General features: G+C 66.9%; 55 protein-coding genes and 1 pseudogene (1 of these 56 running past the window's edge). 28 read left to right on the forward strand and 28 right to left on the reverse strand.

Translation table 11 applies throughout. From position 1 onward, the window contains the following. Positions 1-8: 8 nt before the first annotated feature. Positions 9-1,016: a zinc-dependent alcohol dehydrogenase family protein gene (locus FOZ76_RS19445; RefSeq protein WP_143949949.1), complete on the reverse strand. Its 1,008-nt coding sequence runs from the start codon at positions 1,014-1,016 to the stop codon at positions 9-11. 291 nt (positions 1,017-1,307) lie between these two features. On the opposite strand from FOZ76_RS19445, the gene FOZ76_RS19450 reads away from it, so the two are divergent. After that, the gene (locus FOZ76_RS19450; protein WP_143949950.1) at positions 1,308-2,351 is read left to right on the forward strand and encodes an AraC family transcriptional regulator; all 1,044 of its coding nucleotides are present in this window, start codon (positions 1,308-1,310) and stop codon (positions 2,349-2,351) included. A 55-nt stretch (positions 2,352-2,406) separates the two neighbouring features. Here the strand turns inward: FOZ76_RS19450 and FOZ76_RS19455 are convergent, their stop codons facing one another. Further along, the gene (locus FOZ76_RS19455; protein WP_143949951.1) at positions 2,407-2,967 is read right to left on the reverse strand and encodes an RBBP9/YdeN family alpha/beta hydrolase; all 561 of its coding nucleotides are present in this window, start codon (positions 2,965-2,967) and stop codon (positions 2,407-2,409) included. A gap of 92 nt (positions 2,968-3,059) precedes the next feature. Continuing rightward, positions 3,060-4,040: a quinone oxidoreductase family protein gene (locus tag FOZ76_RS19460; protein WP_143949952.1), complete on the reverse strand. Its 981-nt coding sequence runs from the start codon at positions 4,038-4,040 to the stop codon at positions 3,060-3,062. A gap of 418 nt (positions 4,041-4,458) precedes the next feature. Between FOZ76_RS19460 and FOZ76_RS19465 the strand changes: the two genes are divergently transcribed. From FOZ76_RS19465 to FOZ76_RS19485, 5 genes are all read left to right on the forward strand, one after another. Next, entirely contained in the window at positions 4,459-5,301 is an 843-nt protein-coding gene (locus FOZ76_RS19465) for a TauD/TfdA dioxygenase family protein (protein ID WP_143950658.1), read from the forward strand. Positions 5,302-5,354: 53 nt separating this feature from the next. Further along, positions 5,355-6,185 carry a GntR family transcriptional regulator gene (locus FOZ76_RS19470; RefSeq protein WP_246129646.1) on the forward strand — a complete coding sequence of 277 codons (831 nt, stop codon included), beginning with the start codon at positions 5,355-5,357 and terminating at the stop codon, positions 6,183-6,185. A 572-nt stretch (positions 6,186-6,757) separates the two neighbouring features. Further along, entirely contained in the window at positions 6,758-7,711 is a 954-nt protein-coding gene (locus FOZ76_RS19475) for a Bug family tripartite tricarboxylate transporter substrate binding protein (protein WP_143950660.1), read from the forward strand. A 38-nt stretch (positions 7,712-7,749) separates the two neighbouring features. After that, positions 7,750-8,808 (forward strand): beta-keto acid cleavage family enzyme, encoded by a 1,059-nt coding sequence (locus FOZ76_RS19480; protein WP_143949953.1) that lies wholly within the window; start codon positions 7,750-7,752, stop codon positions 8,806-8,808. Between the two features lie 136 nt (positions 8,809-8,944). Beyond that, entirely contained in the window at positions 8,945-9,934 is a 990-nt protein-coding gene (locus FOZ76_RS19485) for a Bug family tripartite tricarboxylate transporter substrate binding protein (protein ID WP_246129647.1), read from the forward strand. Positions 9,935-9,992: 58 nt separating this feature from the next. On the opposite strand, the gene FOZ76_RS19490 is transcribed toward FOZ76_RS19485, so the two are convergent. Then, positions 9,993-10,748, reverse strand: coding sequence for a sulfite exporter TauE/SafE family protein (locus tag FOZ76_RS19490; protein ID WP_143949954.1), 756 nt, complete (start codon positions 10,746-10,748; stop codon positions 9,993-9,995). Positions 10,749-10,879: 131 nt separating this feature from the next. Here FOZ76_RS19490 and FOZ76_RS19495 point away from each other — a divergent pair, with 131 nt between their 5' ends. Beyond that, complete coding sequence (locus tag FOZ76_RS19495) at positions 10,880-11,869, forward strand: LysR family transcriptional regulator (RefSeq protein ID WP_143949955.1); 990 nt, start codon at positions 10,880-10,882, stop codon at positions 11,867-11,869. 93 nt (positions 11,870-11,962) lie between these two features. Here FOZ76_RS19495 and FOZ76_RS19500 read toward each other — a convergent pair whose 3' ends face one another. The 6 genes from FOZ76_RS19500 to FOZ76_RS19525 all read right to left on the reverse strand — a co-directional run bounded on the left by FOZ76_RS19500 (position 11,963) and on the right by FOZ76_RS19525 (position 19,130). Further along, a complete protein-coding gene (locus FOZ76_RS19500; protein WP_211366330.1) occupies positions 11,963-13,192 on the reverse strand; it encodes an MFS transporter in 1,230 nt (409 codons plus the stop codon). A gap of 82 nt (positions 13,193-13,274) precedes the next feature. Then, positions 13,275-14,255 carry a tRNA (adenosine(37)-N6)-dimethylallyltransferase MiaA gene (gene miaA / locus FOZ76_RS19505; protein WP_143949956.1) on the reverse strand — a complete coding sequence of 327 codons (981 nt, stop codon included), beginning with the start codon at positions 14,253-14,255 and terminating at the stop codon, positions 13,275-13,277. Further along, positions 14,252-16,123 carry a DNA mismatch repair endonuclease MutL gene (gene mutL / locus FOZ76_RS19510; protein WP_143949957.1) on the reverse strand — a complete coding sequence of 624 codons (1,872 nt, stop codon included), beginning with the start codon at positions 16,121-16,123 and terminating at the stop codon, positions 14,252-14,254. Before mutL ends, miaA begins: the two co-directional genes overlap by 4 nt. 90 nt (positions 16,124-16,213) lie before the next feature. Beyond that, positions 16,214-17,776, reverse strand: coding sequence for an N-acetylmuramoyl-L-alanine amidase (locus FOZ76_RS19515; RefSeq protein ID WP_143949958.1), 1,563 nt, complete (start codon positions 17,774-17,776; stop codon positions 16,214-16,216). Beyond that, positions 17,728-18,225, reverse strand: coding sequence for a tRNA (adenosine(37)-N6)-threonylcarbamoyltransferase complex ATPase subunit type 1 TsaE (tsaE, locus tag FOZ76_RS19520; protein ID WP_143950663.1), 498 nt, complete (start codon positions 18,223-18,225; stop codon positions 17,728-17,730). Before tsaE ends, FOZ76_RS19515 begins: the two co-directional genes overlap by 49 nt. 8 nt (positions 18,226-18,233) lie before the next feature. After that, positions 18,234-19,130, reverse strand: coding sequence for an AEC family transporter (locus FOZ76_RS19525; RefSeq protein ID WP_143949959.1), 897 nt, complete (start codon positions 19,128-19,130; stop codon positions 18,234-18,236). A 179-nt stretch (positions 19,131-19,309) separates the two neighbouring features. On the opposite strand from FOZ76_RS19525, the gene FOZ76_RS19530 reads away from it, so the two are divergent. Further along, complete coding sequence (locus FOZ76_RS19530; protein WP_246129723.1) at positions 19,310-20,248, forward strand: tripartite tricarboxylate transporter substrate binding protein BugE; 939 nt, start codon at positions 19,310-19,312, stop codon at positions 20,246-20,248. Positions 20,249-20,360: 112 nt separating this feature from the next. On the opposite strand, the gene FOZ76_RS19535 is transcribed toward FOZ76_RS19530, so the two are convergent. Next, entirely contained in the window at positions 20,361-21,851 is a 1,491-nt protein-coding gene (locus FOZ76_RS19535) for an MmgE/PrpD family protein (RefSeq protein WP_170235541.1), read from the reverse strand. Between FOZ76_RS19535 and FOZ76_RS19540 the strand changes: the two genes are divergently transcribed. The 6 genes from FOZ76_RS19540 (at position 21,850) to FOZ76_RS19565 (ending at position 29,030) form a co-directional block, all read left to right on the forward strand. Further along, positions 21,850-22,773 (forward strand): LysR substrate-binding domain-containing protein, encoded by a 924-nt coding sequence (locus FOZ76_RS19540; protein WP_143949962.1) that lies wholly within the window; start codon positions 21,850-21,852, stop codon positions 22,771-22,773. The two genes, FOZ76_RS19535 and FOZ76_RS19540, sit on opposite strands and share 2 nt — an antisense overlap. Before the next feature lie 327 nt (positions 22,774-23,100). After that, a complete protein-coding gene (locus tag FOZ76_RS19545; RefSeq protein WP_170235542.1) occupies positions 23,101-23,925 on the forward strand; it encodes a tripartite tricarboxylate transporter substrate binding protein in 825 nt (274 codons plus the stop codon). Between the two features lie 6 nt (positions 23,926-23,931). Further along, positions 23,932-25,329 carry an MmgE/PrpD family protein gene (locus FOZ76_RS19550; protein WP_143949964.1) on the forward strand — a complete coding sequence of 466 codons (1,398 nt, stop codon included), beginning with the start codon at positions 23,932-23,934 and terminating at the stop codon, positions 25,327-25,329. A 37-nt stretch (positions 25,330-25,366) separates the two neighbouring features. Then, positions 25,367-26,764, forward strand: a complete 1,398-nt coding sequence (locus FOZ76_RS19555) for an MmgE/PrpD family protein (protein WP_143949965.1) — start codon at positions 25,367-25,369, stop codon at positions 26,762-26,764. Between the two features lie 33 nt (positions 26,765-26,797). Next, positions 26,798-27,595 (forward strand): N-acyl homoserine lactonase family protein, encoded by a 798-nt coding sequence (locus tag FOZ76_RS19560; RefSeq protein ID WP_143949966.1) that lies wholly within the window; start codon positions 26,798-26,800, stop codon positions 27,593-27,595. A 40-nt stretch (positions 27,596-27,635) separates the two neighbouring features. After that, positions 27,636-29,030: an MmgE/PrpD family protein gene (locus FOZ76_RS19565; RefSeq protein ID WP_170235543.1), complete on the forward strand. Its 1,395-nt coding sequence runs from the start codon at positions 27,636-27,638 to the stop codon at positions 29,028-29,030. Here FOZ76_RS19565 and FOZ76_RS19570 read toward each other — a convergent pair. Both FOZ76_RS19570 and FOZ76_RS19575 read right to left on the reverse strand, forming a co-directional pair. Continuing rightward, positions 28,984-29,256, reverse strand: a complete 273-nt coding sequence (locus FOZ76_RS19570; RefSeq protein WP_143949968.1) for a hypothetical protein — start codon at positions 29,254-29,256, stop codon at positions 28,984-28,986. The genes FOZ76_RS19565 and FOZ76_RS19570 overlap by 47 nt on opposite strands. Further along, positions 29,253-30,092 (reverse strand): ABC transporter ATP-binding protein, encoded by an 840-nt coding sequence (locus FOZ76_RS19575; protein WP_246129649.1) that lies wholly within the window; start codon positions 30,090-30,092, stop codon positions 29,253-29,255. The genes FOZ76_RS19570 and FOZ76_RS19575 overlap by 4 nt, the downstream gene beginning before the upstream one ends. A 35-nt stretch (positions 30,093-30,127) precedes the next feature. Here FOZ76_RS19575 and FOZ76_RS19580 point away from each other — a divergent pair. Beyond that, positions 30,128-30,592: pseudogene (locus FOZ76_RS19580) on the forward strand (substrate-binding domain-containing protein); the annotation flags it as partial. Between the two features lie 349 nt (positions 30,593-30,941). Beyond that, positions 30,942-31,829, forward strand: a complete 888-nt coding sequence (gene yghX, locus FOZ76_RS19585; RefSeq protein WP_143949971.1) for a YghX family hydrolase — start codon at positions 30,942-30,944, stop codon at positions 31,827-31,829. A gap of 57 nt (positions 31,830-31,886) precedes the next feature. On the opposite strand, the gene panC is transcribed toward yghX, so the two are convergent. The 3 genes from panC to FOZ76_RS19600 all read right to left on the reverse strand — a co-directional run bounded on the left by panC (position 31,887) and on the right by FOZ76_RS19600 (position 33,905). Continuing rightward, a complete protein-coding gene (gene panC / locus FOZ76_RS19590; protein WP_143949972.1) occupies positions 31,887-32,732 on the reverse strand; it encodes a pantoate--beta-alanine ligase in 846 nt (281 codons plus the stop codon). A 100-nt stretch (positions 32,733-32,832) separates the two neighbouring features. Continuing rightward, positions 32,833-33,669 carry a segregation and condensation protein A gene (locus FOZ76_RS19595; RefSeq protein ID WP_143950664.1) on the reverse strand — a complete coding sequence of 279 codons (837 nt, stop codon included), beginning with the start codon at positions 33,667-33,669 and terminating at the stop codon, positions 32,833-32,835. A 47-nt stretch (positions 33,670-33,716) separates the two neighbouring features. Further along, a complete protein-coding gene (locus tag FOZ76_RS19600; RefSeq protein WP_143949973.1) occupies positions 33,717-33,905 on the reverse strand; it encodes a DUF3460 family protein in 189 nt (62 codons plus the stop codon). Positions 33,906-34,072: 167 nt separating this feature from the next. Here FOZ76_RS19600 and FOZ76_RS19605 point away from each other — a divergent pair, with 167 nt between their 5' ends. Beyond that, a complete protein-coding gene (locus tag FOZ76_RS19605) occupies positions 34,073-34,378 on the forward strand; it encodes a copper-binding protein (RefSeq protein ID WP_143949974.1) in 306 nt (101 codons plus the stop codon). Positions 34,379-34,485: 107 nt separating this feature from the next. On the opposite strand, the gene hslU is transcribed toward FOZ76_RS19605, so the two are convergent. From hslU to FOZ76_RS19650, 9 genes are all read right to left on the reverse strand, one after another. Continuing rightward, the gene (gene hslU / locus FOZ76_RS19610; RefSeq protein WP_143949975.1) at positions 34,486-35,817 is read right to left on the reverse strand and encodes an ATP-dependent protease ATPase subunit HslU; all 1,332 of its coding nucleotides are present in this window, start codon (positions 35,815-35,817) and stop codon (positions 34,486-34,488) included. Between the two features lie 98 nt (positions 35,818-35,915). Then, complete coding sequence (gene hslV / locus FOZ76_RS19615) at positions 35,916-36,452, reverse strand: ATP-dependent protease subunit HslV (RefSeq protein ID WP_143949976.1); 537 nt, start codon at positions 36,450-36,452, stop codon at positions 35,916-35,918. A gap of 14 nt (positions 36,453-36,466) precedes the next feature. Beyond that, positions 36,467-36,925: an RNA polymerase-binding protein DksA gene (dksA, locus tag FOZ76_RS19620; RefSeq protein ID WP_143949977.1), complete on the reverse strand. Its 459-nt coding sequence runs from the start codon at positions 36,923-36,925 to the stop codon at positions 36,467-36,469. Positions 36,926-36,960: 35 nt separating this feature from the next. Further along, positions 36,961-38,049 carry a CobW family GTP-binding protein gene (locus tag FOZ76_RS19625; RefSeq protein WP_143949978.1) on the reverse strand — a complete coding sequence of 363 codons (1,089 nt, stop codon included), beginning with the start codon at positions 38,047-38,049 and terminating at the stop codon, positions 36,961-36,963. A 196-nt stretch (positions 38,050-38,245) separates the two neighbouring features. Further along, on the reverse strand, positions 38,246-39,190 hold the full coding sequence (gene xerC, locus FOZ76_RS19630; protein ID WP_143949979.1) for a tyrosine recombinase XerC: 945 nt from the start codon (positions 39,188-39,190) through the stop codon (positions 38,246-38,248). Positions 39,191-39,238: 48 nt separating this feature from the next. Further along, positions 39,239-39,934, reverse strand: coding sequence for a DUF484 family protein (locus tag FOZ76_RS19635; protein WP_143949980.1), 696 nt, complete (start codon positions 39,932-39,934; stop codon positions 39,239-39,241). 2 nt (positions 39,935-39,936) lie between these two features. After that, positions 39,937-40,809, reverse strand: coding sequence for a diaminopimelate epimerase (dapF, locus tag FOZ76_RS19640; RefSeq protein ID WP_143949981.1), 873 nt, complete (start codon positions 40,807-40,809; stop codon positions 39,937-39,939). Positions 40,810-40,897: 88 nt separating this feature from the next. Further along, positions 40,898-41,782, reverse strand: coding sequence for a lysophospholipid acyltransferase family protein (locus FOZ76_RS19645; RefSeq protein ID WP_246129651.1), 885 nt, complete (start codon positions 41,780-41,782; stop codon positions 40,898-40,900). Continuing rightward, positions 41,779-42,597, reverse strand: a complete 819-nt coding sequence (locus tag FOZ76_RS19650; RefSeq protein WP_143949982.1) for a lysophospholipid acyltransferase family protein — start codon at positions 42,595-42,597, stop codon at positions 41,779-41,781. Before FOZ76_RS19650 ends, FOZ76_RS19645 begins: the two co-directional genes overlap by 4 nt. Before the next feature lie 139 nt (positions 42,598-42,736). Here FOZ76_RS19650 and metK point away from each other — a divergent pair, with 139 nt between their 5' ends. Next, complete coding sequence (gene metK / locus FOZ76_RS19655) at positions 42,737-43,909, forward strand: methionine adenosyltransferase (protein WP_246129653.1); 1,173 nt, start codon at positions 42,737-42,739, stop codon at positions 43,907-43,909. A gap of 169 nt (positions 43,910-44,078) precedes the next feature. Here the strand turns inward: metK and FOZ76_RS19660 are convergent, their stop codons facing one another. After that, positions 44,079-45,041 (reverse strand): tripartite tricarboxylate transporter substrate-binding protein, encoded by a 963-nt coding sequence (locus tag FOZ76_RS19660; protein ID WP_143949984.1) that lies wholly within the window; start codon positions 45,039-45,041, stop codon positions 44,079-44,081. Positions 45,042-45,255: 214 nt separating this feature from the next. Then, positions 45,256-46,380 (reverse strand): TauD/TfdA family dioxygenase, encoded by a 1,125-nt coding sequence (locus FOZ76_RS19665; RefSeq protein WP_143949985.1) that lies wholly within the window; start codon positions 46,378-46,380, stop codon positions 45,256-45,258. A gap of 109 nt (positions 46,381-46,489) precedes the next feature. On the opposite strand from FOZ76_RS19665, the gene FOZ76_RS19670 reads away from it, so the two are divergent. From FOZ76_RS19670 to FOZ76_RS19700, 7 genes are all read left to right on the forward strand, one after another. Next, on the forward strand, positions 46,490-47,368 hold the full coding sequence (locus FOZ76_RS19670; protein ID WP_143949986.1) for a LysR family transcriptional regulator: 879 nt from the start codon (positions 46,490-46,492) through the stop codon (positions 47,366-47,368). Between the two features lie 218 nt (positions 47,369-47,586). Further along, positions 47,587-48,561 carry a sulfate ABC transporter substrate-binding protein gene (locus FOZ76_RS19675; RefSeq protein WP_143950666.1) on the forward strand — a complete coding sequence of 325 codons (975 nt, stop codon included), beginning with the start codon at positions 47,587-47,589 and terminating at the stop codon, positions 48,559-48,561. A 51-nt stretch (positions 48,562-48,612) separates the two neighbouring features. Further along, positions 48,613-49,500 carry a sulfate ABC transporter permease subunit CysT gene (gene cysT / locus FOZ76_RS19680; protein ID WP_143949987.1) on the forward strand — a complete coding sequence of 296 codons (888 nt, stop codon included), beginning with the start codon at positions 48,613-48,615 and terminating at the stop codon, positions 49,498-49,500. Positions 49,501-49,570: 70 nt separating this feature from the next. Then, on the forward strand, positions 49,571-50,473 hold the full coding sequence (cysW, locus tag FOZ76_RS19685) for a sulfate ABC transporter permease subunit CysW (RefSeq protein ID WP_143949988.1): 903 nt from the start codon (positions 49,571-49,573) through the stop codon (positions 50,471-50,473). 47 nt (positions 50,474-50,520) lie between these two features. After that, positions 50,521-51,585, forward strand: a complete 1,065-nt coding sequence (locus tag FOZ76_RS19690; RefSeq protein WP_143949989.1) for a sulfate/molybdate ABC transporter ATP-binding protein — start codon at positions 50,521-50,523, stop codon at positions 51,583-51,585. A gap of 82 nt (positions 51,586-51,667) precedes the next feature. Continuing rightward, complete coding sequence (locus FOZ76_RS19695) at positions 51,668-52,510, forward strand: acid phosphatase (protein WP_246129655.1); 843 nt, start codon at positions 51,668-51,670, stop codon at positions 52,508-52,510. Between the two features lie 40 nt (positions 52,511-52,550). After that, positions 52,551-52,772, forward strand: a complete 222-nt coding sequence (locus FOZ76_RS19700) for a DUF1289 domain-containing protein (RefSeq protein WP_143949990.1) — start codon at positions 52,551-52,553, stop codon at positions 52,770-52,772. A gap of 168 nt (positions 52,773-52,940) precedes the next feature. On the opposite strand, the gene FOZ76_RS19705 is transcribed toward FOZ76_RS19700, so the two are convergent. Beyond that, positions 52,941-53,870, reverse strand: coding sequence for a LysR family transcriptional regulator (locus FOZ76_RS19705; RefSeq protein ID WP_143949991.1), 930 nt, complete (start codon positions 53,868-53,870; stop codon positions 52,941-52,943). A gap of 220 nt (positions 53,871-54,090) precedes the next feature. Between FOZ76_RS19705 and FOZ76_RS19710 the strand changes: the two genes are divergently transcribed. The 3 genes from FOZ76_RS19710 to FOZ76_RS19720 all read left to right on the forward strand — a co-directional run. Continuing rightward, positions 54,091-54,726, forward strand: coding sequence for an FMN-dependent NADH-azoreductase (locus FOZ76_RS19710; RefSeq protein WP_143949992.1), 636 nt, complete (start codon positions 54,091-54,093; stop codon positions 54,724-54,726). Positions 54,727-54,862: 136 nt separating this feature from the next. Next, on the forward strand, positions 54,863-55,075 hold the full coding sequence (locus tag FOZ76_RS19715) for a hypothetical protein (RefSeq protein ID WP_143949993.1): 213 nt from the start codon (positions 54,863-54,865) through the stop codon (positions 55,073-55,075). Between the two features lie 105 nt (positions 55,076-55,180). Beyond that, a protein-coding gene (locus tag FOZ76_RS19720) for a class I adenylate-forming enzyme family protein (protein ID WP_143949994.1) crosses the window boundary here: on the forward strand, positions 55,181-55,628 show its start. The gene runs 1,085 nt beyond the window's last position; only the first 448 of its 1,533 coding nucleotides appear in the window; it begins with the start codon at positions 55,181-55,183; the stop codon falls past the right edge of the window.

The raw sequence follows: 55,628 nt of genomic DNA on the forward strand, positions 1-55,628 counted from the left end.
CCCGCGCTTCAATAGCGCAGGCATATCTTGCCAAAGTGCTTCGCGGTTTTCTGGTGCGCAAATGCCTCGGCCATCTGTTCCAACGGATAGCTGCTGTCGATAACGGGGCGCCAACGGAAGTTTTCCAGCGCCCGCACCATATCCTGCTGGTGTTCGCGGCTGCCGACGATCAGGCCGCGCAAGGTTTGCTGCTTGCGCATCATCTCAACGGTGGGGATGCTGCCGGCAAAGCCCGTGAGCACCCCGATCAGGGCAATATGGCCGCCGGCAGCGCAGGCGCGGATCGACTGGGGCAACGTGCCGGGGCCGCCCACCTCCACCACGATGTCGACGCCACGGCCGCCCGTCGCCGCCAGCACCACGTCGCCCCATTCGGGCTGGTCCTTGTAGTTGACGACCTGATCGGCGCCAAGGGCCAGCAGGCGTGCCTGCTTGGCGTCGGACGAGGTTGTGGCAATGACCCGCGCGCCCATGGATTTGGCCATTTGCAGCGCAAAGATGGAGACCCCGCCCGTGCCCAGCACCAGCACCGTGTCTCCCGCTTGAATACGGCCGTCCACCACCAGCGCGCGCCAGGCGGTAAGGCCGGCCGTGGTCAGCGTGGCGGCCTCTTCGTGCGAGTAGCCCTTGGGCGCGGCGGTAAATGCCTGGACAGGCATGTTGACCCGTTCACGGGCAAAGCCGTCCACGCCATCGCCGGGAACCGTCTGGAAAGTGCTGGGCACGGCGCGGCCCGCCTGCCAATGCGGGAAAAAGCACGACACCACGTTATCGCCCACGGCGAACTCCGTCACGTCCGGGCCCACGGCGGTCACCACGCCCGCACCGTCGGCCATGGGAATGCGGCCATCCTCCGCGCGGGCGTGGCCCGTCACGACGCCCAGATCGTGGTAGTTGAGCGAACTGGCGTGGACGCGCACCTGGATCTCGCCCGCCTTGGGCGCGCCGGGAGAGGGTAGCTCGACGAGACGAAGGTGGTCCAGGCCACCGGGATGTTGGAGTTGAATGGCTTTCATCGTTGTCCTCGCGATAGCCTGAGCGACTGGAAGAGCGCAGTCGGGTGGGCATGGTCAAATACCGGCAAAAGAAGAAGCCGCGGGCCAAAGACGGGGGGCAGCGGCCATCGGCGGAGAAAGGTACCAACAAATATATCATCGGCAGGCGCCCGGTATTCCGGCATCCGTACGAGCCAAGAAAGCGGGGTCGGCTCCAACCAGCGGAGATCGCTTTCACTTGACATTTCATGACAGAAACCTATGATCAACGGCTAAGATCCTCGTCGTGCTTCAACTATCACGGTTACCGGTATGTCGTCACTTGTCCGTGCTGCGAGCCTGACCAACTACAGCGAGGTTGCTCGTGCGGTGGGACTCGACCCGGTGCGCATGCTTTATGACGTCGGATTGAGTCCGAGCGTACTGCGCGAACCCGACCTCATGATTACGGTCGAGCATGTCGGCAAGCTGCTGCATATGTCCGCCGTTATGTCGAGCAACGAGAACTTCGGGCTGCGCATGGCCGAAACGCGCTTTCTGTCCAACCTCGGGGCGGTGGGGCTGTTGATCCGCGACCAGACGACGCTGCGCGACTCGCTTCAGGTACTGATGCGTTATCAGGCGCTGCTCAACGGCGCATTATCGCTGGCCATCGAGGAGTATGGCGATCTTGTCGTCCTTCGCGAGGCGGGGATTGCCAGCAAGGCCAATCAATACACACGCCAGCGGGTCGAGCTGGCACTTGGCGTCATGGTGCGCATGATACGCCAGCTCCTGGCCCCCGATTGGCAACCACGGCGCGTCTGCTTCGAGCATTCGGCGCCGCGCGACACGAGTATGCACCTTCGTTTTTTTGGCCGTAGCATCGAGTTCGACGCCGACTACAATTGCATCGTCTGTACGAAAGCCGATCTCGATACGCGCAACAGTTCTGCCGACCCGGCAATGGTGCGCTACGCGCAGCAGTTGCTGGACAAATCCGTGGTGTCGCCGCAGGCAACGATACTCGAAGACGTGCGGCGTACGATCCTGCTGCTGTTGCCCAGCGGGCGTTGCGGCATTGAGCAGGTGGCCGGACACCTGGGGGTGGTAACCCGTACCGTACAGCGCCGGTTGGCGGAGCAGGGGCAGAGTTTCTCGTCCGTCGTGAACGAAATTCGCAAGGAACTCGCCACGCGCCATGTCATCGAGAGCGATCGTCCCTTGACCGAGGTGGCGACTTTGCTTGGGTTCTCCGCGCCCAGCGTATTCTCTCGCTGGTATCACACGCAATTCGGTTGCAGCGCCAAGGATAGCCGTGCCGCACTTGTCGCTGCCCGCCGTCCGCCCGCTTATACGCAGCGTACGCCGGCGTAGAATCGCCCGCCTGTGCCCGGCCGTAAACGGCAGTGCGCTCATGAGAGGGAGCGGCTTAACGCAGTTCTTCAAGCAATTCCGCCGCACGCGGCCATTCGCCAAATCCCGAAGCCGGGTTGAGATGGCCCACCGCTCCGACATCGATCAGGCGACTGCCCCAGGATTCCGCCATTGCTCTGACGCGTTCGATGCGGGCAAGAGGGTCGTTCGTGCTGGCCGCCACAATGGACGGGAATGGCAGGCGCGACATGGGTATGGGCATCCAGCCGTTATCGCGCAGAGCCTCCATCGTCGGATAGCCGGCGGGCAGGGGCGCTTCGAAGTCCGGGGGCGCTGCGAGCAGAGCGCCTTTGATCTCACGCTGGTGCTTTTGCGCCCAGTGCACCGTGATCATCACCCCGGCGCTGTGTGACACCAGGACAACCGGTCCAGTGATACCGGCCAGTGCGTCATCGAGCGCCTCGACCCTGGCCGCACAGCTCAGTTTGTCGTGTTCCAGCGGCGGCACTGTTCGGGTATTGCGCAGCTTGGCCGCAAGAAGCGTTTGCCAATGATCCTCGACATGATCCCGCAGGCCGGGAACGAACAATATCGTTGGAGACGAAGTAGCGGTCACTGAATCCAAATCCGTAAACGTATTGGCGGGAGCTGCGTCTCTTGCGGGGTGGGGCCTTCCGGCGGGCCCGGATTTGCCGACAAGGGCGAAACTCAAATCACGAAAATCGAAGAGCCCGTGGTCTTTCGGGCTTGCAGGTCCCGGTGCGCCTGCACTGCGTCCTGCAAGGCGTACTTCTGATTGATTTCGATGCGTATGCGGCCTGCCGACACATGGCCGAACAGCTCATCGACCAATTGCGCCTTTTCCTGCGGATCGGCGATGTAGTCGGCCAGACCGGGGCGGGTGATATAGGCAGAACCTTTGCGGGCGAGGATCGCGGGGTCGAACGGCGGGATTTTCCCGGAGGCGGTGCCTACGCATACCAGCAGGCCGCGGCGTTTGAGCGAATCCAGCGAGGCCATGAAAGTATCTTTGCCCACGCTGTCGAACACCACTGAAACGCCCGCGCCGTCGGTGATTTCGCGCACACGCTTGGCGACGTCTTCGCGGGTGTAGTAGACGATATGGTCGCAACCGTGGGCGCGCGCTATTTCGGCCTTGGCCTCGGTAGAGACGGTTCCGATCACATTGAGGCCCAGAAGCTTGGCCCACTGGCACACGATGAGGCCCACACCACCGGCTGCAGCATGCAGCAACAGGGTCTCACCACGCTGGAACGGGTAGATCTTTCGGCATAGATAGGCGGCGGACAAGCCGCGCATGGTCATCGCTGCGGCGGTGTCGCAACTGATGGCCTCGGGCAATTTGATCAGCAAGTCCGCGGCGATCAGCCGTTCGGTGCTGTAGGCGCCCAGTGTGTTGGTGAAGCCCGTGTAGGTCACGCGCTCGCCAACCGACAGATGGGTCACGCCGGGGCCGACGGCTTCGATCACTCCGGACGCCTCATTGCCGATGCCGCTGGGAAGCGGAACCGGGTAGATGCCCTGGCGAAAGTAGGTGTCGGCAAAGTTCAAGCCGACGGCCACGTGGCGCAGACGCACCTCGCCCGGCCCCGGCGCCCCGACCTCAACCTGTTCAAAACGCAATACCTCGGGCCCGCCGGTTTCATGGAATGTGACTGCTGTCGTCATGTTGTCTCTTGTCTGGTGAAAAGTCGCGCGAATTGGCTGCTGTCCGCCGGCTCTCGTGTTGCGCTGGACTCGTGTCTGCCCGACCCGCGACGATGGCTCACATCATTTGGCTAGGCCCGAAATTGCGCTTTGCTTTGCATGCCATGAGGTTTGCAAATCATGACTTTTCGTGCCGAGCCCGCTCATGCTGGAAGCCGCCTCGCCCGGCCGACGAGGCGTGCAGGCCGTGTCCCACAACCGATCCGACCCGCATCGGTCAGCATGATATTATTTATGTCGACATAAATAAAGTAGTTTGATATCGTCTTCTACCACGTGGAGGAACGAGGGCGTGCTGCGGCATCGCAGCAGCGTGGTGCGTGACCAGAGCCCGGCGACGGGTGTGTCGCCCGCCAAAGACCAGGAGATATCTATCATGATGAAAGTGGATCGGCTGACCGCCTGCATCGGCGCCGAGGTGTCCGGTGTGAGCTTGGGCGACGCATCCCGGGATGCGGGGCTCTTTGACGACATCAAGGCGCTGCTGCTCCAACATCGCGTCCTGTTCTTTCGGGATCAGGACATCACACGGGCCGAGCATGTCGCCTTTGCGCACAGGTTCGGGGATCTGGAGGCGCATCCGGTTGCGGGAAGCGATCCGGCGCATCCCGGCCTGGTGCAGATCTATCGGTCGGAGGCAAAGAACCCGTACGAGAACAACTACCACACCGACGGACTCTGGCGGCCAAACCCGTCCATGGGTGCCGTGCTGCGCTGTATCGAGTGTCCCGAGGTCGGCGGCGACACCATATGGGTGAACATGGTCGAGGCTTACCGGCAATTGCCCGATGACATCAAGAAGCGCATCGAGGGGTTGCGAGCGAAAAGCAGCATCGAGCATTCGTTCGGCGCGGTCATGGATCCGGAAGAGCGTCGGAGGCTCGCGGCGCAGCATCCCGAGGTGGAGCACCCCGTCGTGCGCACGCACCCGGAGACCGGCGAGAAGATTCTCTATGTCGCCAGCTTCACGACGCATTTCGTCAACTACCATACGACCGAGAATGTGCGCCATGGCCTGGACAAGACGCCCGGCGCGGGCCTGCTGCTAAACTATTTGCAGAGCCAGGCATCCATTCCCGAGTATCAGGTGCGCTTCCGTTGGAAGCCCAACAGTGTTGCGATCTGGGACAACCGTTCGACTCAGCACTACGCGGTCATGGATTACTGGCCGGCTCCTCGCAGGATGGAACGCGCCGGAATCGAAGGGGATGTTCCTTACTGAGGATGTGCCGCGGATTTCTCGATATGCCAATTCGGAGCCAGTAGTGTCGAATTGTGAAGCTCGACAAGAAATGGACTTCATGTTGCGTCATGGCTCGAAATAAAACCGAGAACATTCCGGATCTTTCCACACTGCTTACGCCCAAGAATGCATTGATGCTGGCTGTCGAGCGGGCGGTGCTGCGCGGTCGGGAGTGGGCGTACACTTCGGCGCCGATTGCCGAGCAGATTGCCGTCCGGCTGGCGGCCGTCATTACGCTCGACCTGGTGAAAGCGGGGCAGCGCCTATTGGAAAAGGACATCAGCGAGGTGCTGCGCGTGAGTCGGGCTCCTGTGCGCGAGGCCCTGCACATACTGGAGCGCGACCGCCTCGTCGAGTTCCAGCCCCGGCGTGGTGCCATCGTTACGGCGCCTGACGAGGATGAACTTCGCGACATCTTTCGCGTGCGCAGTGTCCTGTACCTCACCATGCTCGAAGAGGTGGCGCGTGCAAGCCCGGTCGAACTCGAGGCATTGCTGATCGCGCATATGCCCAAACTGGCGAAGGCGGCCAATGAGTCGGCAGACGCCTATACCGTGGAAAGTTTCCTTCTGAATTTCGCGGTGGTCAGTCTGTGCCGCAATCGACTCCTCGTCGATATCCTGCATTCCATTTCCTTGCGAACGATGCGTTATGTCCGGCTGGGATTCGTGGCTGCGCCGCAGGCGATCCAGACATCCTGCCAAGCCTGGCATGAACTGCAAATGGCCACAACCCAGCGTGACGTCGAACAGCTCATTTCCCTTGCGTCTTCACGCCTGGACGAAGCAAGAGACGCTGCCATTCGGACGCTCGATCCGGAGCCGGAATCAAGCCGGCGGACGCATGCCCGTAAAACGGCCTGACCGGCCCTCGGCCTGAGCACGGCGTACTCGCTGCAGGGGCAGGCTGGCGGCGGGAGCCGCACCACAAGCAAGTCCATATTGATCCGTTTGCCCAGCGTGGGCGATCTATCGGCGCGGGCACCGCGCCCGGCGTGCTCGCACGCTACCCCGACGATGGGCATGCACCGATCGACAGCAACCGGGTCGAGCGCCGGATCCGCCCGCGTGCCTGAGTGACGTGCTCACGCGCTGCCCACGCAAAAGAACCATCAAATCCAGGAATCGCTGCAGCACCCATGGACCGCTGGCCGCTGAAGGCGCTGGGGCAAGGTGGGACTGGCGGGCACCTGCATCGCATCCGCAGCCTCGAGCCTGCCTGGGGCGTTCGGGCTTGTGTCCATCGGTGGCATGAACTGCAAAATCGGTGTCGCGTAATGGAAAGCGTATAGCCCGCGGGGCGCTCAAACTTCATGCATAAGAAGTTTGTCGACCGATGCCATCGACACGATCGGGCGGTCACCGGAACTCCAAGAGCAGAGACCAGGAGAGACAGATTGCAGAAGCTGAATAAAAGAAAATCGCTTGCGTGCCTGATGGCGGCCGCGCTGAGCGCCCTCATCCCCGGATCCGTGGCGCTGGCCGATACCACCTGGCCGAACAAGCCCATCCGCCTGCTGGTGGCGGGCACCCCGGGCGGTACTGCCGACGCGTTGACTCGCGTGCTGGCCGAGGGCTTGCACAAAGAGCTTGGCCAACCGGTGATCGTGGAGTCCAAGCCCGGCGCATCGGGGGGTATCGCGATACGGGAGCTGATGGTCAATGGCAAGGATGGCTATACCTTCCTGGTCATCCAGAGCGGCGCGGTCAGCGAGATGCCCTTGGCCTACAAGGTGGATTACCAGCCTTTTGACGATATGAAGCCCTTGGTCAAATTGAGCCATACGGGGCTGGTTCTGGTCGCCAACAAAGACCTGAATCTGAACACGCTGCAAGACGTGGTGAAGTACGGCCAGGAGCAAAAGGACGGCGTCAATTTCGCGTCGTATGCAACCGGACTGAGAGGGCACACCTCCGGCATATTGCTGGGCCAGCTCACGCACATGGAGATGCACTATATCGGCTACAAGGGGTCGCCGCAGGCCCTGGTCGACTTGGTCGGCGGCCGGTTCCCGTTGATGTTCGACGGCATCACCACGTCGCTGCCGCTCATCAAGAGCGGGAAAATCACGCCGATCGCCGTCAGCTATCCGACACGGATCGGTGAATTGCCGGATGTGCCTACCTTCAAGGAACTGGGGTATCCGCAGCTATCCAAAGCGGGCTGGTTTGCCGTATGGACGCAGCCTGACGTGCCGGCGGATATTCAGCAGAAAGTGCGTGACGCCACCCTGGCGTATCTGAAGCAACCCGCCTCCGTGAGCCGCATCAAGGCGCTGGGAATGGAGCCTGGTGACGAGATGACGAGCGATCAGCTCACTGCGGATCTGCATGAGGCCTACCAGGAGCAGGAGGCCCTGCTGAAATCAATCGATTACAAGGCCGAGTAACTCGCCTCCCACCCTCTTCAACCTGGAGACCTATCGCCATGAATTTCCTCGACGGGCACTTGTATCCCGAGAACCAACAGCCTCTCGTCATTACCGCGGCTCCCTACGCGCCAGGCTGGATTCCTGCGGACTTCCCGGAAGACATTCCGATCACCATGGAAGAGCAAATCCAGAAGGCCGTGGATTGCTACGAGGCCGGCGCCACCGTGCTGCACTTGCACGTGCGTGAACCGGACGGCAAGGGCAGCAAGCGCCTGTCCATGTTCAATGAGCTCATCGCCGGCGTGCGCAAAGCCGTGCCTGACATGATCATCCAGGTAGGGGGTTCCATCAGCTTCGCTCCGGAGGGCGAGGAAGGCGAAGCCAAGTGGCTGTCCGACGATACGCGTCACATGTTGGCTGAACTCGATCCGAAGCCCGACCAGGTGACGGTGACGGTCAACACCACTCAGATGAACGTGACGGAACATGCCGGCATAGACGATTTCAATGGCGTGTCGCGCGGCTTTCCCCACTTGTACAAGACCTACAAGGACATGATCGTTCCCTCGAATCCCAGCTTCGTCGAGGAACACATCCGTCGCCTGACGGCTGCCGGCATCCAGAGCGAGTTCCAGGTCTACAACATCAATAGCTTCGAGACGATCGAGCGCATGATGCGCCGCGGCGTCTACAAGGGTCCGCTGGTGATGAACTGGGTGGCCATCAGTGGCGGCATGGACCAGGCGAACATCTTCAACTTGGCCAATATGCTGCGCGCCGTTCCCGATGGCGCTGTGGTCACGGTGGAAAGTTCGGTGCTGAATGTGCTGCCCATCAATATGATCGGCATGGCTCTCGGGCTGCACGTGCGCTGCGGTATCGAGGACGTGCTCTGGAAGCAGGACCGCTCGGGCAAGATGACCTCTGTCGAGCAGATCCGGCAATTGGTGCGCATCGCCGGCGAATTCGGCCGTCCCATCGCCACTGCGCAGCAAGCCCGCGAGATCTGCAAGATCGGCGTGTTCTACGACACCGTGCAAGAGACGCTGCAGGCCAACGGCTTCGCGCCCAACCCCAAGGGTGGCAATCAAGGCTTCCTGCGCAAGCCGGACTAAGCCTTCGGCGTTTGCGTGAGGGGTGCCGCGCTCGCCGAGGGGCGCGCCGTGGGGACCTCTTGCGGATGCAAGTATCACCGGAATGACCTGGCCGTCGGACAGCGGTGATGAGGCTTGCGGGTTAAGGAGACAATTGATGACATCGGGTACCCACAAAGTCGCGGCGTCCATTCTCAAAGTGGCGATGCTTTTCGGCTCGGCCACATTGCAGACGGCCCACGCGGCCGATACCTGGCCTGAGCAGCCGATCACCATGATCGTATCGTCGTCGGCGGGCTCCGGGCCGGATGCGCTGGCGCGCGCCCTGGCGACGCCACTCTCCACGGCGCTCGGAAAGCCCGTGATCGTGGATAACCGGCCCGGCGCCAGCGGTACGATTGGTATCCAAGCCGTGACCAGAGCGCCGAACGACGGCTATACGCTGCTGTATTCGACCGCATCGAGCACGGTCGTCTGGCCGTCCGTCGGAGAATCCGTGCCCTTTGACGTAACCAAGGATCTCGTGCCGGTCGCGAAAACCGCCGCGGGGGGCGTCTTTCTTGTGGTCGGTTCGGAGGTTCCGGCGAAGAGCCTGGACGAGCTGGTCGGACTGATGAAGGCCGACCCCGGCCAATTCAGCTATGGCTCCTGGGGCAACGGGTCGACCGGGCATCTGATGATGGAATGGCTGAAAGGCGAGACCGGCATGCAGGTGCCTCATGTCGCCTATCGGAGCACCACACAGATGCTGACCGAATTGGCGTCGGGTGTACTCAACGTGGGTTGGACGGATCCCAGTGCGCTGATTCCGTTCGTTCGCGCGGGAAAGGTCCGTGCCCTTGCGATCAGTGGCGATGAGCGTGCTCCGCAATTGCCGGACGTTCCGACGCTGGCCGAATCGGGCTTCGCGTTCGATCAAGTGGGCTGGTTCGGGATCTTTGCGCCGGCTGGCACCGACCCCGACATCGTCAAACGTCTGAACCTGGAGATCAACAAGATCCAGGGCTCCGAGAAAATGCGCGAATTGATGACGAACCTCAACTTCGCGGCGCCCCCGCAGAAGACACCCGAAGAGTTCAAGGAGATCATCGAGCACGATCTGGCGAGCTGGAGCAGGATCGTGACAGACGCCGGCTTGACCTTCTGAGCGGCTGTGGATGCCGGCACGGCCGGCGGGCAAGGCGCCCGGCCGGCGCGCTCCGCACTCAGGCCATGCGCTCGATCAGCCGAGGCACGGAAGACGCCAGCAGAGTCGCGCCGGACGCCGTCAGCAGGCCCAGCACCACCTGGCGAAAACGCGCTTCGCTGATGCGCGCGTAGAGCCGGGCTCCGAGCAGCGTGGGCACCAGCATGGCGGGCGCCACGACGGCGAACAATGGCAGCATGTCGCGGGTCACGATGCCCGTGGCCAGGTAGGTGGCCATCGTCACCAGCAGCATGGACAAGTTGAAGTTCTGGATCACGCTGCGTTGCGTGTCCTTGGGATAGCCGCGCAGCGTGCACCACAGCGTGGGCAGCGTGCCGGTGAAGCCGCCGATGCCGCCCAGCACGCCGCCGGCCAGCCCGACCGCGCCGTCGGCCACCCGGCCACCGGCCGGGATCGCCGGCAGATGTCCGGACCACAGCATCGCGGGGCACCAGAGCACCAGCAGACCGCCCAGGATCGCCTTGAACCACGTCATGTCCAGGTGCGGCAGCAGCATGACGCCCAGCGGTATGCCCGCCAGGCCGCCCAGCACGAAGGGCAGCAAGCGCTTCAGGTCGAGGCCGCGCCGCACGCTGACGGCCGCCACGATCTGCCCCACCAGCGCGCCGAATACCGCCAGCGCGGCCGCCAGGCGAGGTTCCAGCGCCCAGGCCCAGAACGACATGGCCACCATGCCGAAAGCAAATCCCGAAAGCCCCTGCACGAAGCCTGCCACCGCTGCGCCCAGGGCCGCGACGAGATAGACCGATTCCATTGCCGTCCTCGCATGTCTCTTGTCTTGCGCGCTCCCGCAGGCCACGGGAGGCGTCGGCAAGTGTCGGACAATGGCATAAGCAGAATATCGTATATTGTTATCTCATCATATTGATTTTCTTATGAGGCTGCATGTCCACACCGCCGTCTCCACCGGCTGCTTCGACGACGTTGGCCCGCCGCATGATCGCGCGCCTGAAGATGAAGCACCTGATGCTGCTGCTGGCCATCGGCGAACAGCGCTCCTTGACGCGCGTGGCCGAACGCATGGCGACCAGCCAGCCGGCAGTCACGCAGACGCTGGCGGAGCTGGAGGGATTGTTCGGCGCGCCCTTGTTCATTCGCTCGCCTCGCGGCATGGAACCGACGGCGCTCGGCGAGCTCGTGCTGGCGCGCGCGCAGGCCCTGTTGGCCGACCTGGACCACTGGGCGCAGGACATCGAGGCGCTGGGGCACGAGCGCGCCGCACACCTGCACGTGGGCGTGATTCCCTTTCTGCCGGGACGCATGCTGGCCCGGGCCATCGACGGTACCCGGCCAGGCGGGCAGCGCATCACGGTCACGCTGCACGAGAACACCAGCGACCGTCTGCTGGCGCGGCTGCGCGATCACGAGCTGGACTGTGTCATCGGCCGCGCTTCCGCCATCCTCGACATGACGGGGCTCAAGCATACCGTGCTGTATCGGCAGGAGCCGCGCTTGATCGCGCATCGACGCCTCGCCGCCAGGCTCGGCCGCAAGCCCCTGGCCTGGGGCGAGCTGACCGGCCTCGACTGGGTGCTCGGCGCGCGGCAGACGCCGATGCGCGAGCAGGTCACCGATTTCTTTCTGCGTGCCGGCGTCGAGCCTCCACCGCCTTTCGTCGAAAGCCTGTCGGCCAAGGTCATCGGCGAGCTGGTGGCTGCGAACGAGCGAGCGGTGTCGATCGTGCCGGCCGACGTGGCGGCAGAACTGGTGCGTATCGCGGGCGTGGCCATCGTGCGCCATCGCTTCGGCTGGACCTTGCCGCCGATCGCGCTGTTCCAGCGCAAGCGCGGCGCGCAATACCAGGAGCAGCAGTTGTTCGCGCAGGCGTTGCGCCAGGCCTGCGCCGAGATGGCGCAAGCGCCGGCGAGCGAGTGAGCCCGGCGGGCGATTCGATGGGCTGCGCTCCACTCGCTGCGCAGCAGCGGTCGGCAGGCTGATGCGCAGCGAAGGCGATGGGGCGTGTCGGTGCTACCTGCTGTGCGCCGCCTGGCTGAGCGAGCGGCGTTTCTTGAGCACCATCAGGCCCATCAGCGTGACGGCGGCGATGCCGGCGCCGCAGACGAAGGTGCCGCGATAGCCGACGGTGTCCCACAGGGCGCCGGCGAGCACGCTGGCCAGCAGCAGCGCCAGGCCAGTGAGCAGGTGAAAGACGCCGAAGGCCGTGCCGCGCAGTTCGGCCGGCGCGCTGTCGGCGATCAACGCACCGAACAGGCCTTGCGTAAAGCCCATGTGCAGCCCCCACAGAGCGACGCCCAGCGCGAGCCCGCCCAGACCCGGCATGAAGGCCAGGGCCAGGTCGGCCGCGATGAGCAAGCACAGGCCGACGGCCAGCACGGACATCCGGCTGACGCGATCCGACAACACGCCTGCCGGATAGGCGGACAGCGAGAACGCGATCGCCATCAGGACGAGTACGAGGGGCGCCCACATCGGCGCCAGGCCGGCTTCACCGGCGCGCAGGAGCAGGAAGGCTTCACTGAAACGCGCCAGCGTGAACACCACGCCGACGGCCACCACCCCCCAGTAGCCGGCGCCCAGGCGCGCCATCGTGCTGAGGCTCAAAGGAGCGCGCGGCCGGGCGGCAGCCGGGCGCGCCGGCTCGCGCACGAAGATCACCAGCACGGCCACGGCCAGAAAGGCCGGCACGACGGCGATCCAGAATACGGTCTGGAAGTGGCTGGCGGTGAGCCACATCAGGCCCATCGCCAGCAATGGCCCCATGAACGCGCCGATCGTGTCCAGCGTCTGGCGCAGGCCGTAGGCGGCACCGCGCAGCTCGGGCGGCGTGATGTCGGCCACCAGCGCATCGCGGGGAGCCCCGCGGATGCCCTTGCCCACGCGGTCGATGAACCGCGCGCCGACCAGCCACCCCAGCGTGCCGGCCAGCGGAAACACCGGCTTGGTGGCGGCCCCCAGGCCGTAGCCCACCACCGCCAGCAGCTTGCGCTTGCCGAGGCGGTCGCTGAGCGAGCCGGAGAACACCTTGACCACCGACGCCGTGGCCTCCGCGATGCCCTCGATCAGCCCCACGGCGAGCACCGACGTGCCGAGCACGGTCACCATGTAGATCGGCAGCAGGGCGTGGATCATCTCCGAGGAGATGTCCATCAGCATCGAGACGAAGCCCAGCGCCCAGATGCCGGCCGGCATGGCGCGCCGGCCGGAGTGCGCGGCGAGCCGTTCAGCGGTTTTCATCATGGGCCTCGAACACTTGCCCGGCATAGCCGTTCAGCAGCACGCTACTCACCTTGCATGTCCGCGATGTCGTTCTGCAGCGGCTTCAGCCGCCGCACGTGTCGGGGTTATCGGGCAGATTCGTCGCCGAGTATATCGAGGCCACGGTGTCGACCACGCCTGCCGCCGCGTCGGTGCGCAGGCAATCCACGATGCGCCGTTCGGGGCGCGCGCGCAGCCAGGTGATCTGGCGCTTGGCCAACTGGCGGGTGGCGGCGATGGCTTGCTCACGCGCCTGGGCGAGGCTGCATTCGCCCGCCAGGTGCGACCACGTCTGCCGGTAGCCCACGCAGCGGATGGACGGCAGCCCCGGGTGCAGGTCGCCGCGCTCGCGCAGGGCGGCGACTTCGGCGAGCAGGCCCTGTTCGAGCATGAGGTCGTAGCGGCGCGCGATGCGTGCATGCAGCCCGGCGCGCTCGCCGGGCTCCAGACTGATGGCGTGAAAGTCCAGGCCGGCGGTGTCGCCGGCGCGTCCGGCCTGGCTGGCGGCAAGCAGCTCGCTCATCGGCTGGCCGCTCAGCAGGCAGACTTCGAGCGCCCGCTGGATGCGCTGGCTGTCGTTGGGCGCGAGCCGCGCGGCCGTGGGCGCGTCCAGGCGGGCCAGTTCGGCATGCAACGCCGGCCAGCCTTCGCGCGCGGCGCGCGCCTCGAGTTCGATGCGCAGCGTGGCGTCGGCCTCGGGCAGTTCGGCCAGCCCTTCCTGCAGGGCCTTGTAGTACATCATCGTCCCGCCGGCGAGCACGGGCGTGCGGCCACGATCCCGGATGGCGGCGATCAGGGCCAGCGCATCCGCCCGGAAGCGGGCGGCGGAATAGGTCTCGGCCGGGTCCACGATGTCGAGCAGATGCTGGGGCACGCGCGCGCGCTCCTCGGCGCCCGGCTTGGCGGTGCCCACGTCCATGCCGCGGTAGATGGTGGCCGAATCCACGTTGACGATCTCGACCGGCCAGCGCTCGGCGACGGCCAGCGTGGCCGCGCTCTTGCCGGCCGCCGTCGGGCCCATCAGCAGGATCACGGGGGTTTTCATCGGCCGCGCAGGAACAGCTTGTCCAGGTCCGAAATGGTCAACTGAACCCAGGTGGGCCGGCCATGATTGCACTGGTCGGCGTTCTCGGTGGTTTCCATCTGGCGCAGCAGGGCGTTCATCTCGGCCAGCGTGAGCTGGCGGTTGGCGCGTACCGCGCCGTGGCAGGCCATGGTGGCCAGCAGCTCGTTGCGCGCCTGGGTCAGTAGCTGGGATACGCCGGCTTCGGCCAGATCGTGCAGCACTTCACGCGCGAGCTGTTCGATGTCGGCCTGCGCCAGGGCCGCCGGAACCGCCCGCACCGCAAGCGCCGCGGGGCCCGCGCCACGGATCTCGAAGCCGAGCTCGTCGAGGGCGTCGGCGTGTTCCTCGACCAGAGCGACTTCCTTTTCGTGGGCGGAGAAGACCACTGGGACGAGCATGGGCTGGCGCGGGACGGACTTGGCATCCAGCGCTGTCTTGAGCTGTTCATAGACGATGCGCTCGTGCGCAGCGTGCATGTCGACCAGCACCAGGCCATGGGCGTTCTGCGCCAGGATGTAGATGCCGTGCAACTGGCCCAGGGCCATGCCCAGCGGCAGCGCGTCCGGCGTGCGGGGCAGGGCGGGAGCCGCGGTCGAGGCCGCGCCGGGCCGGGCCTGAGGCGAGGCGGCATCGCCCATCGGTTGCGCCGTCGGCAGCGGGCGATAGAAGGCCATCTGGCCCAGGTAGTCGGGTGCCCGGGTCGGTTCGCGCAGGCTGAACGGCATTTGCGTGGGCGGACGGTAGGCGGGCGATGCAGCGGGCGGCGCGAGTCCGCCGGCGGGCGGCGCGGGGACATGGGTCGCCCCCGCGGCAGCCTGCGCGCCGCCGTCCGGCAGGCCGCCGGCCTGCCCGGCCGGCACGGCGATGACGTCGCGCGCGGCGGCGTGCACGTAGCGGTGTACCGCGCCGCTGTCGCGAAAGCGCACTTCATGCTTGGCCGGGTGGACGTTGACATCCACCGCGGTCGGGTCCACGTCCAGGAACAGGACGAAGGCCGGCTGGCGATCGCCGTGCAGCACGTCGGCGTAGGCGCTGCGCACGGCGTGGCCGACCGTGCGGTCGCGCACGAAGCGTCCGTTCACGTAAAGGTATTGCCGATCGGCGCGGGCGCGCGACGCGGTGGGCCGGCAGATGACGCCGCGCAGGGCGATGGCGCCCGCCGCGCGCTCGATGAGCAGGCCCTCGTCGAGAAACCCGTCGCCCAGCACGGCGGCGATGCGTTGCGCCATGCTGCCCGGCAGCCATTGGCGCTGCAGCCGGTCCTGGTGATAGAGCCGGAAGGCGACGCGCGGAAAGGCGAGCGCGATGCGCTCGACCGCGTCCAGGCAGTGCCCGAACTCGGTGGTCTCGGTCTTCAGGAACTTGCGGCGCGCCGGCACCAGGTCGAACAGTTGGCGCACGTCCACGGTGGTGCCCGTCGGGCCCGAGGCCGGGACGACCGGGCCCACCCGACCGTTGCGGCTTTCCACCTGCCAGGCATGGTCGGCGTCTTCGGTGCGCGAGGTGATGAGCACCTGGGCCACCGCCGCGATGGAGGCCAAGGCCTCGCCGCGAAAGCCCATCGAGGCCACCGATTCGAGCTGCTCGAGGCTGGCGATCTTGCTGGTGGCGTGCCGCGCGAGCGCGAGCGGCAATTGCTCGGCGACGATGCCCGAGCCGTCGTCGGTGACGGCAATGCGGCGGATGCCGCCGCCTTCGAGACGGATCTCGATGGCGGACGCGCCGGCGTCCAGGGCGTTCTCGACGAGTTCCTTGAGGACCGAGGCGGGGCGGTCGATGACTTCGCCGGCCGCGATCTGGCTGATGAGCAGATCCGGCAGCGGCGCGATCGGGCGCAAAGACGGCATCGTGGCGGGCCGGTGGGCGGACAAAGCGGCATTATAGGCCGCGCCCGCCGGCCGGAGCGTGCCGTCGCGCCCCGCCGCCGCGCCCCGGCCTCAGCGGCTGGCGACGTTGACGATGGCCGGATTGGCGGCCAGGTAGCCCTGGATGCCGCTCAGGATCGCCGCCGCCATCTGCGCCCGGTAGGCCGGCGTGCGCAGTTGGCGTTCTTCCTGCGGGTTGCTGATGAACGCGGTCTCGACCAGGACCGAGGGAATGTCGGGCGAGCGCAGCACGGCGAAGTTGGCCTGCTCGACCCGCGGCTTGTGCAGGCGATTGATGCGCGCGATGTGCTCGAGCACCGCGCCGCCGAGCTTGATCGAATCGGTGATCTGGGCGGTGGTCGACAGGTCGAGCAGGACCTTGGCGATGAGCTGGTCCTGCGAGCCGATGTTCACGCCGCCGATCAGGTCGGCCGCGTTCTCCTTCTGGGCGAGAAAGCGCGCGCTGGCGCTCGAGGCGCCGCGCTGCGACAGCGCATACACCGACGAGCCGTTGGCGCTCGCGCGCGTGAAGGCGTCGGCGTGGATCGAGACGAACAGGTCGGCCTGCGCCTGGCGCGCCTTGAGCACCCGGGTGTTGAGCGGTACGAAGAAGTCGCGGTCGCGGGTCATGAGCGCGCGCACGCCGGGCATTGCGTCGATGCGTTCCTTGAGCAACTGGCCGATGGCGAGCACGACGTCCTTTTCGCGCAGCCCGGTGGGGCCCACGGCACCCGGATCTTCGCCCCCGTGGCCAGGGTCGATCATCACGGTGATGACCCGGCCGCGCTGCGACGGCGTGCGCGCGGGCGGAGGGGGCGGGCGCGTGGCGCGCAGGACGGCCTCGGACGTGGATTCCGAGCGCAGCGGGTCGCTGGGCGGTTCGACGCGGGCCACCGCGGGCGGCCCGCTCGGCCGCGCGGGCGGCGATGGCGGGCGCGCCGTGCCGGGCGCGGCCGGTGCGATGGGCGAGGAGTGCTCCGGCGTGCCGATGCGCAATTCTTCGATCACGCGGGCGAGCGGGTCGTCCTCGGGGCCGACCAGCGCCATGAGCGGGTCGCGCGCCTGCGTCGGATACAGGTCGAGCACCAGGCGGTGCTGGTACTCGGCGATCGGCTTGAGCGTGAAGACCTGCGGCACGATTGGCTGCTTGAGGTCGAACACCAGGCGCACGACGCCGGGCGTGTTCTGGCCCACGCGCACACTGGCGATGTAGGGGTCGTTGGGCTGGACCTTGGACACCAGATCGCGCAGCTGCGGGCTGATGTCGATGCCCTTCAGGTCGACGACCAGGCGGTTGGGATTGGCGAGCGTGAAGTGCTCGGTGCCGAGGTCGCGATCCAGTTCGAGCGTGACGCGGGTGTATTCGTCCGCCGGCCAGGTGCGCACGGCCACGATATTGGCGGCGAAGGCGAGCCTGGGCACCAGCGGCACGACGAGCAGCGTGGCCGCCGCGGCGAGCAGGCGGCGGCGGCTCGGAATGCCCGGCAGCGCAGGTGCTGCGGCGGGGGCGGCGGCGCCAGCCTGGAGCGGGGCCGCGGCGCGGGTTTCGAAAGGGGCAGGCGAGCCATCCGGGGCGGCGGGTTCCGCTAGGCCGACGGGGGCTTGTGCGCGTTGGGGAACAATGCGTTCAGCCATGATTGTCCATGCTCGCTCGATGCTGTCAGGGTCGCCACGCGGCCGTCGCCGGCGGGTTCCAGGATGATTTCCAGATCGGGCGGGGGGAGTTCTGCCCCGGCTTTTTCAGCCCATTCGATCAGTACCACGGCGTCTTTCGCCGCCAGGGCATCGCGAAAACCTGCGTCCAGCCATTCGCGAGGATCGTTAAATCTATAGAAATCAAAGTGATAGAAGTATAAGTTAGAAACCTCATAAACTTCAACAAGGGCGAAGGTCGGGCTCTTGATTCGCCCGCGAATGCCGCATTCGCGCAACAACGCCCGCGCAAACGTGGTCTTGCCGGCGCCCAGGTCGCCCGTGAGGTGGATGCGTCCCCCGTGGCGGACCAGGGGGGCGAGGCGGCGCGCCAGCTCTTGCGTGGCGGCTTCGTCGGGTAGTTCGAGGCGGTGGGTGCAGGGATCGGTCATGTCGGACATCAGGTCATGAGTAGCATCCAGAGGGGGATGGTGACCAGCGAGGCCACCGTGCCCAGCGAGATGAGCAGCGCGACTAGACGCCCGTCGCCGCCCATGCGGGCAGCGAGCACGTAGGCGCTGGAAGCCGTCGGTAATGCGGCGAAGAGCAGCAGCATGTTCTGTTCGAGGGGAGACAGATCGAGGGCCGGGATGCGCCCGATCAGCACCGCGACCAGGGGCAGCGCGAGCAGCTTGACCGCCATCATCCAGCCCACCAGCTTCTCCGACCCGCGTGCCGAGTGCACGGTCAGGCTGGCGCCCACGCAAATCAGGCCCAGCGCCAGCGCTGCCGCGCCCAGCCGGCGCAGGAAGATGTCCACGGGTTCGGGCAGCACCAGGCCGGAGAAGTTCGCGACCAGGGCGAGCAGGGTGGTGACGAACAAGGGGTTGCGCAGCAGGGCGCCGAGCAGGCTGCTGCCGCCGTGCCGCGCGAGCGCGTACACCGCGAGGAAGTTGGCCAAGGGCACGCCGAAGCCGATCAGCAGCGCCATGACCGCCGCGCCGTCCGCGCCGCCCATGCTGTGCGCGAGCGCCAGGGCGAGATAGGAGTTGAAGCGAAAACCGCACTGCACTACCGAGGCGAAGCGCACGGGATCGGGCCGCAGCACCAGCGCGAGCCAGGACAGCCCGGCCCCGGCGGCCATCAGGAGCAGGCAGGCCTGCAGCAGGTCGGCCGCCTGGCCCAGGTCGATCGGGCGGGCGAGGATGGTCTGAAAGAGCAGCGCGGGAAAGAGGATGTAGTAGACGAGCCGTTCGACTTCGGAGAAGAACCGGGCGTCGAAACCGAGCCGGTGACGCAGCGCAAGACCGAGCGCGAGCAGCAGGAAGTCGGGGAAAACTAATAGAGCGATGGACATGCTGGTTTGCTATGCTCGCAAAGCACGGTCGGCACACCTGCCGGCCGCTGCCGGAGACGAGCGCGGCCTACGAGGCGGTGCGCAGGTTCTGACAACCAATATTCAGAGGAACAAGAGTGATGATGAAGACTCAACGCACGATGACGTTTGGCCGCCTGGTGCTGGCTGCCACGGTCGGGATGATGGGCATGACGGCCGGCGCGCATGCGCAAAGCAGCTACCCGAACAAACCTATCCGCCTGATCGTGCCGTTCGCGCCCGGTGGCTCGACCGACATTATCGCCCGTCTGGTCGGCGACCGCATGGGCAAGGAGTTGGGTCAGCCCGTCGTCATCGAGAACAAGGGTGGCGGGGGCGGTTCGATCGGCGCCACGGAGGCCGCGCGCGCCGCCCCCGACGGCTACACCCTGTCGATCGCCACGGTCTCGACCATGGCCGTCAACCCGGCCTGCTATGAAAAGCTTTCCTACGATCCGCTCAAGGATTTCCAGCCGGTCACCAACTTCGCCAACACCGCCAACGTGATCGCGGTCAATCCGAAGTTCCCGGCCAAGGATTTCAAGAGCTTCGTCGAGGAACTCAAGGCGAACCCGAACAAGTATTCCTACGGCTCATCAGGCACCTGCGGCGTGCTGCACCTGTTCGGCGAAGCCTTCCGCGGCTCGACCGACACCGATATCGTGCACGTGCCCTATCGTGGCTCGGGCCCGGCGGTGATCGATACGGTGGCTGGCCAGGTCCAGATCATCTTCGACAACCTGCCGTCCTCCATGCCGCAGATCGAAGCGGGCCGCCTCACGCCCATGGCCATCGCCTGGCCCGAGCGCCTGAAGCAGCTACCCGACGTCCCGACGCTGGCCGAGGCGGGCTATCCTGAACTCAACCAGCCGGTGTGGTATGGCCTGCTCGCGCCGGCCGGCACGCCGATGGAAGCGGTCAACACGCTGCGCGACGCTGCCGTCAAGGTGCTGGCGCAGCCCGACGTGATCGAAGCGCTGGCCAAGCAGGGCGCCGCGCCTTCCGGCAACACGCCCGAGGAGTTCGCCGCGGAGATCAAGACCCAGTACGACTGGGCCAAGGAAATCACCGAAAAGCAGAACATCAAGCTGGAGCAATAAGCATCCGAACGCGGCGCCACAGCCGCGTGTGAAGCCCCGGTGCTGGCAGGCCCCGGGGCTTTTTTTCGCCGCCGGGCCGCGTCAAGGCATCGTTCCAACGGCGCGAGCGCGGTCACCTTCGCAAGGCCAGGTCTCGCGCAATCCTGCCCCCGCCGTCGTCTGCCGAGCCGAGCCGGCTCAATTGATCGAACAATGCGCCGGCCGCCGGATCGCCCAGGGCCCGCCGCGCGCCGTCCAGGAACTTCTCTTTCCGATCGGCGTCCGTCAGCGGCCAGGCCGGCGAGCCCGGCGTCTTGTCTACCCGCATTCGATACCGTCCCCGGCTGGTCCGGACTGTCACGTCGGTGTACCCCTTCAATCCCGAATAGACCTTCGAATCCTCGATGCGATGACGCCGCACCTTCTTCATGAGCGCACGCACGGGCTTGCGCATCACCTGGTCGTCGGTGAAGCTGTTCATTGTCAGCGTGCCATCGATGAACGCAGCGGCCGCACAATATTCGATGCTGAATTTCGCCTCCAGCCCCGTGTGAGGATTCGAGCTGATCAAGGCGCCGTCGCCGCCCGGCAGGAAGCCGATGTCGATGCTCTCGATCTCATCGGCTCGCAGGCCGTGCTCTTCTTTCAGTTGCAGCAGTCCGCCCACCGCCCGATGGTTGGCGTAGCAACACGGCCAGCGCTTGACGTAAATGCCGGGCTCGGCGATTTCCCAAGGGGCGCCAAGGCGTTCGATACATTCGGCCAGCGGAGTGGCTCCCTCGCCGGCGTAGGTCGACAGGAACCCGCCGGGTACGTCGAAGATCGATCTTTCCGCGGTGCACCCATTGCGCGCCAGCCAGACCGAGAGCAGCGCGCTGCGTGCCGCATGCCCCGCATGAAAAGGCTTGGCCATGGACCCGAAATTTCGCACCAGTCCGCTTGCCTGCGTGGCGGCCAAGCCCCAGGCCGTACGCAGTTGGTCGGGATCGAGCCGCCACAGGCGCGCCACGGCCGCGGTGCTCGACATGACGCCCACTGTCGCCGTCGTGTGCCAACCGCGGAAATAATGGCCGTCCCCGACCGCCACACCCAGCTTGCCCGCCACCTCGAGGCCGAGCACGTAGGACGCCAAGGCATGTTCGCCGCTGGCGCCCGCATCGGCGCCGGCCGCGAGAATCGCGGGAACCAGCGTCGTACTGGGATGCCCGCGCAAGGTGGGCATCGCGTCGTCGAAATCCAGCGCGTGGCTGGCGATGGCATTGGCGAAGGCCGCTTCCGCGGGCGAGGTGGAGAGCGTCCGTCCCCATACCGCCACGCGCCCGCGCGCGCCGTTTTCCTCCGCCCAGCGTGCGGCCAGCTCGCTGACCGGCTCCGTCAGGCCGAGCAGCGCGCAGCCCACGGTATCGATGAATGCTGCCCTGGCCGCGGGCAATGCCTGCGCGGGCAGCGCGGCGACCCGGGTATCGATGACGAATTCCGCCAGACGTTGCGTCAACACGATGTCTCCCTCCTTTTGCACTTTTCGGAACCGAAACGATGTCGCCATCGGACGGGGACCAGCGTTATCTTTAAAGCCGCTGTATTCCAACGAACTCCAATGGCGGCCTGATGGCCGGACGATCATGCGACAACTCGACATTGCTTCGCTCGAATTGCTGGTGTTGGCCATCGAGGAAAGCAGCCTCAGCAAGGCTGCCAAACAGGAAAACCAGGTCGCGTCGGCAGCGAGCAAGCGCATCTCGATGCTGGAATCGCGCGTCGGGACGGCGCTGCTGGAGCGGCGCCGGCACGGTGTGAGACCCACAGCCGCGGGCTTGATGCTGTACCAGCATGCAAAGGCCATCCTGCGCAGCGTGCAGGTCGCGGAAGACGCGCTGGGCGCCTACAACCAGTTCGGCAATGCCACCATCCGGCTCGCCGCGAATCCATCGACCACCCTCCAGTGGCTGCCGGATGTGATGAGCGGCTTCACGCGCGAGCATCCCGGCCTGAACGTGGACCTGATCGAAGCGCTGAGCCAGAACATCCCGGTCATGGTGTCCGAGGGCCGCGCGGACATGGGCATCTACCATGCCAGGCATCCGAATCCCGGCGTGACGTCGTACGCCTACCGTCGCGATCGCATCGGCCTGGTGACGCCGCAATGGCATCCGCTGGCGCAGCGAGCGGCCATCCGCCTGGAAGACGCGCTGGAGTACGAGTTCCTCGGCTATTTTCCGCTCCATACGCTCGAAGCCTTCATGGCATTGGCCGGCAGCACCATCTCTCGCCCGCCCACGGTGAAGACCCAGGTGGCGAACCTGGAGGCGCGATGCAGGATGGTGCGCGAGGGATTGGGTCTGGCCATCGTTCCGGAGAATGTCGTGCGTACCTATTTGCGTCCGTTGTCGCTGACGCTCGTTCCGCTCATCGACGAGTGGGCCGAGCGTTGTTTCTTCATCTGCGTGCGGGACGCGGCGGTGCTGAGCGAGCCGGCCGCGCGCATGTTGCGTTACCTGCGCGAGAGCTGTACTGCCGATACGTCACAGCTTGCCGAGGAGCGGTAGGGGCGGCAAGAGCCCATGCCGATTTTGTTCACAGTTGTTCCAAACTTTCATCGCCGGTGTGTTTCGCGTCCCTAGAATAAGTCTCTGATACGACAACATGTTCTCGCGCCGCCAGAGCAGCGAGACGCACAGGAGACGACCATGTGGACCAGGCATATCGGTGCGGCGCTAGGCGTCGTCGCTGCTTCGACGCTGTTGCATTGCGGCGCGGCAGTGAGTGCAACCAGGGCGCCGGCGCAAGGCGCGCAAGAACCGCAGGATTATCCCAATCGCCAGGTACGCGTGATCGTGCCGTTTCCGCCCGGCAGCTCCGACACTGTGGCGCGCATGCTGGCCGAGCAGTTGGGCGAGGCCTTTCGCCAGACGTTCTACATCGACAATCGCCCGGGGGCGTCCGGTACGCTGGGTTCGGGCGTCGCCGCTCGCGCCGAGCCGGACGGTTATACGCTGCTTTTCCCCACGTGCTCCCACGCGATCAGCGCAGTCAGCGTCAAGAACATTCCCTTCGACTCGGTGCAGGACTTCACTCCGGTGGCGAAGGTCGCCGATTCGCCGATGGTGCTGGTCGCCAATCCGTCGTTGCCCGCCAACAGCGTCCAGGAACTGATCGCGCTGGCGAAAAAAGATCCCGGTGCGCTGACTTACGCGACCAACGGCCCGGGCAGCATCACCTCGCTGGGGATGGTGCTGTTCAAGAGCATGACGGGGGTCAGCATGCGCGACATTCCGTACAAGGGTGCGGGGCAGTCGCTGACCGCGCTGATCGGTGGCGAAATCAACTTCATGCTCGCGCCGCTGGGCGCCGTGTCCGCCTATCTGCAGGCGAATCAGCTAAAGGCGCTGGCGATCGCCTCGGGCCGCCGCTCGCCGCTGGTGCCCGACCTGCCGACGATCGCCGAATCCGGGGTTCCGGGCTATGAGGCGACTTGCTGGTATGGGGTGCTGGCGCCCAAGGATATGCCGGCGCCGATCGTGCAGAAGCTGCAGGATCAGATCGAGAAGGCCATGCAAAGCGCCGAAATGAAGAACCGTCTGGCGACATTGGGCGTTGAACCCTCGCCGGAGAGCGGCGCGACGTTCGGCGCCTACATGGCGTCCGAGATCGACAAGTGGGGCAAGGTCTACAAGGACACCGGACTGGCGCAGGAGTAGCCGAGAATGACCGCAACGACACTGAATGCAAACGACAAGCCGAAGAATGAAAAGACGTTGACCGGGGCGTTCGCCGACTGCCTGCTGGACATCCGCTACGACACGCTGCCGGCGGCGGCGATCGAGGTGGCGCGTCACGTGGCGCTGGACGGACTCGGCGTCATGATCGCGGGCGCGTCCGAGCCGCTCGGGTTGGGCCGTATCTCCATCGAGTACACGCGCGAAATGGGCGGCAACCCGCAGGCATCGGTGGCCACCGCCGGTTTCAAGACGTCGATGTCCAACGCTGCCTACGTCAATGGCACGCTGGCGCACGCGCTCGATTGGGACAACACCTGGTACCCACTGAACCATCCTACCTCGCCCACGCTGCCCGCGATCCTGGCGGTGGCCGAGCATCGCAAGCTGCCGGGCCACCGGATCATCGAGGCCATTGTCGCCGCCTTCGAAACGCAAGGCCGCCTGCGCCTGGCGGCTGGCGCCGCGATGAAGAACGGCGAGGGTTTCCACAAGCCGGGCATGACCGGCACCTTCGGCGCCGTCGCCGGCGTGGCCCGCTTGATCGGCCTGGACCGCCAACAAACGCTGATGGCCCTGGGGCTGGCGGGCTCGCGCGCGGGCAGCGTTGCACTCAACACCGGCACCATGACCAAATCGTCCCATTCGGGCCATGCCGCGCGCATCGGCGTCGATTGCGGATTGCTGGCGGAAAAGGGCTGGACCGCCACGGCGGACATTTTCGGACCGAAAGGGTTCTTCGACACGTTTCTGCACGGCGGCGGCACGCCGGCGCTGCTGGTCGAAGGCTTTGCCGCGCCGCTGCGCATGGTGGATCCGGGTGTGGGTTTCAAGAAATATCCGAGCAACTACTTCACGCATCGTCCCATCGACGCGGCACTGGCGCTGCGCAAGGCGCCTGGTTTCCGGGGCAGCGACATCGATCGCATCGACATCGACTTCCCGGCGTTCGACTACGTTGACCGGCCGCAGCCGCGCACTGGCCTGGACGGCAAGTTCAGCGTGCAGTACGCCACGGTGGTGGCCCTGCTGGACGGCGAGATCACCATCGATTCGTTCACCAACGAACGCCGCTTTGCCGACGACGTGCAGGCGCTGCTGCCGCGCGTGACGCTGCGCAAGGACACGTCCATACCGGGGGATTTCGATCAGACCTGGGCGGTGGTGACGGTGCGACTGAAGGACGGCCGCACCTGCGTGCAGAAGATGCAGGAGCTGTCCGGCTGGATCGGTTATCCGCTCACGCGCGAGCAGCGGCTGGAGAAGTTCTTCGGCGCCACGCGCCGCGCGCTGGACCAGACCCGCGCGCAGCGCGTGGTCGACCTGGTGGAGAAGCTGGACGCGATCGACGATATCGACGAGGTCATGACCATCGTGCGCGCGTAAGCCATAGAAGTTAAATCAATCTTCAAAGGAGTACGAAGTGGCCAAGCAGGAGAATTTCGACGACACCCACTCGCGCGGAATCGCGCAGTTCGTAGCGGGCTTGCGCTATGACAAGCTGCCCAGCGAAGTGCGTGAGCGCACCAAGCTTCTGCTGCTCGACGCGTTCGGATGCGGCTTGTATGGTGCGCACCTGGAATGGAGCCGGATCCTGCAGCGTACGTTGAAGAACATGGACGCAACACGCGCATGCACGGTATGGGGCACGTCCGAGAAGCTCTCCGCATCCAATGCGGCCCTGGTGAACGGCACGCAGGTTCAAGGTTTCGAACTCGACGATGCACACCACCGCGGCGTGGTTCACCTGGGCGCGGCCACGCTGCCCGCGCTGGTTGCCGTGGCGCAAGATCGCGGGTTGAGCGGCAAGGACTTCCTGACCGCAGCCGTGGCCGCCTACGAGATTGGCCCGCGTGTCGGGATCTGCATGACGCCGGACCATATCGGGCAGGGCTGGCATCCAGCGGGGACCATCGGAATCTTCGCCGCCGCGATGGGCACGGCGCGGGCATTGGGCCTGGATACCGAGCAGACCATCCATGCGCTGGGCCATGCAGGCACACAATCCTCCGGCCTGATGGCCGCACAGTATGGCGCCATGGTCAAGCGCGTGCACGCCGGTCACGCGGCGCAGTGCGGGTTGCTGGGCGCTTACTTCGCCGAGAACAGCCTGACGGGCATACGCAATGTGTTCGAGTGCGAATACGGCGGCTTCTGCACCACGTTTTCCCGTTCGCATGATCGATTCAACATGCAAGATCTGACGGCTGGCCTGGGCGACGTCTGGGAAACCATGAACGTGTCGCTCAAGTTCTATTCGTGCGTCTTCAGCGGGCATACCGCACTGAATGCCATCACCGACATCCAGGAGGAGCACCCCTTCGGTCCGGATGACTTCGAGCGCATCGTAGTGCACGGCTCCAAGGTGACGATGGACCACGTCGGCTGGAAGTACAAGCCCGAAGGAATGACCGCCGCGCAGCTCAACCTGCCTTTCTGCATCGCCACATTGCTGCTGGAAGGGGATGTCTTCGTCGACCAGTTCAATGACGCGGCCATCCAGGACCCGCGCCGCATCGCGCTGCTGGAGAAGGTAGAGGTTGTCGAAGACCCTGCCATCACCGCGCGCGGAGGAAAGTACCGGCACATGGTGCGGGTCGAGGTGTTCTTCAAGGACGGCCAGCGGCTCGAGCGGACCGTGGAAGTGTCGCGCGGCAGCGAGAAGCGTTTCGCGCCGCAATCGGACATCGTGTCGAAGTTCGAGAAACTGGCGCGCCACGTCCTGCCCGAATCCCAGATGAACGAGTTGCGCGACACGGTGTTGTCGCTGGACTCGCTTGACGATGCGGCACGACTGGGCGAACTGCTGACCGTGCGCTGAGGGGCTTTCCCCTGATACCGATAGGAGAACAAGATGGCACTGCCTACCTACGAAGTCTATGCAATTCGCTACGCATGGCGCCCGCTCCAGCGCAAGGACAACTTCCTGGGCGGCGACCCGCACGAGGGGCCGATGCCGATGGATTATTTTGTCTGGTGTATCCGCAATTCCGAACGCACCTTCGTGGTGGACGTGGGCTTCACGGAGGAGGTCGGCAACAAGCGCAAGCGCAACTATCTGCGCACGCCGCGGCAGGGCCTGGCGCAGATCGGCGTAGACACCACGCAGGTCAAGGATGTGATCATTTCGCACATGCACTACGACCACGCCGGTACGCTGGACGACTTTCCCAATGCCCAGTTCCATATACAGGACGACGAAATGGCGTACGCCACCGGCCGGTATATGGGCAACCATCAATTCAGCCATGGCATCGAGGTCGAGGACGTGCTGGGCATGGTGCGGCGGGTCTTCAAGAATCGGGTCAGCTTTCATCGCGGCACCGAGGAACTGGCGCCCGGCGTCAGCGTGCATCGCATCGGCGGCCACACGGCGGGTCTGCAATCGGTGCGGGTGCATACGAAGCGCGGATGGATGGTGCTGGCCTCCGATGCCTCGCACTACTACGAGCATATCGAGACGGAACGCTTCTTCCGGTCCGTGTTCAACGTCGGCGAGATGCTGGACGGCTACCGCACGCTGCGTTCGCTCGCCGAATCGATCAACCACATCATTCCCGGCCACGATCCGCTCGTGATGAAACGGTATCCCGCACCGGCGCCGGCGCTGGAAGGGATAGTGGCGCGGCTGGACGAAGAGCCGCGCCTGTAGAACAAGCATGGTCTTGGAGCAAGCCCCCAGGGGGACATTGATGCAAACAGCGACCCACATCGAACACGATCCGAGTGCCGAGGCGACCGCGGCCCGGCAGCTCGCGCGGCGCTTCGCCGGCATGAACTACGACAGCCTGCCGGAGCAGGCGCGCTCCGCGATGAAGCGGCTGTTGCTGGATTACCTGGGCGTGGCGCTGGCCGGCAGCCAGACGGAGAGCGGGCGGATTGCCCGCGCCTACGCCGCGTCGGATGGCGGCCATACGGATTCGACGCTGATCGGAGGTGCAGGCAAAGTGCCGGCCGGACAAGCCGCATTCGCCAATGCGATCTCGTCGCACAGCATCGAGCTCGACGACATCGACGTGTTCGCCTATTTCCATTTCAGCCCGCCGGTCTTCTCCGCCGCGCTGGCCGCGGCACAGGAGTGCAGCGCGGACGGCCGCAAGTTGCTGGTGGCATTGGCCGCCGGCTGCGAGATGATGGAGCGCGTCAGCCGCGCCGCGAATCCTTCGCTGCGCGACCGGAGCTATCACTCGACACCCACGTGCGGTGTGTTCGGCGCGGCCATTGCCGCGGGGACGTTGTGGGACCTGGACGAATCCCGCATCGTGTCGGCCATCGGGCTCGCGGGTGCGCAGGCCTGCGGGATTCTGGAATTCCACGGGCCGGCGATGCAGAAGCGCTTCAGCCCCGGCCCGGGCGCGCGCGGCGGCATTACAGCGGCGCGCATGGCGCAATTGGGCTTCACGGGCCAGGATTCGGTGCTCGAAGGGCCGCGCGGGTTCTTGACGGCCTATACCGATATCCATGACGCTGCCCGGTTGACCGATGGGCTGGACGAACCCTTCCAACTGGACATCGAATTCAAGCCCTACGCCTGCGCCAGGCCGATACACAACGCTATCGATTGCGCATTGCGCATCCGGGAGCGGCAGCATCCCGACCTTGCCGCGATCCGTTCGATTACCGTGGCACGGCATCCTTCCTGGGCCCACAAGCATCAGAACAAGACGCCGGCGTCATACCATGCCGCGCAGATGAGCATGCATTATTCGGTAGCCGTGGCCTTGCGCGACGGGCGCGCGCTCCTGGAGGAGTTCTCGGACGCCAATCTGAGGGACCCGGCGCTGCAACGATTGATGCAGGTGACCGATATCACGACGGATCCCGGGCTGCCGCGCGGCGTGTCGTGCCGCATGACGGTGACGATGAACGACGGCCGCAACTGGACCGAACAGGTGGATTATCCGAAGGGCTCGATCCAGGAGCCGATGAGTGACGCCGAGATCGAGGCAAAGTTCATGCGGCTCGCGGAGCCGGTCATCGGGAAGTCGGCCGCGGCACGGCTGGCCGAGACGAGCCAGCAGGTAGAGCGCTGCAAGGACGTCAACGCGCTGATGGACTTGACCGTGCGCGCAGCGCCCGTCCGATGACCGTGGCCGCCAGGGGCAGCTTGACGGTTTGCCAGATGATGTCGAGGTAGTACGGCTCGAGCAGCCGCGCATAGTTGGCCAGGGTGTATGACGTGCCGCCGATGCCGCCGGCCGAGCGTTCCTGCAGGGACAGTTGCAGGATCGCCAGCACGGGGACCGCCAGCAGGCCGATCACCACCACCGCATAGGGCAGGGTTCCCAGCAACGCGGTCCGGTTGGGTTTCATGCAGCTTCCCCCAGCAGAAGCACATCATCCGGAGCGATCCCGACCAAGGTGCCTTCCTGCAGCCGGGCCTGGGGGGTCAGGTGCATGGTGACGGGGCTGGGCAAGGCGGTGCCGCTGTGCGCGCAGCTCAGTTGCACCGAGACCTCGCACTTGTCGCCACAGAACACTTCGGACAGAACCTTGGCCCGGAAGACGTTGTGTCCGTCCGCCACGTCCCCCGATACGGGCTTGATGCTTTCCGGGCGGATGGAGATCCAGTGCTGGCCGTGGGTTCCCTTGCCGGAGGCACGGCAAGCCATTCTGTTGCCGCCGTTGAGCACGGCGATGGCGCCGGTCCCGTTGCGCTCGAAGGTTACGACCTTGAGCAGGTTGGAAGCGCCGATGAAATCCGCTACGAAATGGTTGGCTGGAAACGCATAGATCTCACGCGGGCCCACCCGCTGTTGCTGGCCACCCGACAGTTGTGCCGGATAGCGCTCGGCCAGATGGCTCAGGCCGACCATCTCGAGGGCCTCGGCGACGCGGCCGGGCCGCTGCGCTTGGGGCACGGCCTTCTGCACCTTGAGGCCGAAACCCACGTTCTCCCGCACGATGAGGTGAGGGAACAGGGCATAGTTCTGGAACACCAGCCCGATACCCCGCCGATACGGGGGCGTCGCCGTGATGTCCTGGCCATCGACAGTGATGCTTCCGGAATCGACGCGCTCGAACCCGGCCATGCAGCGCAGCATCGTTGTCTTGCCGCGACCGCTCGGTCCAAGCAGAGAGACGAACTCGCCGTGTCGGATCGAGCAGTCGATGGGGCCGACCGTAACGCCCTTTCCATAGTTGCGCACCACCGAATTAGAAAGGCAGGTCGAAACGAGGCTACAAGGCAATAGGATGCGCAGGCTTCTCGCCCAGCGAGACGGGACGTTTCCGGGATCGCCAGGAAGGTTTCCAGACCGCCTTGCGCGAAGCCGGCGTACGAGCGGATCTCGTCGCGTTCGTCGATGAATCACTGGGCTTCGCCGCGGGCAAGGCCACGCTGGACCAACTGCTGCGCCTGGAGTCCGAACTGGACGCGGTCTTCTGCGTGACCGACGTGCTGGCCGCCGGCATCCTGTTCGAATGCGCCCGCCGCGACCTGCGCGTGCCGCAGCAACTCGCCGTTGCCGGATTCGGCGACTATGAAATCGCGTCCGAGATCTCTCCCAAGCTGACCACGGTACGAACACGCAGCTATGAGATCGGCGTCAGCGCGGCCGACCTGCTGGTGGGCACCCTCAGGGGCGAACCGGACATTCCCAAGGTGCGCGACGTGGGATACGAACTGGTTCTGCGCGAATCGCTGTGATGCATCGGTCGCCTGCTGACCCGCTGGGGCGGCTCGCCAGTGTCATGCCCCATGAATTCGCCCCCGCCGTGGGTGCGTGGTATCGGCCGTGGCCGGGAGGGGGTGCCGGGTGTCCGTTCCGGGGGCCGCGAGCACCGAGCGGCTCGAGGTAGAGCCAACCGCCTGTCTGGTTTAAGCTTTCAGCTTCCTGGTGATTCTTGCCAGGGGTTTGACTCAGGTCCTTTTTCTGCCGCCGGGCCGCTCCCAACGCAAAAAGCGCCCCCTGTGTGGGGCAGCGTCGCCGCCCAGCGGCAAGCGTGGGGGGGCCTTTCTTGCCGCCCGCGTCTTCCTTCATCGACAGGAGCATGACATGGCCCGCTTGACCGCACGCGACTTTCCTCCCGAGATCCTGCAGCTCTACGACTTCTATGTGCATGGCCGGATCTCGCGCCGCGACTTCCTCGACCGTGCGGCGCGCTATGCCGTGGGCGGTGCCACGGCGGCCGGCCTGCTCGCCGCACTCAGCCCCGATTACGCGCTCGCCATGCAGGTGTCGTTCACCGATCCCGACATTACGGCCGAGTACATCCGCTATCCCTCGCCGCAGGGGCACGGCGAAGTGCGCGGCTACCTGGTGCGGCCCGCGAAGGCGGCGGGTGCGGTGCCCGGCGTGGTGGTGGTGCACGAGAATCGCGGCCTGAACCCCTACATCGAGGATGTGGCGCGGCGCCTGGCCAAGGCCGGCTTCGTGGCGCTGGCGCCCGACGGGCTCAGCTCGGTGGGCGGCTATCCGGGCAACGACGAGCAGGGCCGCGAGCTGCAGCAGAAGGTCGACCCCGAGAAGCTGATGAACGACTTCTTCGCCGCGGTCGAATACCTCCTGCGCGGCGATGCGACGACGGGCAAGGTGGGCATCACGGGCTTTTGCTACGGTGGTGGTGTGGCCAACGCGGCTGCCGCGGCGTTTCCCGAGCTGTCGGCGGCCGTGCCGTTCTACGGCATGCAGGCGCCCGTCGACGCCGTGCCGCGCATCCAGGCGCCGCTGCTGCTGCACTACGCCGAGACCGATCCTCGCATCAACGAGGGCTGGCCGGCCTACGAGGCCGCATTGAAGGCCGCGGGCAAGACCTACGAGGGGCACGTCTATCCCGGCACCGGCCACGGGTTCCACAACGACTCCACCCCGCGCTACGACGAGGCGGCTGCCAATCTCGCCTGGGAGCGTACCGTCGCCTGGTTCAGGCAATACCTCGCCTAGCCCGGCACAGGCGGACGGCCGAGGCGCGCCGCTCCGGCGCGCCCGGCGGCGCCCGCGTCAGTCCAGTTCGAGGTTGTCGATCAGCCGGGTCTTGCCCAACTTGGCCGCGGCCAGCGCAACCAGCGGTTCGCCCTGTTGCATGTCCTCGGGCGTGGGTGGCTTCAGGTCGTTCTGGCGCCGCACGGCGATGTAGTCGACCTTCCAGCCCCGCTCTGCGAGGGCCTGCGCGGCGCTCGCCTCGAGCGCCTGGGCGTTGCGCTCGCCCTGCTGCAGCCGGGCACGGATGTCCTGCAGATTGGCGTAGAGGCGGGGCGCCTCGGCCCGCTCCTCGGGGCTGAGGTAGGTATTGCGCGACGAGAGCGCAAGGCCATCCTCGGCGCGCACGGTTTCCTGCGCCACGATCTCCACCGGCAACTGGAACTGGCGGCACATCTTGCGCACGACCATCAACTGCTGGTAGTCCTTCTTGCCGAACACGGCGACCTTGGGCTGCACGCAGGAGAACAGCTTGAGCACGATGGTGCTCACCCCGACGAAGAAGCCGGGGCGGAACTCGCCCTCGAGCATGTCGCCCAGGCCGGCGTCGGGCTGCACGCGGAACTGCTGCGGCTCCGGGTACAGTTCGCGCTCGTCGGGGGCGAACAGCACGTACACGTTGCGATCGCGCTCGAGTTTCTCGATGTCCTGCGCGAGCGTGCGCGGATAGCGGTCGAAATCCTCGTTCGGGCCGAACTGCAGGCGGTTCACGAAGATGCTCGCGACCACCGGGTCGCCATGGTGGCGCGCGGTCTTCATCAGGGCCAGGTGGCCCTCGTGCAGGTTGCCCATGGTGGGGACGAACGATACGCGCAGTTGGCCGCGAAGCTGGTCGCGCAGTTCTTCGATGGTGTGGACGACTTTCATGGTGGTGCCAGGAGGTGCCGCGGCCGGCTGGTCGCGCAAAACCGCGTTTATACCACCGCGGCGCCCGGCCCGCCGAATGGGGCGGGTGCGCGCGGGCGTTCTATTCGAGGGCCGGCTGGCTGCTGGTGTAGGCCAGACGCACGTAGATCGGCGCATAAGGCTCGGCCTGGGTGATCTCGAGCAGCGACTCGCGCGCGAGTTCGAGCATCGCGATGAAGTGCACGACGATCACCGCGGGCCCCGCGCCGGCGCGCACGCGTTCCATGAAGAGTTCGGTGAACTCCAGGAAGCGCGTGCCCTGCAGGCGGCGCAGGATCTGGCTCATGTGATCGCGCACCGAGAGCTCTTCGCGGCTGATGTGATGGTGCGCGTTGAGCTTGGCGCGCTTGAGGATGCCGACCCAGGCGTCGCGCAGGTCCAGCGCGCCGACCTCGGGCAGGCGCTCCTCGGCATCGAGCTGAGCAAGGGCCTGGGCGATGTGGAAGTCGCGGCCGAGCTGGGGCAGTTCGTCGAGCTTGCGCGACGCGATCTTGATGCGTTCGTACTCCAGCAGGCGGCGCACCAGTTCGGCGCGCGGGTCCTCGGGCTCGGGATCGGGGTCGTTCCTGACCACCGGCAGCAGCATGCGCGACTTGATCTCGATCAGCATGGCCGCCATGAGCAGGTACTCGGCCGCCAGTTCGAGATTGCGCGTGCGGATCTGATCGACGTAGGACAGATACTGCTGCGTCAGCTCGGCCATGGGGATGTCGAGGACGTTGAAGTTCTGCTTGCGGATCAGATAGAGCAGAAGGTCCAGCGGGCCTTCGAAGGTCTCGAGAAAGACCTCCAGGGCTTCGGGCGGGATGTAAAGATCCTGCGGCAGGTTGAACAGGGGCTCGCCGTACAGGCGCGCCAAGGCCACGCCGTCGATCACGTCCGGCGTGGTGTCCTGCATGGCGGGAGGCAGCCCGTGCGTATCGCCGGGCGTGGCACTGCTCGCGATCACTCGGTCTGGTAGACGTAGGGCTTTTGCGGTACACGGGCTTCGCGAAAGCCGTCCCAGATGTCGGCGTCGATGTCGCGATCCCACAGGCGGGCGCGGCCCTCGCGCTGCTTTTCCTCGAGCTTGGGGTCTTTCTTCTTCAGTTCGTCGATGAACTTGGTGATGTCGGATTGGTACGAATTGGCCATGATGCGTGGAGCCGGAGGATAGATGGGGGGATTCTAACCCGTGCGCGGGCGCTCGCGCGTCAGCCGCCGGTTCGACGGTAACGCCGTGGCGCATGCCGGCAGGTTTGGTTGCCTGTGCGCGATCGCGGCCGGCGTACAATCGGGGCTTCTGTCACCGAGAGGGACATATGAAGCATTCAGGCGTCAAGAAGTGGGCCGCGCGCGGCGCTGCCCTGATCCTGGCCACGGCGGCTGCCGTGGCCGCCGCGGCACCGAGCAAGCCGGTGGAGGGCGAGGTCCGCCGCATCGATGTGGCCGCCGGCACCATCACGCTCAAGCACGGCCCGATCCCCGAACTCGAGCTGCCCGCGATCACCCTGGTGTACCAGGTGCGCGATGCGGGGCTCGTCGCCGACGTCAAGCCGGGCGACAAGGTGCGCTTCTCGGCCGACCGGATCGACGGGCAGTACACGCTGATCAGCATCACCCGCTGAACCCGTCCGCGAGGCTCGGCCGTGGCCCGGCCTGGAGGGTTCGGCAAAGCGAAGGGGGCACGGCTTGCGCTGTGCCCCCTTCGCTTTTCGGACGCGATGCCCGCGCGTCAGAGAATGTAGCGCGCGAGGTCCTGCTTCTCGGCAACCTCGGCCAGCTTGTCCTCGACGTAGGCCGCATCGATCACGACCCGGGTGCCGCTCACGCGGTCGGCCTGGAACGACAGCTCCTCGAGCAGCTTTTCCATCACCGTATAGAGCCGGCGCGCGCCGATGTTCTCGGTCTTCTCGTTCACGGCGAAGGCCAGTTCGGCCAGGCGCGCAATGCCGTCCTCGGTGAACTCGATCTCGACGCCTTCGGTCTCGAGCAGCGCCTTGTACTGCTTGGTGAGCGCTGCATTGGTGCCGGACAGGATGCGCACGAAGTCGGCCGTGGTCAGCGAGTCGAGTTCGACGCGGATCGGAAAACGGCCCTGCAGTTCGGGGATGAGATCCGACGGGCGCGACAGGTGGAACGCGCCCGAACCGATGAAGAGGATGTGGTCGGTGTGCACCATGCCGTACTTGGTGTTCACCGTGGTGCCCTCGACCAGCGGCAGCAGGTCGCGCTGCACGCCCTGGCGCGAGACGTCCGAGCCGCCGGCGTCCTGGCGCGTGGCGATCTTGTCGATCTCGTCCAGGAACACGATGCCGGTCTGCTCGACGCTATGGATCGCCTTGGTGCGCAGCTCCTCCTCGTTGACGCGGCGCGCGGCCTCTTCGTCCACGAGCAGCTTGAAGGCTTCCTTGACGGGCAGCTTGCGCTTCTTTTTCTTGCCTTCGGACATGCCGGCGAACATCGAGCGGATCTGCTCGGTCATCTCCTCCATGCCGGGCGGCGACATGATCTCCATCTGCGGCGCCTGCTGGGCGAGGTCGACCTCGATCTCCATGGTGTCGAGCTGGCCTTCGCGCAGGCGCTTGCGGAATACCTGGCGGGCGTTGTTGTCCTCGCGCTGCGGTATGCCGTGCGCATCGCGCGCGGGGGGCACCAGCACGTCGAGGATGCGGTCTTCGGCGGCGTCCTCGGCGAGCGAGCGCACGCGCTTCATCTCGCTCTCGCGCATCTGCTTGACGGCGACTTCCGTCAGGTCGCGAATGATGGTGTCGACGTCGCGGCCGACATAGCCGACCTCGGTGAACTTGGTCGCCTCGATCTTGATGAAGGGCGCATCGGCCATCTTGGCGAGGCGGCGCGCGATTTCGGTCTTGCCCACGCCCGTGGGCCCGATCATGAGGATGTTCTTCGGCTGGATTTCATGGCGCAGCGGCTCGGGCACCTGCTGACGGCGCCAGCGGTTGCGCAGCGCAATCGCCATCGAGCGCTTGGCGCGGTCCTGGCCGACGATGTTCTTGTCGAGTTCGGAAACGATCTCGCTCGGGGTCATGGTGGTGGCGGACACGATGGAATTCCTTGTGTGGCGCGGGCGTGGTGCGGCGCGGTGCACACGCACCGTGTGGCCCGCAGTGCGGCGCCCACCCCAGGGGTGGGCGGCACGGGTTACTCCAGGATTTCGAGCGTGATGCTCGAATTGGTGTAGATGCAGAGGTCGCTGGCGATGCCCATCGCCTTGCGCACGATGTCTTCCGGGGGAAGCTCGGTGTTCTGCAGCAGGGCGAGCGCGGCGGATTGCGCGTACGCGCCGCCGGAGCCGATCGCCGCCAGACCCTGTTCCGGCTCGAGGACGTCGCCGTTGCCGGTGAGCACCAGCGTGGTGTCGCGATCGGCCACGATCAGCATGGCTTCGAGCCGGCGCAGGACGCGGTCGGTGCGCCAGTCGCGCGTGAGTTCGACTGCCGCGCGCGTGAGATGGCCCTGGTGCTTCTCGAGCTTGCCTTCGAAGCGCTCGAGCAGGGTGAAGGCATCGGCGGTGGCGCCGGCAAAGCCGACCAGCACCGAATCCTTGTAGAGCCGGCGCACCTTGCGCGCCGTACCCTTGATGACGATGTTGCCGAGGGTGACCTGGCCATCACCGGCGAGGGCGACGCGATTGCCGCGCCGCACGCAGACGATGGTGGTCCCGTGAAACTGCTCCATTGTGTCGAATGCTCCTAGTCGCCGTACAGCTTCTGCCGCATTTCGCGGCGTTGCTGCGCTTCCAGCGACAACGTGGCGGTGGGGCGAGCGAGCAGGCGCGGAACGCCGATGGGTTCACCGGTTTCCTCGCACCAGCCGTATTCGCCGCTGTCGATACGGGTGAGAGACTGCTGGACCTTCTTGAGCAGCTTGCGCTCGCGATCGCGCGTGCGCAGCTCGAGCGCGTGCTCTTCCTCGATCGTGGCGCGGTCGGCCGGGTCGGGAACGAACTGCGTCTCGCGCAGGTGCTCGGTGGTCTGGTCGGCGTTCTGCACGAGGCTGCGCTCGATTTCCCGCAGGCGATTGCGGAAGAAGGCGAGCTGGGCGTCGTTCATGTACTCGGATTCCGGCATCGCAAGGAGTTCTTCCTCGGTCAACAGCTTGTGTGCGCGGCCCGGGGCATCGGCGGCTTGGGGTGCCGTGTTACTAATCATGTAGAACGCTCCGTATCTCCGAAGGGTGAATCAGGTCATGCCAGGCATTGTTCCAGCCCCAGGTTGAAGATGTCCTGAGGTAGGTTGCGCCCGATGAAAACCATCTTGGTGTTGCGTTTTTCGTTCGCCAGCCAGGCGCGGCCCGGCTCGGCTCCCATGAGCTGGTGCACGCCCTGGAACAACAGGCGGCGATTGGAGCCCTTGACGAAAAGAACTCCCTTGTAACGCAAAAGGTCTGGGCCGTATACCTGCACGATGCCGCTCAGGAATTCCTCCAGGCGGACCGGGTCGAAGGCGCGATCCGACTTGAATATGAAAGCCTTGATCGCGTCGTCGTGATGCGCGTGCGCATGGCTGTGGCTGGGGTGCTCGCAGGCCTCGCCATCGTGATGGTGATGGTCGTGGCTGTGCGCGTCCTCGGCCGCATCCGGATGCTCGCCCTCGAGGAACTGCGGATCGATGTCGAGGATGGCGTTCAGGTTGAAGCCGTGCAGATCGAGCAGCTCGCGGATGTCGGCCTGGCCGAAGTTGGCCGGCGTGATCGCGGCGCGCGGGTTCATGCGCACCAGGCGGGCGCGCAGGTCCTGGAATTCGGCGTCTTCGACCAGATCGACCTTGGAGACCAGGATGCGATCGGCGAAGCCGACCTGGTTCTGCGCTTCGGTCTGGGTGTCCAGCGTCTCGTGGCCGTGCTTGGCGTCGACCACGGTGATCACGCCATCCAGCATGTAGGCCGAGGCGATGGAATCGTCGATGAAGAAGGTCTGGCACACGGGGCCCGGGTTGGCCATGCCGGTGGTTTCGATGATCACGCGGTCGAAACCGAGCTTGCCGAGCGCGCGCTTGGCGCGCAGCTCGTCCAGGATGCGTACGAGATCGCCACGCACGGTGCAGCACACGCAGCCGTTGTTCATCTCGATGATCTGCTCGTCGCGGTCCTGCACGAGCAGGTCGTTGTCGATGCTCTCGGGCCCGAACTCGTTTTCGATCACCGCGATCTTCTGCCCGTGGTTCTCCGACAGGATGCGGTTGAGCAGCGTGGTCTTGCCAGCGCCCAGGAAACCGGTGAGCACGGTCACGGGGATGGGACCGGCCGAGGTCTTGGCAGCGTTCGATTGACTCATAGGTGGGGACTCCTTGCCAACCCCGCATTATGGACGATGGCGGGGGCGGATTACAGCACAGGTGGGGGGAGGGGGCAACCTCGCCCGGGTTGGCCGGATCGGACCGGAAAAAAGCCCGGCAATTGCGCACGATGCCGGCGGCGAGCCACCGCGCGGCGACGGCCGCGGTTTTCCAGGCCGGGCGGCGGGGCGAGGCTCAGCCCTTCGTCTTGCGTCCGGCCCGCGGGTGGGTCCGGTCGTATGTGGCGGCCAGATGCTGGAAATCAAGACGTGTGTAGATCTGTGTGGTGGAAATGCTGGCGTGCCCCAGCATTTCCTGGACCGCGCGCAGATCCTGGGCCGACTGCAGCACGTGGCTGGCGAAGCTGTGGCGCAGCATGTGCGGATGCACGTGGACCGGGGCGCCCGCCTGCGCGGCCCAGCGCGCCAGGCGCTGCTGCACCACGCGGGCAGCGATGCGCCGGCCGCGCGCGCCCACGAAGAGTGCGGGCTCGTCCGGCCGCGCCAGTTGCTCGCGGCACGCCAGCCAGCCCGCCACCGCCGTCAGCGCCGTGCCGCCGACCGGCACCACGCGCCGCTTGCCGCCCTTGCCGAGCACGTGCACCTCGGCTTCATCGGGCGCCAGCCAGCCTGCGGCCGCGGCATGGTGACGCAGGTCCAGGCCGACCAGCTCGGACAGGCGCAAGCCGCTGGAATACAGGAGTTCGAACATGGCGCGGTCGCGCACGAGCAGCGCGGCCTCGGCTGCGTTCTCGGCAGCCGCCGCGCCTGGCGCGGCATCGAGCAGCGCCGCGGTCTGTTCCACCGACATGGCCTTGGGCAGGCCGCGCGGCGCCCGCGGCGCGCGCAGCCCCTCGGCGGGATTGGCGGCCAATGGTGTCTGGCTCGCCAGCCAGCGATAGAAGCTGCGCCAGCACGAGAGCTCGCGCGCCAGCGAACGTGGATGCGCGCCCTGGGCATGGCGCTCGGCCAGCAGCCTGCGCAGGTCCTGCGCGGTGAGCGCAGCCAGCGGCCGCTCGCCCGCCGCGGCGAGAAGTACGGCAAGGTCGCGCCGGTAGGCCGCCAGCGTGTGCGGCGACGCCCGCCGCAACCGCGCGAGCTCATCGAGCCAGCGCGAGGGGGAAGCGTCGGCGGCGTTCATGGGCAGGCACCCCTCGGGCCGCGCAACGCCGTTGGCGGCGTGGCGATCTCATCCACCCTGCAGCAGGCGCGACAGCGCAGCGCCTGCCAGTGCGCCGATGTGCTCGAGAAAATCGGTGCCCATGTCCGGGCTGAAGCGGCCCGGATCATCCGAGCCCAGCACCATCAGCCCGAAGGTCTGACCACGCGGGGTGCGCACCGGGATCAGCGCGAGCGAGGCCGGTTTGAAGCCCAGCCAGGCTGTTGCGGCCACGCCGTTGTCCGGGCCGCAGTAGGGCTTTTTCAGGCTGGCGGCGAAGAGCCGGATGTCGTCGGACACCGGCTCGGCTTCGGCCGGCTCGCGGTGGGCCGGGCATTGCCACAGCCGCAGCGCGACCTGCGGCAGGTCGAAGGCCTTGGCCAGGCCGTCGCTCACCAGCGCCGGCAGGGCCTGGGCATCCGATTCGGCGAGCAGCGCCACGCTCCACTCGCGCATGCCGAGCACGATGCGCTGGTTGTCGTTGGCGTGGTGCGTGAGCGAGCCGAGCTTGCGTTCGAGCGCATGCATGCGCTCGCGCAGGGTGAGGATCTGGCGCTCGCCGAGCGAGATGGCGCGGCCTTCGTAGGGATGCGGCACGCGCATCTCGGCGAAGACTGCGGCGTGCTGGTCGAAGAATTCCGGGTTCTCGCGCAGGTAGTCGGCGACGGCCTGGGCATCGAGCGGCGCGCTGGGCGCGGATGAGGGCGGCAGGGGGGCGGCGGTCATGGTCATGTCGGCAGTCGCATGTTGTCCAGGGTGGCGGTGGCGATGGCGCCGTCGAACACAATGGCGGTGGGGCCGGTCATGCGCAGATGGCTGCCGTCCCAGGCGATATCCAGGCGGCCGCCGCGCGTGTCCACGCGCACGGGCGAATCGAGCATGCCGCGGCGGATGCCGGCGGCGACCGCGGCGCAGGCGCCGGTGCCGCAGGCAAGCGTCTCGCCGGCGCCGCGCTCGTAGACGCGCAGCCGGATGTGGTGCCGGTCGACGACCTGCATGAAGCCCGCGTTGACCCGATGCGCGAAGCGCGGATGGCGCTCGATGGCCGGGCCGACGGTGCCCACCGGCGCCGTGTCGACGTTCTCGACGACCTGCACGGCGTGCGGATTGGAGACGGCCACCAGCGAGACCCAGCTCTCGGGCTGGGTGTCGATCGGCCACAGTGTGTCCACGCCCTCGCTGCGCGGCGTCAGGCCGTGCGTGTCGAACGGCAGGGCCTCGGGCTCGAAGCGCGTGGTGCCCATGTCGACCGTGACGGTGTGATCCGCATGCATCTGCAGCGTGATGACGCCGCTGGCGATCTGGGCGCGCAGCGGATTCGCGCTGGACAGCCCGCGATGATGGACGAAGCGCACGAAGCAGCGTGCGCCGTTGCCGCAGTGTTCGACCTCGCCGCCGTCGGCGTTGAAGATGCGGTAGCGGAAGTCGGCGTCGGCCACGCTGGCCTTCTCGACCAGCAGCACCTGGTCGGCGCCGATGCCGAATTGGCGGTGCGCGAGCGCGCGCACGCGCTGCGGCGTCAGCGCGATGTCCTGCGTCACGCCGTCGAGCATGACGAAGTCATTGCCGGCGCCGTGCATTTTGGTGAAACTCCAGATCATGGCCACATTATCGCACCAGCGCCCGGGCGGCCCGCGCAGGGCCCGGGGCGCGTCAGGGTGCATCGACCTTCAGTGCCGCGCGAACACCCTAGTCGTAGATGTCCGGTTCGCCGGGAGGGCGCGTCTTGAAGCGTTTGTGCACCCAATAATATTGGCTGGGGCTGGCGTCCACCCAGGCCTCGATCTCGCGGTTCAGGCGCGCGGCCGCCGCCGCCGGGTCGTCCTTGCCCGGGAAGTCGCGCAGCGGCGGCAGCACGCGGGCGTGGTAGCGGCCGGTGTCCGGCTGCCAGTAGGTGAGCACCGGCAGGATCTGCGCCCCCCAGTTGCTGGCGAGCTGGGCGGGCGCGGTGAGGGTGGCCGCGGGCACGCCGAAGAAGGGGACGAACACGGCGCCGCGCGCGCCGAAGTCCATGTCGGGCAGGTAGTACAGCGGCAGGCCCGCCTGCAGGTGGCGCAGCAGGCTGCGGATGCCCTCGCGCCGGCTGACGAGCTGGATGTCGTTAAAGCGCGTGCGTCCGCGGCGAAAGAGCGCATCGAAGCCCGGGTCGCTCTGCACCTGGTACATGGAGGCGGCCGGGCCTTCGAGCGAGAGCCGGGTGGCGCCCGCATCCAGGCCGATGAAGTGAGGCGCGAGCAGGATCACCGGCCCGCGTGCCAGGCCTTCGGTGACGTGCTCGAAGCCGCTCAGGGTGACGAGTTCGCGGATCTGCTCGGGCGAGCCGTACCAGAGCACGCTGCGATCGATGATCGACTGCGCGAGTGCCGCGAAGTGCTGGCGCGCGAGGTACCGGCGCTCGCGCTCGGGCAGGCCGGGAAAGCACAGCCCCAGGTTGCGCATGACCACCTTGCGGCGGCGGCGCACCAGCCACCAGGACAGGCGGCCGAGGGTTCTGCCGATGCGCATGCGCGTCGCGGGCCTGCGCCGCGACAGCCAGCGCATCACGTGTTCGACGAAGTTGGCGGATCGGCTCATGGGTTCTTGTAGCGGTTGTAGCTCCACAGGTATTGCTGCGGACAACGACGGATCATCGATTGCATGGCCTGGTTGATCCAGGCCGCGGCGGCCTCGCCGCTCCCGGCCGGCGGCGGCGCGACCTCGGCCAGGTGCAGACGCCAGCCGCGCCCGCGCGGCAGGCGCTCGCAGGCCGCGGCGATGACCGCGACCTTGTCGCTGCTCGCCAGGCGCGCCGGCAGCGTCATGGTGTAGGCCGGGCGGCCGAAGAAGTCGGCCCAGGCGCCTTCGCCCTTGCCCGGCACCTGGTCGGGCAGGATGCCGACCTGGCCGCCGCCGCGCAGGGTGCGCAGCAACTGGCGCACCCCGGCGACGCTGGCCGGTGCGATCTCGACCAGGGTATCGGCGCGCGCGGCCTCGATCAGCGTGGCGAGCGCGGCCTGGCGCGGCGGACGGTACAGCACGGTGATGGGCGCAAAGCGCGTCGCATAGCGTGCGGACATTTCGAAGCCGCCCAGGTGCGGGGTGACGAACAGGATGGACTTGCCGGCCGCGCGCGCCGCTTCGATGAGATGGTCGTCGGTGCTGTGCACGCGGGCGAGCGCATCGGCGGTGCGAAACCACACCCAGGGCAGCTCGAGCATGCTGGCCCCGGTCTCGGCGGCGGCGCGGCGCGCGAAGGCCGCGTCCGGATAGCCCGCCTGCGCGGCGTGCGCGCGCAGGCGGCGCCGATAACGCCCGGGCAGCGCATACACGAGCCGGCCGAGCAGGCGCCCGACGGCATGCAGCCAGGCGAGCGGAAGGTGCGACAGCAGGCGGAAAACGAAGACGAGCATCGGGCCCAGGCGGCGTCGGGCGAGTGGCCGTTGGATGGCAAACCGGGATTTTCGCCTAAAATGCCCGCGGTCGCCCGACGCTGCTGGAACGTGGCGTGCGAGCAATGAATTTTCGACCCTTTTCCTAGGAAGATCTCGCGTGGCTCGAAACAACGATTTCCTGTTTACCTCCGAATCCGTATCGGAAGGCCATCCGGACAAGGTTGCCGACCAGATCTCGGATGCGGTCCTGGACGCCATCCTGGCCCAAGACCCGAATGCCCGAGTCGCCGCCGAGACGCTGTGCAATACCGGGCTGGTGGTCATGGCCGGCGAGATCACCACGACCGCCAACGTCGACTACATCGACGTCGCGCGCGACACCATCAAGCGCATCGGCTACGACAACACCGAGTTCGGCATCGACTACAAGGGCTGCGCCGTGCTCGTGGCCTACGACAAGCAGTCGCCCGACATCGCGCAGGGTGTGGACCGCACGGCCGAGGAATACCTCGACCAGGGCGCCGGCGACCAGGGCCTGATGTTCGGCTACGCCTGCGACGAGACTACCGATCTCATGCCCGCGCCGATCTGGTACGCGCACCGTCTGGTGCAGCGCCAGAGCGAGCTGCGCCGCGACGGGCGCCTGCCGTGGCTGCGTCCCGATGCGAAGTCGCAGGTCACCTTCCGCTACGTCGATGGCCGCCCGGTCGAGGTGGACACGGTGGTGCTGTCGACCCAGCACGCGCCCGAGATCGAGCTGCCGCAGATCCGCGAAGCGGTGATCGAGGAAATCATCAAGAAGAGCTTCCCCGAGGAACTGCTCACCAGCAAGACGCGCTACCTGGTCAACCCGACCGGCCGCTTCGTCATCGGCGGCCCGCAGGGCGATGCCGGCCTGACCGGCCGCAAGATCATCGTGGACACCTACGGCGGCGCATGCCCGCACGGCGGCGGCGCCTTCTCCGGCAAGGACGCCTCCAAGGTCGATCGTTCGGCCGCCTACGCCGCGCGCTACGTGGCCAAGAACGTGGTGGCGGCCGGCCTCGCGCGCCAGTGCCAGGTGCAGGTCAGCTACGCCATCGGCGTGGCCGAACCGATCAACATCACCATCTACACCGAAGGCACGGGCGTCATCGACGACGCCGAGATCGTGCGCCTGGTGCGCGAGCACTTCGACCTGCGTCCCAAGGGCATCATCAACATGCTCGACCTGCTGCGCCCGATCTACGGCAAGACCGCGGCCTACGGGCACTTCGGCCGTTCCGAGCCGGAATTCACGTGGGAGGCCACCGACAAGGCCGAAGCGCTGCGCAAGGCCGCGGGGATCTAAGCGCTTGCAGGCAGATACGGCGCGCGGGCAGGCCCGCAGCGCCGGTCCGCACGGGTCGAGTCACGGAGGCTGATCGCCGGATGGCAGAAGGTGGACAGGCTGCGCGCCGGCCGTCGGCCGGGAGCCTGCCTTGCCGCCGCACAGGCGGCCGGGATGGGAACGGCCGGCATCAGCCCATGCTAATGCCGGTGAGCTTGACGACTTGCGCGAAGCGCGCCATCTCGCTTTGCAGGAAGTCGCGGAACTCGGCGCCGGTGCTGCCCACCGGCCGCAGGCCTTCGTGGGCGAGCCTCTCGCGCAGCACTGGGGAGGCAGCGGCTTGCCTGGCTGCGGTTTCCAGGGTCGCGGCAGCGGCCGCGTCCAGTCCGGCCGGTCCGAGCAGGCCGTACCAGCTCGAGAACTGGAAGTCCGGTACGACGTCGGCCACCGGTCGCACGCCAGGGTATTCGGGGATGCTTTGCTCGGTGGTCACCGCCAGCGGCTTCAACTGGCCGGTCGCGGTGAAGGCGCGCACCGTCGTCAGGTTCGAGATCATCAGATCGATCTGGCCGCCCAGCAGGTCCTGCATGGCCGGCGCGGCGCCCTTGTAGGGCACGCTGACGGCGCGCATGCCGGTGCGGTACTGCAGCAGTTCCGCGGCCAACTGGTTGGCGCTGCCCAGGCCGGCGATGCCGATGCTGAGCTGGCGCCCGGAGCGTTCGGCATATTCGAGCAGCGTGGGCAGGTCGGTCACGGGCAACTGACCGTTGGCCACCAGCAGCAGGGGCGACGATGCGACCAGGCTGATGGGAGTGAAGTCGGCCATCGGATCGAACGGCAGATTCTTCATCATCGATGGGTTGATCGCGTGACTGGTGTAGGCGAGCAGCAGCGAGCTGCTGTCGCCGCGGGCAGCGGCCACGCTGCTCGCGGCGATGTTCCCGGCCGCCCCCGGCCGGTTCTCCACGACGATGGTGGAGGCCAGCGGTTTTTCCATGGTCATGGCGAGGGTGCGCGCCACGAGATCCGTGCCTCCCCCGGGGGTGGCGCCCACCAGCAGGCGCGTGGGGCGGGATTGGGCCAGAACGGCAGGCGCGCTGGCCGTGGCCGCTGCGGCGGCCATCAGGGTGAGCCATTGACGGCGGTTGAGCATGGTGTGTCTCCTCGGTGTGTTGTGTGGTTATGGCGGAACGGGGCCGATGCGCACCGGGATGGTCCCGGCACAACAACGGCAAAAAAGCCCCACGCTGCGCCTTCGGTTCGCTGCCCCCAAGGGGGGCGTTTTTTTTGCCTTGGGAGCGGCCCTACGGCAAAAAATGCCCGCGGACGACAGTCCGGGGGCATGGAACGGAGGTATTGGCGCGGGGTCAGTCGGTGTGCGCGTGCTCCGGCGCGAGTCTGGACTGGGCGGCGGGATCGAACGGCGCCAGGGGCATGCCGAGGACGGCTGCCTGCTCTTGTTCGTAGCGCTCGAAGGCCTGCGTTCGAGCGCTGCCGCGCAGCCCGCCGCGCACCGAGCCCGGGCGCGAGTCGCCGTAGTAGGGGCCCCAGTCGTCGGGCAGGCGCTGCGAACCGGGTATCGCCAGCCACAGGCGCAGCAGGTGTCGCTTGAGGTCGAACGCCTCGTGATCCTCGAAGTCCGTGCGTGAATGCACCGTCGTATAGTTGTTGAGCAGTTGCATGTCGCCCTGCTCGAGCTGCATGGAAAAGCACAGCTCGGGGTCCTGCAGCAGTTCGTCGATCAGGTCCAGGGCTTCGAGCTGGCGTGCCGTCAGCCGAGGCACCTCCGGGAAATCGCGCTGTGCCGCCACCACGTTCTTGCGGTTGATGCGAAAGGCGAATGGCGCCTCGGCAGCGCCGAGCAGCGGAATGCTGTAGTACGGCGGCTGCGCCGGGTCCTGCGCGCCTTGGTAGCTGTAGAAGAATGGCTCGCGCAGCACCGGCTCCAGGTCGGGACGGCGGCGCACGAACGCCGCATGCAGGGCGCGCGAGCTCACCACTTTGCTTTCCCCGCCGCGTTTGGCCGTGCGTCGGCAAAGCAGCGCCACCACGTCGGACGAGTCGGTATGGAAATCCAGCGCCGCGTTGGTGTTGTAGCCGCGGCCGTTGGTCACTTTGTAGGTACCGCCGGCATCGCGCACGTCGTTCATGATGTCGCTGGCGCGGTTCTGGGTGCGCGCCACGCCCATGTGCAGCCCCATGCCCCAGTAGGCGATGCGACAGTCGTCCTCTGTCCAGCGGTCCACCGGGAACCCCCTGAGCAGGCACAGACCCCACGGCCCCTGGGTGGCGGCCACGGCGCGCGCCAGCGCCTCGCGCGACGCGGCCGGCAGCGGGAAGTCCGATTGCCGCAGCTCGATCAGCGGCCTGCCGCTGGCCTTGGCATGCGCCAGGGCGGTATCGAAGCCGGCCACCGCCTCCGGCGTCAAGCGCTGCACCCATGTGTTGTCCTGCTGCGCCTGTCCGGCCAGCCATCCTGCTTTCGCCTGCATGTCTCCCCCTGGGTTTGCGGTCCGGCATTGCCGCCGATGCCGAGCAGTCTAGGCTGGCATAATCGACAAGAAAAGTGACTTTATTTCGTTGTCTTCATAAGGATTCTTGATGAAGATCGAGGCCTTCCAGACCTTGGGCAGCGTGTTGCAGGGCGGCAGTTTCGCCATGGCCGCCGAGAAGATGCGGCTCACGCCCAGCGCGGTCAGCATGCAGATGAAGCAGCTCGAGAATTACCTGGGCCAGGCGCTGTTCGACCGTTCCGGCCTGCAGGTGAGACCCACTGAGTTCGCTGTCGAGGTCGACGCCGTCATGCGGCCGGCGCTGGCCCGCCTGGCGGCCTTGCGTCGCGGCCACAGTGCGCTCGTCGAGGGCCGCCTGCGGATCGGCATGATCGAAGGGCTGCAGCCGGCGCTGCTGCCGCCGGCGCTGGCGTGGCTGGCACATCGCCATCCGGGCCTGCAGGTCGTTCCGCGACGCGGCTCCAGTGTCGAGCTGACGAATGCGGTCAAGGCCGGGCAGTTGCAGGCCGCCGTGGTGGCGCGGCCCAAGGCGGGGCGCGTCAGCGGGTTGCGCTGGCACGTGTTGGGCAAGCGCTCGCTGATGCTGCTGCTGCCGCCCGGCGATCCGGCTGCCGACGTGGGCGAGGCCGTGGCCCGGCTGGACTGGATCCGCTACGACAGGCAGACCGTCACCGGCCAGCTTGCCGGACGTGTCGTGCACCGGCTCGCGCCGGACAAGCGCAGCGTGGTGGAACTGGACAACATCGCCGCGGTGGCCGCCATGGTCAGCGCGGGCATGGGGTTCTCGGTCGCGCAGGTGCTGGACGACAGTCTGCTGCGGCGCTATCCGATGCGCTCGCTCCCGCTCGGCCCGGACGCGCCCACTTTCGACATCGCCCTGGTGCACCGCAAAGCGGACGAGGACGATCGCCTGATCGGCGCGCTGCTCGAGGCTTTGCATGTCGCGATGGCGCAGGCCGATGCCTGAAGCGGGGTTCGCCGCGGGTTTTCTTCATAGCGCACGCAGGGGTTGGCGAGCGTTCGAAATTCGTTCTGGTAATGAGCAATCGCGTAACGAATCGTTCGTTTGGCCTGCGGACTGGATCACCATGGGCGCCTTGACACCGTTCTTTCAAGGAGTTTTCGGTGAAGCCCCTGTCCCGCATCCTGCGTGCCGCCGCCCTCGCCAGTGCCCTGGGCCTGGGTATGCTGGCCGCCGCACCCGCCGCACCCGCCGCCCATGCCCAGACGCTGCTCAACGTCTCGTATGATCCGACCCGCGAACTCTACCGGGAGATCGATGAGGCCTTCATCAAGCAGTACCAGGAGAAGACCGGCCAGAAGTTGACCATCCGCCAGTCGCATGGCGGTTCGGGCCGGCAGGCGCGCTCGGTCATCGACGGGCTGGATGCCGATGTGGTCACGCTCGCGCTGGCCTACGACATCGACGCCATCGCCGATCGCGGCCTGCTGCCGGAGAACTGGCAGACCCGGCTGCCGGACAACAGCTCGCCCTACACCTCGACCATCGTGTTCCTGGTGCGCAAGGACAATCCCAAGAGCATCCATGATTGGGACGATCTCGTGCGCGACGATGTGTCGGTCATCACGCCCAACCCCAAGACCTCGGGCGGCGCGCGCTGGAACTATCTGGCCGCCTGGGCCTACGAATTCCGGCGCAGCGGCGGCGACGAGCAGAAGACGCGCGACTTCGTCGGCAGGCTGCTCAAGAACGTGGCGGTGCTCGACACCGGCGCGCGCGGCTCGACCACGACCTTCGTCGAGCGCGGCCAGGGCGACGTGCTGCTGGCCTGGGAGAACGAGGCCTTCCTCGCGATCAAGGAACTCGGCCCGGACCGCTTCGAGATCGTCGTGCCGTCCCTCAGCATCCTGGCCGAGCCGCCGGTCGCGCTGGTCGACAAGGTGGTCGAGCGCAAGGGCACGGGCGAGGCGGCCCAGGCCTATCTGGAGTACCTCTACACCCCCGAGGCGCAGGAGATCATCGCGCGCAACTACTACCGTCCGCGCGACGCGACGGTCGCGGCCAAGTACGCCGATCAGTTCCCCAAGGTGGAGCTGGTCACCATCGACGAAGCCTTCGGCGGCTGGCGCGATGCGCAAAAGACCCACTTCGCGGACGGCGGTACCTTCGACCAGGTCTACACGGCGGGTGCACGATGAGCAGCATGTCGGCCGGCGCGCAGCGCGGCTCGTGGATGGGAGGGTAGTCCAGTGAGCGTCAACCTCGCCGTTCCGGCGCAGGCAGCGGCGCGTGCCCCTTCCGGGCGCCGCCGTTTCGGCGTGCTGCCCGGCTTCGGGCTGTCGATGGGCTACACGCTGCTTTATCTCAGCCTGCTCGTGCTCATCCCGCTCGCGACCTTGCCGATCAAGAGCGCCGAGCTGGGCTGGGCGCAGTTCTGGTCGGTCGTTACCGATCCGCGGGTCGTCGCGTCCTATCGCGTGACCTTCGGCGCATCGTTGTTCGCTGCGCTGGTCAACGTCGTGTTCGGCTTCGTCGTCGCCTGGTGCCTGGTGCGCTACCGGTTTCCGGGCAAGAAGATCGTCGATGCCCTGGTCGACCTGCCGTTCGCCCTGCCCACGGCGGTGGCGGGCATTGCGTTGACCGCGCTGTATGCCGACAACGGATGGCTCGGCGGCCCGCTGCAGCAGTGGTTCGGCTGGAAAGTCGCCTATACGCCGCTGGGCATCGTCGTCGCGCTGATCTTCATCAGCCTGCCGTTCGTGGTGCGCACGGTCCAGCCGGTGCTGGAGGACGTGGAGCGCGAAGTCGAGGAGGCCGCGGCCAGCCTTGGCGCCGGGCGCTGGCAAACCTTCAGGCGCGTCGTGTTTCCCGCCGTCGCGCCCGCGCTGCTGACCGGCTTCGCCCTGGCGTTCGCGCGCTCGATCGGCGAGTACGGTTCGGTGGTCTTCATCGCCGGCAACCGGCCGATGGTCTCCGAGATCACGCCGCTGCTCATCATCGCCAAGCTCGAGCAGTTCGACTATGCCGGCGCGGCGGCGATCGCCACCGTGATGCTGGTGTTCGCCTTCGCGCTGCTGCTATTGATCAACGCGCTGCAGTGGTGGCAGGCGCGCCGTGGGCAGGGGAGGCTGGCATGAGCGCAGCGCTTCGCGTCGCGGGCGGCTCGGCTGCCCGTCGTCATGGTGTGCATCCGCGGGAGGTCGGGCTATGAGCGCCACGCAGCAGGAATCCCCCGCGCTGCGCGAGCCGGCCTGGGTGCGCCGCACGCTGCTTGGCGTGTGCTGCGTGTTTCTGGCGTTCTTTCTGGTGCTGCCGCTGCTCACTGTCTTCATCGAAGCGTTCAAGCGGGGCTGGGAGGTGTACGTCGAGGCCATCGTCGAGCCCGATGCGCTGGCGGCGATCCGTCTCACGCTGCTGGTCGCGGCGATCAGCCTTCCGCTGAATCTCATCGCCGGCGTGGCCGCGGCCTGGGCCATCACGCGCTTCGCCTTTCGTGGCAAGCAGTTCCTGATCACGCTCATCGACCTGCCGTTCTCGGTCTCGCCGGTGGTGGCCGGGCTGGTCTTCATCCTGTTGTTTGGCGCGCAGGGCTGGTTCGGGCCCTGGCTGCAGGAGCACGAATGGCGCATCGTGTATGCCGTGCCCGGCGTGGTGATCGCCACCTTGTTCGTGACCTTTCCGTTCATCGCGCGCGAGCTGATCCCGCTCATGCAGGCGCAGGGCGCGGACGAGGAGCTGGCCGCGCTCACGCTGGGGGCCAGCGGCTGGCAATTGTTTCGCCGCGTGACGCTGCCGAACATCAAGTGGGGACTGCTGTATGGGGCGATCCTCGCCAACGCCAGAGCGATGGGCGAGTTCGGGGCCGTCTCCGTGGTGTCCGGGCAGGTGCGCGGCCTGACCAACACCATGACCCTGCACGTCGAGATTCTCTACAATGAATACATGTTTGCGGCTTCCTTCGCGGTGGCTTCGCTGCTGGCGCTGCTGGCGCTCCTGACGCTGGCGCTGAAGTCGTGGGTCGAATGGCGGCATGCGCGCAGCGTGCGCGCCGCCGATCCGCCCGGCCAGGGCGCCGGCGTGCGGGCGACAGCGCCGCTGCCCGCCGCCTGAAGTCTGCCGGCGTCCGCTGCGTGCGGGCGCCTTCCAAGGATCACATCATGAGTATCGAAGTCTCCGGTCTTTCCAAGCAGTTCGGTTCGTTCCGCGCGCTGGACAACATCTCCCTGCACATCGAGACGGGCGAGCTGGTGGCGCTGCTCGGGCCGTCGGGCTGCGGCAAGACCACACTGCTGCGCATCATCGCCGGGCTGGAAACGCCCGACAGCGGCCGGGTCTGGTTCGCGGGCGAGGACGCCACCGACGTGCACGTGCGCGAGCGCCAGGTGGGGTTCGTGTTCCAGCACTATGCGCTGTTCCGCCACATGACTATCTTCGAGAACGTGGCGTTCGGCCTGCGCGTCAAGCCGCGCAGCCAGCGGCCCTCCGAAGATGCGATCAAGAAGAAAGTCACCGAACTGCTGAAGCTGGTGCAGCTCGACTGGCTGGCCGACCGCTATCCCGCGCAGCTTTCGGGCGGCCAGCGCCAGCGCATCGCACTGGCGCGCGCGCTGGCGGTCGAGCCGCGCGTGCTGCTGCTGGACGAACCCTTCGGCGCGCTCGACGCCAAGGTGCGCAAGGAGTTGCGCCGCTGGCTGCGGCGCCTGCACGACGAGCTGAACGTGGCCAGCGTGTTCGTGACGCACGACCAGGAAGAGGCGCTCGAGGTGGCCGATCGCGTGGTGCTGATGAACGCCGGCCACATCGAACAGGTCGGCACGCCGCGCGAGGTCTGGGAGCGCCCTGCATCCCCCTTCGTGTATGGCTTTCTGGGCGGGGTCAACCAGTTCAAGGGCACGGTATCGGCCGGGGTGCTGCATGCCGACGGCATCGTGGTGCCGGCGCCCGAGCTCGCGGATGCCGACCAGCCCGCGGTGGCCTATGTGCGCCCGCACGAACTCGACATCGAACCCTACCGCCAGGGCGGCGAGGGCCTGGCGGTGCGCCTGAACCATGCCTGGCTCGCCGGGCCCAGCGCCTATCTCGAACTCATGCGCGATGGCAGCAACGAGCCGATCGAAGCGGAGATCCCGGAAGGCGAGTTCCATCGCCTGGATCTGAAGGAAGGCGACGCCCTGCTCGCCAGGCCACGGCGCGCGCGCGTGTTTCCTCTGCGCGCTGCCTGACCCTGGGACTCCCCCTATGGCTGGGCCGGACCGGGCGGCGTAAGCTGCACGGACAACAACAGCCCAGCAAGGGGGAGTTAGCATGTCGATATCATCATGGCGCCTGGGTGCGCCGCACACGGGTCGGCCCTGGGCCAGTATGCTGTGCGCCCTGGCCAGCGTCGGTGTGCTGGCCGGCTGCGCACAAGGGGTCGTGGCGCCCACCGATCCCGCCGCGGTGGGCGAAGTCCGCAAGGGCATTCTCAACGGATATCTCACGCGCGCGGATCACGTGGACAGCCTCGCCTTGCTGCCGCCGCCGCCCGCCGAAGGGACGCCGGCCTTCGCGGCCGACGTGGCGGCCTACCAGGCGCTCGGCCAGGAGCGCCCCACGCCGCGCGGTGCGCAGGCCGTCTCCGACGCCCAGCTCCGCTTTCCGCAAGCGGCGAATTCGTTCACCTGCGCGCTCGGTGTGCCCATCGATGCCCAGCGCACCCCGAACATCCTGATGCTCATGCGGCGCACGCTGGCCGATGCCGGCGGTGCGACCTACAACGCCAAGGAACACTACCAGCGCACCCGTCCGTTCGTGCACTTCAAGGCGCCGAGCTGCACGCCCGACGATGAACCGCATCTGGCCAAGGACGGCTCCTATCCGTCCGGCCACTCCGCCCTGGGCTGGGCCTGGGGCCTGGTCCTTACCGAAGTGGCGCCCGAACGCCGGGATGCGCTGGCGCAGCGCGGCTACCAGTTCGGCCAGAGCCGTGCGATCTGCGGCGTACACTGGCAGAGCGACGTGGACGCCGGGCGCGTGGTGGGCGCAGCGGCGGTCGCGCGCTTGAACGCCGATCCGGTATTCCTTGCGCAGCTCGACGCCGCGCGCAAGGAATACCAGCGCCTGCGCGATACCGGCGTGAGCGCGACGGGTTGCTCTAGCACACCTTGACCCTCGGCGGGGGGGCGGGGCCGGGTGCTATGCTCGCTGCATGAGCGACACCCTTCCCCCGCCCAGGGTCGCAGCCAAGGCGGTCTTCACCAACACCGATTCGCCTTGCGTGGCCGTGTGCTCCACGCTGTTCGACGACGTCTGCCGCGGCTGCGGCCGCACTGCCTACGAAGTGGCCAACTGGGTCTTCATGACCGAAGACGAGAAAGCCGCCGTCTGGGCGCGCATCACCGCGCAGGGCTATCCGCGTCGCAAGGGCTGAAGGGCGCGGCGCCTCGCAGCCCAGCGCCACCTGGCTTCCATGCCCGCCTGGGCGCCGAAACCAGGCAGGCTGGGCCCGAGGCCATGCGCCGCTTCCAGGCCGATGACATCGCGTTGTGCAAGCGCATCGTGGCCCGGGCAGGGTGCCCCAGCAGTAGCGGCGCGCTCGTCAGCCGTGCTCGGCGGCATCGGCCGCGAGAGGTTCCTCCCCGATCAGATTGGCTTCCAGGAAGTCCAGCAGCGCGCGCACGGCCGGGTTGTGCGCCCGCCGCGGCGGGTACATGGCGTGGGCGATGCCGGGCGGTAGTTGCCACTCGGGCAGCACCTCGACGAGAGTGCCCAGCCGGCGTTCTTCGCGGCACAGGTAATCGGGCAGCATGCCGATGCCCACGCCGGCGAGGATGGCGAAACGCAGGGTGGAAAGATCATCCGCCACGTAGCGCGGCGTGTGCACGAAGCGAAAGCTCGTGCCGTCGGCGCGGCCCAGGCGCAGGCCCGCGGCGCCGGCGTCGAGCGACATGGCCACTGTGGGCAGGGAGGCCAGATCCTCGGGCGTGCGCACGCTGGGATGCCGGCGCAGCAGCTCGGGCGAGCCCAGCAGCAAGGCGCGCGTCAGGCCGAAGCGGCGGGCCGCCAGGCTGGTGCTGGCTTCGATCTCGTCGCGCACGCGCAGCACGATGTCCACGCCTTCCTCGATGGGGTCGACCGGCCGGTTCATCACGCGCATGTGGACGTCGACCTCGGGGTAGCGCGCCAGAAAGCGCGGTAGCAACTGGCCCACGCCGCCCTGCGCCAGCGTCACCGGACAGCTCAGGCGGACGATGCCGCGCGGCTCGGCGCCGGCCTGCATGCGCCATTCATCGGCCGCCCGCGCGGCGTCGCGCAGCGCCACGCAGTGCCTCAGGAAGGCTTCGCCCGCCGGTGTGAGCGACAGCCGACGTGTGCTGCGCTGCATTAACTGCACGCCCACGTCGGCTTCGAGCGCTGCCACGCGATGGGAAACGCGGGACTTGGGCAGGCTCAGCGCGCGGGCGGCAGCGGTGAAGCTGCCGCGCTCGGCGACTTCCGCAAAGATGACCAGGTCCTCGAGATGGCGCATGATTGTTTTCCGTATTCGGACAATGTGTCTGTTTTTAGCCCACTTATCGCCGATTGTCTCGCGTTCTACGATACGGATGTCGTGGCTGTGGGCCCGTGAGCCTGGCTGAGCCAGGTCCACAGGTGCAGCGGCCCGGTTTTCCTGGCGGCGCCGCGCCCGCTCCCGCAGGGTTCACGCAGCGCAGCATCCACCGCTTCCGAAAAGCACAAAGGACACCATCATGAAGATTCTGCACATCGATTCGAGCATCCTCGGCGACAACTCGGCCAGCCGCGTCCTGACCGCGGAAATCGTGGCCGCCCTGCGCCAGGCCAACTCTGGCGCCGCCGTGGACTACCTGGACCTCGCCGCCGATCCCGTCGAGCATTTCTCGACCGATGCGCTGGGCGTCAAGACGGGCCAGACCGAAGGCGCCACGCCCGAGCAGGCACGCCAGAACGAGCTGTCCGAGCGCTTGGTGAGCCAGTTCCTCGCGGCTGACGTCCTGGTGGTCGGCGCACCTCAGTACAACTTCGACATCCCGACCCAGCTCAAGGCCTGGATCGACCGGCTGGCGCAGCCCGGCCGCACGTTCCGCTACACCGCCGAAGGCCCGGTCGGGCTGGCCGGCGGCAAGACGCTGATCGTTGCGTCGACCCGCGGCGGCAAGTACCCCGACGAGGCGGCGGCCGGCCAACTGATTCCGCGCGAACGCGATTACCTTCGTCTGGTCTTCGGTTTCATGGGCATCACCGACGTGCGCTTCGTGCGCGCCGACGGCCTGGCCATGGGCGACGAAGCCCGCGCGGCCGGCCTGGCGCAAGCGCGCCGCGAGATCGACGCGGCGATCGGCCTGCCCCTGGCCGAGGCCGCCTGAGACCCAGCCCGCACGGCGGCGCCTCGGGCGCGGCCGGCCGGCGTTTCACGCTACATTCCGGTTCGGATATCGTGCGTGCGGCGCGCCGTTCCCGCATCGGGCGGGATGGCGGCGCTGGGATGTACGGGGAGGGGAGGTGCGGCGCTATCGCCTGGGCCTGATCACACCGGCGCTCGGCGGCACGACGCTGCGCCAGTTCGACGTGAAGGAAGTCGCCAGGCCGTTGATTTCGCTCAACGTGGCCGGCCCGGCGATGCTGCTGCTGCCGCCGGCACATCTGCTGTCCGTCGTTCGTGCGCGCCTGCTCGCCACGGCGCGGGCGATCCGCTCGCGGTTCGGCGCGGACTGAGGGCCCGATTCCTCGTAGCGGTTCCGGCTTGCTTGCCGGGCCCGGACAGCGGTATACATGCCTGCGCGATGCCGTAAGATCGGTGTCCCTGCTGGAGGAGGAAAAATGACGCAGCCACTTTCGCGCTCGCCTGTGCATATACACGATATCGTCAGCGACTGGGCCGCCGCCACGCCGTCGGCGCCGGCCTTGAGCGATGCCCATGGGGCGCTGGACTATGCCGGGCTGGAGCATGCGTCGGCCGACGTCGCCCGGGCGTTGGCCGACGCCGGCGTGCGTCCGGGAGACCGGTTGCTCGTCGTCGGCGAGAACTGCGTGGCGGCCTGCGTGGCAGTGCTGGCGGCGAGCCGGCTGCGGGCCTGGTCGTGCATGGTCAACGCGCGCTTGTCGGCGCGCGAGGTGGACAACTTCATCGCGCACGCCGGGGCCCGGCGCGTGCTCTACACCGGCCTGGCCTCGAGGGATGCGCTGGCACACGCCGAGCGCCACGGCGCCCAGCCCTGGCCCGAGCTGGCGGGCACGCAGCTCGGCCCGCTCGCACCGGCCGTCCAGC

Source organism: Verticiella sediminum, from assembly GCF_007558815.1.
GTDB lineage: Bacteria > Pseudomonadota > Gammaproteobacteria > Burkholderiales > Burkholderiaceae_B > Verticiella > Verticiella sediminum.

Coding starts and splice junctions, on each gene's coding strand:
- FOZ76_RS19605 (WP_143949974.1), top strand. CDS start 34,073: ATGAAGCATTCAGGCGTCAAGAAGTGGGCCGCGCGCGGCGCTGCCCTG.
- FOZ76_RS19480 (WP_143949953.1), top strand. CDS start 7,750: ATGAATTTCCTCGACGGGCACTTGTATCCCGAGAACCAACAGCCTCTC.
- FOZ76_RS19690 (WP_143949989.1), top strand. CDS start 50,521: ATGAGTATCGAAGTCTCCGGTCTTTCCAAGCAGTTCGGTTCGTTCCGC.
- FOZ76_RS19560 (WP_143949966.1), top strand. CDS start 26,798: ATGGCACTGCCTACCTACGAAGTCTATGCAATTCGCTACGCATGGCGC.
- dapF (WP_143949981.1), bottom strand. CDS start 40,809: ATGATCTGGAGTTTCACCAAAATGCACGGCGCCGGCAATGACTTCGTC.
- miaA (WP_143949956.1), bottom strand. CDS start 14,255: ATGAAAACCCCCGTGATCCTGCTGATGGGCCCGACGGCGGCCGGCAAG.
- FOZ76_RS19500 (WP_211366330.1), bottom strand. CDS start 13,192: ATGATGAAAACCGCTGAACGGCTCGCCGCGCACTCCGGCCGGCGCGCC.
- FOZ76_RS19700 (WP_143949990.1), top strand. CDS start 52,551: ATGAGCGACACCCTTCCCCCGCCCAGGGTCGCAGCCAAGGCGGTCTTC.
- FOZ76_RS19695 (WP_246129655.1), top strand. CDS start 51,668: ATGTCGATATCATCATGGCGCCTGGGTGCGCCGCACACGGGTCGGCCC.
- FOZ76_RS19460 (WP_143949952.1), bottom strand. CDS start 4,040: ATGACGACAGCAGTCACATTCCATGAAACCGGCGGGCCCGAGGTATTG.
- mutL (WP_143949957.1), bottom strand. CDS start 16,123: ATGCCGTCTTTGCGCCCGATCGCGCCGCTGCCGGATCTGCTCATCAGC.
- FOZ76_RS19595 (WP_143950664.1), bottom strand. CDS start 33,669: ATGCAGGACACCACGCCGGACGTGATCGACGGCGTGGCCTTGGCGCGC.
- FOZ76_RS19670 (WP_143949986.1), top strand. CDS start 46,490: ATGAAGATCGAGGCCTTCCAGACCTTGGGCAGCGTGTTGCAGGGCGGC.
- FOZ76_RS19625 (WP_143949978.1), bottom strand. CDS start 38,049: ATGAGTCAATCGAACGCTGCCAAGACCTCGGCCGGTCCCATCCCCGTG.
- FOZ76_RS19705 (WP_143949991.1), bottom strand. CDS start 53,870: ATGCGCCATCTCGAGGACCTGGTCATCTTTGCGGAAGTCGCCGAGCGC.
- FOZ76_RS19675 (WP_143950666.1), top strand. CDS start 47,587: ATGCTGGCCGCCGCACCCGCCGCACCCGCCGCCCATGCCCAGACGCTG.
- FOZ76_RS19660 (WP_143949984.1), bottom strand. CDS start 45,041: ATGCTCAACCGCCGTCAATGGCTCACCCTGATGGCCGCCGCAGCGGCC.
- xerC (WP_143949979.1), bottom strand. CDS start 39,190: ATGAACGCCGCCGACGCTTCCCCCTCGCGCTGGCTCGATGAGCTCGCG.
- FOZ76_RS19465 (WP_143950658.1), top strand. CDS start 4,459: ATGAAAGTGGATCGGCTGACCGCCTGCATCGGCGCCGAGGTGTCCGGT.
- FOZ76_RS19665 (WP_143949985.1), bottom strand. CDS start 46,380: ATGCAGGCGAAAGCAGGATGGCTGGCCGGACAGGCGCAGCAGGACAAC.
- tsaE (WP_143950663.1), bottom strand. CDS start 18,225: ATGACCGATCCCTGCACCCACCGCCTCGAACTACCCGACGAAGCCGCC.
- FOZ76_RS19570 (WP_143949968.1), bottom strand. CDS start 29,256: ATGAAACCCAACCGGACCGCGTTGCTGGGAACCCTGCCCTATGCGGTG.
- FOZ76_RS19540 (WP_143949962.1), top strand. CDS start 21,850: ATGCGACAACTCGACATTGCTTCGCTCGAATTGCTGGTGTTGGCCATC.
- panC (WP_143949972.1), bottom strand. CDS start 32,732: ATGAAAGTCGTCCACACCATCGAAGAACTGCGCGACCAGCTTCGCGGC.
- FOZ76_RS19475 (WP_143950660.1), top strand. CDS start 6,758: ATGGCGGCCGCGCTGAGCGCCCTCATCCCCGGATCCGTGGCGCTGGCC.
- dksA (WP_143949977.1), bottom strand. CDS start 36,925: ATGATTAGTAACACGGCACCCCAAGCCGCCGATGCCCCGGGCCGCGCA.
- yghX (WP_143949971.1), top strand. CDS start 30,942: ATGGCCCGCTTGACCGCACGCGACTTTCCTCCCGAGATCCTGCAGCTC.
- FOZ76_RS19515 (WP_143949958.1), bottom strand. CDS start 17,776: ATGGCTGAACGCATTGTTCCCCAACGCGCACAAGCCCCCGTCGGCCTA.
- FOZ76_RS19530 (WP_246129723.1), top strand. CDS start 19,310: ATGATGGGCATGACGGCCGGCGCGCATGCGCAAAGCAGCTACCCGAAC.
- FOZ76_RS19485 (WP_246129647.1), top strand. CDS start 8,945: ATGACATCGGGTACCCACAAAGTCGCGGCGTCCATTCTCAAAGTGGCG.
- FOZ76_RS19645 (WP_246129651.1), bottom strand. CDS start 41,782: ATGAGCCGATCCGCCAACTTCGTCGAACACGTGATGCGCTGGCTGTCG.
- FOZ76_RS19525 (WP_143949959.1), bottom strand. CDS start 19,130: ATGTCCATCGCTCTATTAGTTTTCCCCGACTTCCTGCTGCTCGCGCTC.
- hslV (WP_143949976.1), bottom strand. CDS start 36,452: ATGGAGCAGTTTCACGGGACCACCATCGTCTGCGTGCGGCGCGGCAAT.
- FOZ76_RS19495 (WP_143949955.1), top strand. CDS start 10,880: ATGTCCACACCGCCGTCTCCACCGGCTGCTTCGACGACGTTGGCCCGC.
- FOZ76_RS19450 (WP_143949950.1), top strand. CDS start 1,308: ATGTCGTCACTTGTCCGTGCTGCGAGCCTGACCAACTACAGCGAGGTT.
- FOZ76_RS19710 (WP_143949992.1), top strand. CDS start 54,091: ATGAAGATTCTGCACATCGATTCGAGCATCCTCGGCGACAACTCGGCC.
- FOZ76_RS19545 (WP_170235542.1), top strand. CDS start 23,101: ATGCTGGCCGAGCAGTTGGGCGAGGCCTTTCGCCAGACGTTCTACATC.
- FOZ76_RS19650 (WP_143949982.1), bottom strand. CDS start 42,597: ATGCTCGTCTTCGTTTTCCGCCTGCTGTCGCACCTTCCGCTCGCCTGG.
- FOZ76_RS19550 (WP_143949964.1), top strand. CDS start 23,932: ATGACCGCAACGACACTGAATGCAAACGACAAGCCGAAGAATGAAAAG.
- FOZ76_RS19490 (WP_143949954.1), bottom strand. CDS start 10,748: ATGGAATCGGTCTATCTCGTCGCGGCCCTGGGCGCAGCGGTGGCAGGC.
- FOZ76_RS19635 (WP_143949980.1), bottom strand. CDS start 39,934: ATGACCGCCGCCCCCCTGCCGCCCTCATCCGCGCCCAGCGCGCCGCTC.
- cysW (WP_143949988.1), top strand. CDS start 49,571: ATGAGCGCCACGCAGCAGGAATCCCCCGCGCTGCGCGAGCCGGCCTGG.
- FOZ76_RS19445 (WP_143949949.1), bottom strand. CDS start 1,016: ATGAAAGCCATTCAACTCCAACATCCCGGTGGCCTGGACCACCTTCGT.
- FOZ76_RS19600 (WP_143949973.1), bottom strand. CDS start 33,905: ATGGCCAATTCGTACCAATCCGACATCACCAAGTTCATCGACGAACTG.
- FOZ76_RS19565 (WP_170235543.1), top strand. CDS start 27,636: ATGCAAACAGCGACCCACATCGAACACGATCCGAGTGCCGAGGCGACC.
- FOZ76_RS19535 (WP_170235541.1), bottom strand. CDS start 21,851: ATGATCGTCCGGCCATCAGGCCGCCATTGGAGTTCGTTGGAATACAGC.